Origin of the sequence: Salimicrobium halophilum, assembly GCF_900100295.1 — a bacterium.
In the GTDB taxonomy this organism is placed as follows: Bacteria; Bacillota; Bacilli; order Bacillales; family Halobacillaceae; genus Salimicrobium; species Salimicrobium halophilum.
Map to the genome: position 1 here is coordinate 255,863 of NZ_FNEV01000003.1, position 57,671 is coordinate 313,533.

52 protein-coding genes (2 of these 52 running past the window's edge) are annotated in these 57,671 nt (G+C 46.8%); 18 read left to right on the top strand and 34 right to left on the bottom strand.

The features are described from left to right. The 9 genes from BLQ44_RS06860 to BLQ44_RS06905 all read left to right on the top strand — a co-directional run. On the top strand, positions 1–554 hold the 3' portion of the coding sequence (locus tag BLQ44_RS06860; RefSeq protein ID WP_176757457.1) for a TetR/AcrR family transcriptional regulator. Its footprint begins 31 nt before the window's first position; only the last 554 of its 585 coding nucleotides appear in the window; the start codon falls outside the window, past its left edge; the stop codon is at positions 552–554. 146 nt (positions 555–700) lie between these two features. Then, on the top strand, positions 701–817 hold the full coding sequence (locus BLQ44_RS06865; RefSeq protein ID WP_093193146.1) for an anti-repressor SinI family protein: 117 nt from the start codon (positions 701–703) through the stop codon (positions 815–817). Positions 818–1,283: 466 nt separating this feature from the next. Further along, positions 1,284–2,879, top strand: coding sequence for an ATP-binding protein (locus BLQ44_RS06875; protein ID WP_093193148.1), 1,596 nt, complete (start codon positions 1,284–1,286; stop codon positions 2,877–2,879). A gap of 36 nt (positions 2,880–2,915) precedes the next feature. Next, positions 2,916–3,587 carry a response regulator gene (locus BLQ44_RS06880; protein WP_093193149.1) on the top strand — a complete coding sequence of 224 codons (672 nt, stop codon included), beginning with the start codon at positions 2,916–2,918 and terminating at the stop codon, positions 3,585–3,587. A 214-nt stretch (positions 3,588–3,801) separates the two neighbouring features. After that, positions 3,802–4,779 carry a tripartite tricarboxylate transporter substrate binding protein gene (locus BLQ44_RS06885; RefSeq protein WP_093193150.1) on the top strand — a complete coding sequence of 326 codons (978 nt, stop codon included), beginning with the start codon at positions 3,802–3,804 and terminating at the stop codon, positions 4,777–4,779. 42 nt (positions 4,780–4,821) lie between these two features. Continuing rightward, positions 4,822–5,280 carry a tripartite tricarboxylate transporter TctB family protein gene (locus tag BLQ44_RS06890; RefSeq protein WP_322787520.1) on the top strand — a complete coding sequence of 153 codons (459 nt, stop codon included), beginning with the start codon at positions 4,822–4,824 and terminating at the stop codon, positions 5,278–5,280. Between the two features lie 11 nt (positions 5,281–5,291). Then, a complete protein-coding gene (locus BLQ44_RS06895) occupies positions 5,292–6,812 on the top strand; it encodes a tripartite tricarboxylate transporter permease (protein ID WP_176757458.1) in 1,521 nt (506 codons plus the stop codon). An 18-nt stretch (positions 6,813–6,830) separates the two neighbouring features. Continuing rightward, positions 6,831–8,321 carry an FAD-dependent tricarballylate dehydrogenase TcuA gene (tcuA, locus tag BLQ44_RS06900; RefSeq protein WP_093193152.1) on the top strand — a complete coding sequence of 497 codons (1,491 nt, stop codon included), beginning with the start codon at positions 6,831–6,833 and terminating at the stop codon, positions 8,319–8,321. A 60-nt stretch (positions 8,322–8,381) separates the two neighbouring features. Further along, positions 8,382–9,755 carry an SLC13 family permease gene (locus tag BLQ44_RS06905; protein WP_093193153.1) on the top strand — a complete coding sequence of 458 codons (1,374 nt, stop codon included), beginning with the start codon at positions 8,382–8,384 and terminating at the stop codon, positions 9,753–9,755. A gap of 60 nt (positions 9,756–9,815) precedes the next feature. On the opposite strand, the gene BLQ44_RS06910 is transcribed toward BLQ44_RS06905, so the two are convergent. Beyond that, positions 9,816–10,787: a DUF2927 domain-containing protein gene (locus BLQ44_RS06910; RefSeq protein WP_093193154.1), complete on the bottom strand. Its 972-nt coding sequence runs from the start codon at positions 10,785–10,787 to the stop codon at positions 9,816–9,818. A gap of 186 nt (positions 10,788–10,973) precedes the next feature. Between BLQ44_RS06910 and BLQ44_RS06915 the strand changes: the two genes are divergently transcribed. The 3 genes from BLQ44_RS06915 (at position 10,974) to BLQ44_RS06925 (ending at position 13,440) form a co-directional block, all read left to right on the top strand. Continuing rightward, complete coding sequence (locus BLQ44_RS06915) at positions 10,974–11,192, top strand: helix-turn-helix domain-containing protein (protein ID WP_093193155.1); 219 nt, start codon at positions 10,974–10,976, stop codon at positions 11,190–11,192. 442 nt (positions 11,193–11,634) lie between these two features. Beyond that, positions 11,635–12,447: an Ig-like domain-containing protein gene (locus BLQ44_RS06920; RefSeq protein WP_093193156.1), complete on the top strand. Its 813-nt coding sequence runs from the start codon at positions 11,635–11,637 to the stop codon at positions 12,445–12,447. 195 nt (positions 12,448–12,642) lie between these two features. Then, positions 12,643–13,440 (top strand): Swt1 family HEPN domain-containing protein, encoded by a 798-nt coding sequence (locus tag BLQ44_RS06925; protein WP_245688124.1) that lies wholly within the window; start codon positions 12,643–12,645, stop codon positions 13,438–13,440. 960 nt (positions 13,441–14,400) lie between these two features. On the opposite strand, the gene BLQ44_RS06935 is transcribed toward BLQ44_RS06925, so the two are convergent. From BLQ44_RS06935 to BLQ44_RS06950, 5 genes are all read right to left on the bottom strand, one after another. Then, the gene (locus BLQ44_RS06935) at positions 14,401–15,030 is read right to left on the bottom strand and encodes a hypothetical protein (protein ID WP_093193159.1); all 630 of its coding nucleotides are present in this window, start codon (positions 15,028–15,030) and stop codon (positions 14,401–14,403) included. Between the two features lie 90 nt (positions 15,031–15,120). Beyond that, complete coding sequence (locus tag BLQ44_RS16390) at positions 15,121–15,333, bottom strand: hypothetical protein (protein ID WP_143004708.1); 213 nt, start codon at positions 15,331–15,333, stop codon at positions 15,121–15,123. A 628-nt stretch (positions 15,334–15,961) separates the two neighbouring features. Next, positions 15,962–17,035, bottom strand: a complete 1,074-nt coding sequence (locus BLQ44_RS06940; protein WP_093193160.1) for a hypothetical protein — start codon at positions 17,033–17,035, stop codon at positions 15,962–15,964. 124 nt (positions 17,036–17,159) lie between these two features. Further along, a complete protein-coding gene (locus BLQ44_RS06945) occupies positions 17,160–17,669 on the bottom strand; it encodes a restriction endonuclease (protein ID WP_093193161.1) in 510 nt (169 codons plus the stop codon). 51 nt (positions 17,670–17,720) lie between these two features. Next, complete coding sequence (locus tag BLQ44_RS06950) at positions 17,721–18,587, bottom strand: hypothetical protein (RefSeq protein WP_093193162.1); 867 nt, start codon at positions 18,585–18,587, stop codon at positions 17,721–17,723. A gap of 489 nt (positions 18,588–19,076) precedes the next feature. Here BLQ44_RS06950 and BLQ44_RS06955 point away from each other — a divergent pair, with 489 nt between their 5' ends. Beyond that, complete coding sequence (locus BLQ44_RS06955) at positions 19,077–20,183, top strand: integrase core domain-containing protein (protein ID WP_245688115.1); 1,107 nt, start codon at positions 19,077–19,079, stop codon at positions 20,181–20,183. Positions 20,184–20,377: 194 nt separating this feature from the next. Here the strand turns inward: BLQ44_RS06955 and BLQ44_RS06960 are convergent, their stop codons facing one another. The 9 genes from BLQ44_RS06960 to BLQ44_RS07000 form a co-directional block, all read right to left on the bottom strand. Continuing rightward, positions 20,378–20,869, bottom strand: coding sequence for a JAB domain-containing protein (locus BLQ44_RS06960; RefSeq protein ID WP_093193163.1), 492 nt, complete (start codon positions 20,867–20,869; stop codon positions 20,378–20,380). A 299-nt stretch (positions 20,870–21,168) separates the two neighbouring features. After that, entirely contained in the window at positions 21,169–21,768 is a 600-nt protein-coding gene (locus tag BLQ44_RS06965) for a hypothetical protein (RefSeq protein WP_093193164.1), read from the bottom strand. A gap of 285 nt (positions 21,769–22,053) precedes the next feature. Next, positions 22,054–22,341: a hypothetical protein gene (locus tag BLQ44_RS06970; protein WP_093193165.1), complete on the bottom strand. Its 288-nt coding sequence runs from the start codon at positions 22,339–22,341 to the stop codon at positions 22,054–22,056. A gap of 293 nt (positions 22,342–22,634) precedes the next feature. Further along, the gene (locus tag BLQ44_RS06975; RefSeq protein ID WP_093193166.1) at positions 22,635–25,481 is read right to left on the bottom strand and encodes an autotransporter outer membrane beta-barrel domain-containing protein; all 2,847 of its coding nucleotides are present in this window, start codon (positions 25,479–25,481) and stop codon (positions 22,635–22,637) included. 24 nt (positions 25,482–25,505) lie between these two features. Further along, positions 25,506–25,961 carry a hypothetical protein gene (locus BLQ44_RS06980; RefSeq protein WP_093193167.1) on the bottom strand — a complete coding sequence of 152 codons (456 nt, stop codon included), beginning with the start codon at positions 25,959–25,961 and terminating at the stop codon, positions 25,506–25,508. Between the two features lie 16 nt (positions 25,962–25,977). Then, positions 25,978–27,144, bottom strand: coding sequence for an S-layer homology domain-containing protein (locus BLQ44_RS06985; RefSeq protein WP_176757459.1), 1,167 nt, complete (start codon positions 27,142–27,144; stop codon positions 25,978–25,980). A gap of 360 nt (positions 27,145–27,504) precedes the next feature. Continuing rightward, positions 27,505–28,587 (bottom strand): glycosyltransferase family 4 protein, encoded by a 1,083-nt coding sequence (locus BLQ44_RS06990; protein WP_093193169.1) that lies wholly within the window; start codon positions 28,585–28,587, stop codon positions 27,505–27,507. Further along, positions 28,584–29,309 carry a WecB/TagA/CpsF family glycosyltransferase gene (locus BLQ44_RS06995; RefSeq protein WP_093193170.1) on the bottom strand — a complete coding sequence of 242 codons (726 nt, stop codon included), beginning with the start codon at positions 29,307–29,309 and terminating at the stop codon, positions 28,584–28,586. The genes BLQ44_RS06990 and BLQ44_RS06995 overlap by 4 nt, the downstream gene beginning before the upstream one ends. Then, positions 29,306–30,589, bottom strand: a complete 1,284-nt coding sequence (locus BLQ44_RS07000; protein ID WP_093193171.1) for a nucleotide sugar dehydrogenase — start codon at positions 30,587–30,589, stop codon at positions 29,306–29,308. The genes BLQ44_RS06995 and BLQ44_RS07000 overlap by 4 nt, the downstream gene beginning before the upstream one ends. A 607-nt stretch (positions 30,590–31,196) precedes the next feature. On the opposite strand from BLQ44_RS07000, the gene csaB reads away from it, so the two are divergent. From csaB to murJ, 3 genes are all read left to right on the top strand, one after another. Next, on the top strand, positions 31,197–32,309 hold the full coding sequence (csaB, locus tag BLQ44_RS07005) for a polysaccharide pyruvyl transferase CsaB (RefSeq protein ID WP_093193172.1): 1,113 nt from the start codon (positions 31,197–31,199) through the stop codon (positions 32,307–32,309). Positions 32,310–32,311: 2 nt separating this feature from the next. Beyond that, a complete protein-coding gene (locus tag BLQ44_RS07010) occupies positions 32,312–33,478 on the top strand; it encodes a glycosyltransferase family 4 protein (RefSeq protein WP_093193173.1) in 1,167 nt (388 codons plus the stop codon). A 141-nt stretch (positions 33,479–33,619) separates the two neighbouring features. After that, on the top strand, positions 33,620–35,143 hold the full coding sequence (gene murJ, locus BLQ44_RS07015) for a murein biosynthesis integral membrane protein MurJ (protein ID WP_093193174.1): 1,524 nt from the start codon (positions 33,620–33,622) through the stop codon (positions 35,141–35,143). Positions 35,144–36,040: 897 nt separating this feature from the next. On the opposite strand, the gene BLQ44_RS07020 is transcribed toward murJ, so the two are convergent. The 5 genes from BLQ44_RS07020 to BLQ44_RS07045 all read right to left on the bottom strand — a co-directional run bounded on the left by BLQ44_RS07020 (position 36,041) and on the right by BLQ44_RS07045 (position 43,495). Continuing rightward, positions 36,041–36,376 (bottom strand): helix-turn-helix domain-containing protein, encoded by a 336-nt coding sequence (locus tag BLQ44_RS07020; RefSeq protein WP_093193175.1) that lies wholly within the window; start codon positions 36,374–36,376, stop codon positions 36,041–36,043. A 264-nt stretch (positions 36,377–36,640) separates the two neighbouring features. Then, positions 36,641–37,777 carry an S-layer homology domain-containing protein gene (locus tag BLQ44_RS07025; RefSeq protein ID WP_093193176.1) on the bottom strand — a complete coding sequence of 379 codons (1,137 nt, stop codon included), beginning with the start codon at positions 37,775–37,777 and terminating at the stop codon, positions 36,641–36,643. A gap of 728 nt (positions 37,778–38,505) precedes the next feature. Next, complete coding sequence (locus BLQ44_RS07035) at positions 38,506–41,571, bottom strand: efflux RND transporter permease subunit (protein ID WP_093193178.1); 3,066 nt, start codon at positions 41,569–41,571, stop codon at positions 38,506–38,508. Further along, a complete protein-coding gene (locus BLQ44_RS07040) occupies positions 41,572–42,705 on the bottom strand; it encodes an efflux RND transporter periplasmic adaptor subunit (RefSeq protein ID WP_093193179.1) in 1,134 nt (377 codons plus the stop codon). Between the two features lie 172 nt (positions 42,706–42,877). Further along, positions 42,878–43,495 carry a hypothetical protein gene (locus BLQ44_RS07045; protein WP_093193180.1) on the bottom strand — a complete coding sequence of 206 codons (618 nt, stop codon included), beginning with the start codon at positions 43,493–43,495 and terminating at the stop codon, positions 42,878–42,880. Positions 43,496–43,622: 127 nt separating this feature from the next. Between BLQ44_RS07045 and BLQ44_RS07050 the strand changes: the two genes are divergently transcribed. Next, positions 43,623–43,805, top strand: a complete 183-nt coding sequence (locus BLQ44_RS07050; RefSeq protein ID WP_093193181.1) for a YjfB family protein — start codon at positions 43,623–43,625, stop codon at positions 43,803–43,805. Positions 43,806–43,878: 73 nt separating this feature from the next. On the opposite strand, the gene BLQ44_RS16520 is transcribed toward BLQ44_RS07050, so the two are convergent. Beyond that, positions 43,879–44,040 (bottom strand): hypothetical protein, encoded by a 162-nt coding sequence (locus BLQ44_RS16520; protein ID WP_176757460.1) that lies wholly within the window; start codon positions 44,038–44,040, stop codon positions 43,879–43,881. 772 nt (positions 44,041–44,812) lie between these two features. Between BLQ44_RS16520 and BLQ44_RS07060 the strand changes: the two genes are divergently transcribed. Further along, complete coding sequence (locus BLQ44_RS07060) at positions 44,813–45,709, top strand: nuclease-related domain-containing protein (RefSeq protein ID WP_218119000.1); 897 nt, start codon at positions 44,813–44,815, stop codon at positions 45,707–45,709. Between the two features lie 400 nt (positions 45,710–46,109). Here BLQ44_RS07060 and fabZ read toward each other — a convergent pair whose 3' ends face one another. From fabZ to BLQ44_RS07125, 13 genes are all read right to left on the bottom strand, one after another. Further along, positions 46,110–46,532: a 3-hydroxyacyl-ACP dehydratase FabZ gene (fabZ, locus tag BLQ44_RS07065; protein ID WP_093193184.1), complete on the bottom strand. Its 423-nt coding sequence runs from the start codon at positions 46,530–46,532 to the stop codon at positions 46,110–46,112. A gap of 91 nt (positions 46,533–46,623) precedes the next feature. After that, entirely contained in the window at positions 46,624–46,893 is a 270-nt protein-coding gene (locus BLQ44_RS07070; RefSeq protein WP_093193185.1) for a DNA-directed RNA polymerase subunit beta, read from the bottom strand. An 18-nt stretch (positions 46,894–46,911) separates the two neighbouring features. After that, positions 46,912–47,748, bottom strand: a complete 837-nt coding sequence (locus tag BLQ44_RS07075; RefSeq protein WP_176757462.1) for a flagellar hook-basal body protein — start codon at positions 47,746–47,748, stop codon at positions 46,912–46,914. Between the two features lie 217 nt (positions 47,749–47,965). Next, complete coding sequence (locus BLQ44_RS07080; RefSeq protein WP_093193186.1) at positions 47,966–48,787, bottom strand: flagellar hook-basal body protein; 822 nt, start codon at positions 48,785–48,787, stop codon at positions 47,966–47,968. Between the two features lie 17 nt (positions 48,788–48,804). Then, positions 48,805–49,809, bottom strand: coding sequence for a rod shape-determining protein (gene mreB, locus BLQ44_RS07085; RefSeq protein ID WP_093193187.1), 1,005 nt, complete (start codon positions 49,807–49,809; stop codon positions 48,805–48,807). A 151-nt stretch (positions 49,810–49,960) separates the two neighbouring features. Then, a complete protein-coding gene (spoIIID, locus tag BLQ44_RS07090; RefSeq protein ID WP_093193188.1) occupies positions 49,961–50,224 on the bottom strand; it encodes a sporulation transcriptional regulator SpoIIID in 264 nt (87 codons plus the stop codon). 752 nt (positions 50,225–50,976) lie between these two features. After that, positions 50,977–51,771: a M23 family metallopeptidase gene (locus BLQ44_RS07095; protein ID WP_176757463.1), complete on the bottom strand. Its 795-nt coding sequence runs from the start codon at positions 51,769–51,771 to the stop codon at positions 50,977–50,979. 49 nt (positions 51,772–51,820) lie between these two features. Further along, positions 51,821–52,765 carry a stage II sporulation protein D gene (gene spoIID / locus BLQ44_RS07100; protein WP_093193190.1) on the bottom strand — a complete coding sequence of 315 codons (945 nt, stop codon included), beginning with the start codon at positions 52,763–52,765 and terminating at the stop codon, positions 51,821–51,823. 148 nt (positions 52,766–52,913) lie between these two features. Then, positions 52,914–54,209 (bottom strand): UDP-N-acetylglucosamine 1-carboxyvinyltransferase, encoded by a 1,296-nt coding sequence (gene murA / locus BLQ44_RS07105; RefSeq protein ID WP_093193225.1) that lies wholly within the window; start codon positions 54,207–54,209, stop codon positions 52,914–52,916. Between the two features lie 271 nt (positions 54,210–54,480). Then, positions 54,481–54,714 (bottom strand): DUF1146 family protein, encoded by a 234-nt coding sequence (locus BLQ44_RS07110; RefSeq protein ID WP_093193191.1) that lies wholly within the window; start codon positions 54,712–54,714, stop codon positions 54,481–54,483. Positions 54,715–55,012: 298 nt separating this feature from the next. After that, a complete protein-coding gene (locus tag BLQ44_RS07115) occupies positions 55,013–55,417 on the bottom strand; it encodes a F0F1 ATP synthase subunit epsilon (RefSeq protein ID WP_093193192.1) in 405 nt (134 codons plus the stop codon). A gap of 65 nt (positions 55,418–55,482) precedes the next feature. After that, on the bottom strand, positions 55,483–56,877 hold the full coding sequence (gene atpD / locus BLQ44_RS07120; RefSeq protein WP_093193193.1) for a F0F1 ATP synthase subunit beta: 1,395 nt from the start codon (positions 56,875–56,877) through the stop codon (positions 55,483–55,485). Positions 56,878–56,914: 37 nt separating this feature from the next. Continuing rightward, positions 56,915–57,671: the 3' portion of a F0F1 ATP synthase subunit gamma gene (locus BLQ44_RS07125; protein ID WP_093193194.1), read on the bottom strand. Its footprint extends 113 nt past the window's final position; 757 of the gene's 870 nt are visible here — the last part of the coding sequence; its start codon lies beyond the right edge, outside the window — the gene reads right to left on this strand; the stop codon is at positions 56,915–56,917.

A 57,671-nucleotide genomic window follows, 5' to 3' on the forward strand; every position in this document is an offset into this window, starting at 1 on the left:
CGTTGCTGCTTTACGCTGAAAAAGGCTATGAGGGCATGACGCTGAAAGAGATTGCGAAGCGGGTCGGCGTAACGGCTCCTGCTGTCTATGCCTTCTTCAAAAACAAAGAAGACTTATTCGTACACATGTGCAAAGGGTTCCTTGGAACGCACTTCCAAATTGCGTTCGACCATACCCAACAATTGACTAAGCAGACTGCTGAAGAGAAACTGGAATCGATTGTCCGCGAGATTTTCGTCTTTCAGATTTCCAAACCTATGGAAATCAAAGTATTCCTTCGCCTGGTTCTTTTTCCACCGGATGTCGTAGAGAACGATGTCATGGATGAATTTCATAACCTTGAGAACAAAGAGATGGAAATCTTCGAGCACATTTTCAGGGATGCTATCAGCAACCGGGAGATTCGTAATGGGGATCCCAAGGTCTATGCAGAATCCTTTATTCTATTTATGGACGGGCTGTTCTGGCAGATGCAACGAATGGAAGAGGATGCTTTCTGGGAACGGTTCGACAGGCAGTGGAGGAACTTCTGGCACAATTTGAAAGATCAATAATTAAGCGATCGCACGGATCGCTTTTTTATAGATTACCACTTAATTAACGTTAAGTAACATCATTGAAGGAGGTGTTTTTCTTTCTTAGTTCGTCCGTAACTTAATGACCAATCGCTTACTAGGGAGAGTAAGGAGATGACTCCAACATGGAAACCCTTGACCAGGAGTGGGTAGAATTGTTGCAGGAAGCGAAAGACTTGGGGATGTCGATCGAAGAAGTGAAACAGTTTCTTGAGGGAGATAGAAGTAAATCGAAGAGATAGCATTTCTATCTAATCAAACCATAACTTTAATGTCTAATTAGAGCACCGGATAATTTTCGGTGCTTTATTGTTTTTCTCCCCCTTTCTGATTCAAGAGAAAATCAATGGATCATCCACAGGTATCAAACCCTCCATTCCATCCTTTTGTTTACCCAACCATCTCAGAAGATTCAGGTTTTCCGGCTTTGTTTCGAGCTTTGCTGGACATTCGCACCAGCGTATTTCACGTGAGTGACCCGTTTTTTCCGTACCACGCCGTTCACAAGCCGTCCCAGAATATGAGTGGGTAGCAAACGCATTTGCGGGACACTCCGAACAGGAACACCTTCCACGAACGGCGCCAAAATGTATTCCAAGACCTGCACCTTCCAGGTCAACAAAATTTGACAATTCATACCCCAAAGAACCATTGACCATCACCCATTCAGTGCTAAAATAGCAAATAAAGCGCTAACAAGGAGCAACTATGAAACGACTATTGGACGTCTCATTACAAAAAAAGATACTAGGCCTCGTCACCTTCCTTCTCATCCTTGTCCTCGGCCTCATCACCACCTTGATTACATACATGGACACGAACGAAGAGGTGGAAAACGCAGAGAACCTAGCTCAACAGACGGCGACGACCCTTTCCTATCTGCCGGTGGTCCAGGATAAACTGAGTGGCGCTTCCCCTGAAACGAACCTGAACGTCATCGCTGAAAGGTTCAGGGAAGAAGTTGACGCCAGTGGCATCAAGATCATCAACCGGGATGGAGAGCTTCTGGGATATGCCGGAAACAATGATTCCCTTTCCATCGACACGTCCAACTATTACAAAGCCCTCGTCTTCGGCAGTACCTACCTGACTCATCCTGGTACAGGAGCAGATACGGTTCTTCAAGCCATTACGCCCATCAAGGTCGACTACGAGTCTCATATGAAAATTGAAGGAGCCGTAGCCGTCGAATTCCGGATGCAGACCATTCAGCAGGACATCCGCGCAGACATTCGACGCATTACCTACATAGCTTTATCTGTTCTGGTCATCGGCTTCATCGGCAGTATGCTGCTCTCAAGAAGTATCAGAAAGGATACTCTCGGGCTCGAACCATCAGAAATCGCTGCCTTGTTCCGTGAGAGGAATGCCGTTCTCGATTCCGTCAAAGAAGGCCTCATCGCCTTCGATCAAGGACATAAGGTCACGATGTTGAACGCCAGTGCCAGGGACCTTCTAGATATAAAGGGGGATACAGAAGCAGAAACGCTTGAGGATGTGATCGCTTCACCTAAGATGCGAAAGCTCGTCTACTCGCGGGAAGGAATCAGGAACAGAGAGCTCGAGTACAAAGACAAGACGCTCATCATCAACAGTAGTCCGATTTTCGAGGACACCATCCGAACAGGTACCGTCGTGAGTCTAAGAGATAAGACGGAAATCAAAAAGATGGTCGATGCCTTATCCGAAGTCCAGCAGTATTCCGAAGACTTACGTGCTCAGGCACACGAGTATACGAGTAAATTGTATGTACTGCTCGGGCTCATCCAGCTCGGGAAATATGATGAAGCGGTGGATCTGATTCAGGAAGAAGCAAAAACGCAGCGTCAGGTATCCGATCTCTTCTTCAAAGATATTCTCGATGAAAAAGTGCAGGCCATTCTACTCGGAAAGCTCGCTAAAGCCTCCGAAAAGAAAATCACTTTCACCATCGAAGACGGAAGCTCCCTCCAACAATTACCGGAGCAGATATCCCTTTCTCCCCTGGTCGTCGTCCTCGGTAATGTCATCAATAATGCTTTCGAAGCCGTCACCGATCAGGACGAGAAAGAGGTCACGCTCTCTGTTACGGATTTCGGGAACGATATCATCTTCGAAATCACCGATAATGGTCCGGGAATGGATCAGTCTGAAATCGATAGAATGTTCAATCGTGGCACCTCTTCTAAAGGGAAACACCGTGGTTATGGGCTCGCGAATGCCCAGGAGGAACTCGAAGAAATGAAGGGTTTCATGGAAGTGATGAGCTATCCGGGGGAAGGAACGACTTTCACCATCATCATTCCAAAAAATGAACCGCTCTGAGACGAAGCTTCACGCAATCAACGAAGGAGGAATTCCATGTATCACGTACTTATCGCAGAAGATGATTTCCGCGTGGCGGGCATCCATGAAGAATATCTGAAGCAGATTCCCGAGATGAGTCTTGCCGCCAAAGCTCTGAATGCCAAGGAGGTGATGGAAGCACTCGCCACACACCACATCGATTTATTACTGCTCGACGTCTATATGCCGGATGAGCTCGGAACCGGTCTACTACACCGTATCAGGGAAGAGCATCCGAATGTCGACATCATCATGATCACTGCGGCCACGGACAAGGCCTTCCTCGAGAAAGCGATCCGCTATGGCGTTCAGGACTACCTGATCAAACCGGTCACTTTAGATAACTTCCGAACATCCATGGATAAATACAAGCAGAAAAAAGAAACCCTGCACAGAACCGACGAGGTGAACGAAGAAGTCCTGAAAAAAATGTTCGGCACCTCTCCGCAACCGGAAGAAATACCTGACTTACCCACCGGCATCGATGCCGGTACGCTTAAGAAAGTGCAGCAGACCCTCGCTTCCAAAGAAGAAGGAATCACCGCTGATGAAACCGGAAAAGAATTGGGCGCCTCCCGCACGACAGCACGACGCTACCTGGAATACCTCGTAGGTGAAAACGAAGCCTATTCGGAACAAGTATACGGAATCGTCGGCCGTCCGGAACGCCGGTATTTCCCTTTATGACAACTATCACTGGCAGCGTGACTCTCTTTCGCGCTGCTTCTCCTATGTCCAGAACTCCCGTGAACAAAATGAACAAAATACCCATAATGAACAGTAAACACATTATTTTGAAAACGTTTACATGAATAATCACTCACCTGTATAGTGAACGTAACTTCAAAGCAGAAGTCGACTTTGCTGAAGCGAGAATTCCATCAAACGAAGGAGTGTATGTATGAAGAAATTGGTTAGTGTCGCTTTGATCTCTCTCTTATTCATCATGGCCGGATGTTCCGGCAGTGCTTCCGGAAACGACGAATACCCGAGCGGAAATCTCGAAATCGTAGCCCCTGCCTCCCCTGGTGGCGGTTGGGACCTGACAGCAAGATCCCTTGAAAAAGTACTGACCGACGAAGGCCTCGTCGAACAGAACATTAATGTCGTCAATAAGCCCGGAGGCGGAGGAGAAGTAGGTTGGAAATATCTCAAGCAGAAAGACGCTCACACCCTCTCCGTCAACTCCAGCCTTCTCCTTACGAACAACCTGCTCGGTCAAAGTGAATTGACGTACGAAGACTTTACACCAATCGCTACACTTGCAACGGAATGGCAGGCGCTCGCTGTACCGGCGGATTCCGAGTACGAAACGGCATCTGAATTTATGGAGGCGACGAAAAACAATCCAACTGATATCAAAGTCGGCGTAGGGCCTGGACTCGGGAATGATGACCACCTTTCCCTCGTCCAGGCAGCCAGCGAATACGGCATCAACCCATCCGATTTGAACTTCCTCGTCTATGAAGGCGGTGGCGATGTGGTGACCGCTCTTCTTGGAGGACACGTAGACGCTGTAACGACTTCTCTCTCCGAAGTCAAAGACCAGCACCAGGCAGGCAAATTGAGGATTCTTGCCGTTTCTTCCGATAAGCCGGTCGAAGGCATTGAAGACGTACCTACCTGGAAACAGGAAGGCATCGACATGGTCTTCCCTCACTGGAGAGGAATCATGGGACCTCCTGACATGACGGAAGAACAAATCGCTTACTGGGACGAGAAGCTCGGCAACATGGTCGAAACCGAACAATGGCAGACCGTCCTTGATAACAACGACTGGGAAGGCTTCTACAAGAACAGTGAAGAAACGGAACAGTTCATGAAAGAACAGCACGATCTGTATGAAACGCTCGTGAAAGACTCCGGTCTCGTCGAATAACAACATGCCTGCTGCCTTGTCAGCAGGCTCTTTTTGAAAGAGGTGACATCTTTGAAAGCATTGAAACTGATTGTACCCTTCATCCTTATCATCGCCAGCATCACTTACATGATTGCATCATGGAACCTGCCTGATGCCAATCTGGGTAACGGCAATGGCCCTAAATATTTCCCTCTGGGTCTGAGCATCTTCATGCTTACGTTCAGCATCGTTTACTTCATCCAGGAATTCCGTAAGCGGGACGAAGAGAACGAAGAAATCCGGGAGATCTTAAGCGGTCGTACGCCTAAATTGATCGCTTTCACTGTCGTTGCAGGGTTCATATACTCGCTTCTTTTCGAAAGGATCGGGTTTTTGTTTTCAACCGTTCTGTTTCTCGGGGCCCTCCTCTTTTTCATCAACGGACGGAAAAAGTGGATGACGAACATCATCGTCACGATCTGCTTCTCCACCATCAGCTGGTACGCCTTTAGCGTGCTACTCGGAGTCAGCTTACCTTAGGAGGTGAACACATGGATATATCGAGCTTCATGGCCGGACTGTCGATTGCAGTCCAGCCGATCAACATCATCTGGATCATCCTTGGAGGATTTCTCGGAACCATCGTAGGAATGTTACCCGGACTCGGCCCGGCTACAGCTGTTGCTGTCCTGATTCCGATTACATTCGGTATGGACCCGGTGAGCGCCATCATCCTTATGGCTGCCATCTACTACGGGGCTATGTACGGCGGCTCCAGAAGTTCCATTCTACTTAACACACCGGGGGACGGCTCAGCGATTGCCGCGACATTCGACGGCTATCCCATGGCGAAAAAAGGACAAGCGGGGCAGGCTCTTGCCATTTCTGCCATCGCCAGCTTCATCGGCGGACTGATCGCCGTAATCGGATTCGTCTTTCTCGCAGAACCGTTGGCCGCTTTCGCCCTCGAATTTGGACCGGCGGAATACTTCCTGCTGATGCTTCTGACCCTGTCAGCTATCGTCGCTTTATCTGTAGGCAAGATGGTCAAAGGCTTTCTCGCCATGATGATCGGCCTGGCACTCAGTACCGTGGGCATCGACACCCAGACCGGGGTCTATCGCTTCACGATGGGCATCCCCCAACTCAGTGAAGGTATTGACTTCCTGATTGTCATCATCGGGGTATACGCTATCGGAGAAGTATTGTATAACTTCCTCAATATCGATGATCAGAAGAAAGAAAAGAAGAAAGTCGGCAAAGTCTGGTTCTCGAAGGATCAGTGGAAGCGCTCGAGATGGCCGATTCTCCGTAGCGGACCCATCGGATTTCTCGTAGGTGTCCTTCCAGGTGCCGGCGGCTCGATCGCTTCGATGATCGGTTATACGACGGAAAAACAGATCTCCAAAAAACCGGAAGAATTCGGAGAAGGAGCACCGGAAGGGCTGGCCGCACCGGAATCTGCGAACAACGCAGCATCCGTCGGTGCGATGATCCCGTTACTTACCATGGGGATCCCCGGCTCCGGAACGACCGCCGTCATGCTCGGAGCTCTTATCATGCTCGGTCTGCGTCCCGGTCCCCTGCTCTTCCAACAGCAGCCGGAAACCGCCTGGGCCCTGATCAACAGTATGTTCCTTGGTAATATCGCTCTCGTCATCATCAACATCCTGCTCGTCGGCGTACTTGTAAAAGTACTCGACACACCAGCGAAGATTCTGTATCCGATGATCGTTCTGCTCGCTTTCATCGGAACGTATACACTCAGCTATTCGACCATCGATTTCTTTCTATTACTCATCTTCGGTCTCTTCGGTCTGATGATGAAAGTACTCGATATCCCGATTGCTCCACTCGTTCTGGCCCTGATAGTCGGAGTCGATATGGAACAGAATTTCCGGATGGCCGTCCTGTCCTCCAACGGCAGTCTCGGCGTATTCTTCCAGTCCGGAGTCAGCATTACGCTATTGATTCTGACAATCCTTTCACTCTTCTATCCGCTTATCATAAAGCTCGTGAAGAGGAAAAGCGACAAACTGTCAGATGATGAACAAGTCTATAAATCTTCATAACTACAGGAGGAATGATCGATGAACCATTTTGACGTAACCGTTGTCGGTGCGGGGAACGCCGCCTTGTGTGCAGCTATCGCCGCCCGCGAGAAAGGGGCCACGGTCCTGGTGCTGGAAAAAGCACCGAAGGAGAAGCGCGGAGGGAACTCCTACTTCACCGACGGAGCGATCCGCTTCGCCTACAACGATCTCAAAGATATACGAAAACTCATGCCCGACTTATCGGACGAGGAAGCAGCATCCATCCTCATGCCGGAATACAGCACAGACGATTACTACGAGGATCTGGAGCGGGTGACCGGGTGCAAAACGACCCCGGAGCTCGCCCGTCACCTCGTAAACAACTCCTATGACACCATCGCCTGGATGCGTAACCATGGCGTGGAATTCGAACTGAACTATGCGAACCAGTCTTTCGAAAAAGACGGCAAATATCAGTTCTGGGGCGGCCTGCCGGTGAAGACGAGAAACATTGGAATGGGACTCATGAAGACTCTATTCGACCGGGCACAGGAACTCGGCGTCGAGATCTGGTACGAAGCGGCTGCGACGGATGTAGAGACAAAGAACGACCGTGTTTCTTCCATCCAAGTGGAAAAGCAGGGTGAGACGATCACCATCGCAACTTCTTCGGTCGTCCTTGCCTCCGGCAGCTTCGAAGCGAACAAAGACATGCGGAAACAGTACATCGGAGAAGAATGGGAAGCAGCTATCGTCCGCGGTACGGAATACAATACCGGCGACGGCCTCACTATCGCTCTCAACAAAGGTGCAGTGAAACATGGAGAATGGGACGGCTGCCACGCCATCGGCACGGACGCCCGGGCTCCGGAAGTAGGCAACTTCGAAAAGCCGGGAGATATTTTCAAGAAACACTCCTATCCGCTCAGTATCATGGTCAACAAAAACGGGAAACGCTTCGTCGATGAAGGAGCCGATTTCCGTAACTACACGTACGCCAAATATGGAAAGGAAATTCTGAAACAACCGGGGCATGTCGCCTATCAGATTTATGACAGCCAGGTAAGACCGAAACTGAGGAAGGAATACAACCTCGAAGAAGCGACATATCGTGAAGCCGACACCCTCGATGATCTGGCGAGCGACCTGGACATCGACAAAGACAGCTTCCTCCAAACCATACAGGAATACAACGAAGCGGTACAGGAAGGGAACTACGATCCTACGATCAAAGATGAGAAAGGTACCGACGGCATCACCCCACCGAAATCGAACTGGGCGCTTCGTATCGAAGAGGGACCATTCTATGCCTTCCCGGTCACGTGTGGCATCACCTTTTCCTTCGGCGGAATCCTTGTCAATACGAATGCAGAAGTTGTAAATAGCGCCAATCGCCAGATTGATGGGCTCTATGCGGCCGGAGAGATGGTCGGAGGCATTTTCTACGGTAACTACCCGGGAGGCTCAGGACTGATGTCGGGAGCCGTGTACGGCAAGACCGCGGGTACACAAGCAGCGGAATACGCGAAATCCACCGTATCCTCTTAATTCGAACAAAGCCGCCGACAACCACGGCGGCTTATTTATTTCCACTTGGGAGATGATTCCATGAACAGACGAACAATGCTACTTACCTTGACAGCCTTTCTATACATAACCTTCTTCCACCTGTGGCATTGGGATGTGAAAATTCAGGCGACAGCCGCTCTTTTCATCATCCAGATTCTCTGGCTCGGCCGCGTCTTCACTCTGGCTTTCAGTTCCCTTCTGTTCATGCTGCTGCTATCGTTCCACTTCTTCACGTATGAAGAGACACTCTCCTACGTCGCATCTCAAGTCGTCTGGCTGTTGTTCAGCACGTATATCATCGCCAAAGGTTTCATGAAAACAGGGCTCGCCGGTCGCCTGTCATTGAAACTATTACAACTCTCCAAAGGCTCCGGAAAAGCACTCATCCTCTTATCCTTTTTCTTAATGCTCGTCCTATCGATACTCGTTCCGTCCAATATCGGCAAAGCGAATCTCGTCACTTCTGTGCTGGACCAGCTGTTGAAAAACTTGAAAAAATTCGGGGACATCACGAATCTCGGCAAATCTCTGTTCATAGGTGTCAGCTACATGAGTGCCATCTCCGGGGCTTTCGTCGCTACTGGTGCGAGCTCGACGTTATATGTATTCGGCCTATTCACCGATATCCATCCTGAGCTCAGCTACCTCACGTGGATCCTTTACTTCGCTCCCCCGATTCTTCTATTCGTCTTCGTATTGTGGGGACTGTTCCTCTTCACCTTCCCACCGGAAAGTGTGGAGGAAGAGAAACTTATGTATTTGTTGCACGAGCGTTTGGAAGAAATGGGAGTTATGAATTTCGGAGAGAAGAAGATGATCGCCATCATGGGGATTACGCTCCTATTATGGGCAACGCAGTCTGTTCACGGCTTCTCTATTCCACTCGTCGGCCTTCTTGGAGCTTCACTGACCATGGTTCCCGGAATCGGCATATGGGATTGGAACGAAGCGAAGAAAGCCGTCAATTGGGACATGATGTTGTTCTTCGCCAGCACACTCATGGTATCCGGTATGCTGATTGAGACCGGTACCGTGGACTGGATGACTAGTGTTATTCTCGGCAGCGCAAACGGATATCCTCCTGTGCTGGTTTTGACGATTGGCCTGACAATGACTATGCTGATCCGTCTCGTATTCGTGAACATTCTAGGCTTTCTCACGATTACGATTCCGCTTGCGATCAGCATAGGAGAAAGTTTGGCCGGCTTTTCATCGATAGTTACAGCCATGGCTGTATTTCTCGCAGGAGTTCCCGGTTTCTTTCTTATCACCCAGTCTCCGGTTCATCTTATCAGCTATTCGTTCGGTTATTTTCATGATAAGGACTTGTTTAGGATTGGAATTAGTGCTTCTGCTGTCTGGTTGGTCATTCTATTGTCGTTCATGTTTTTTGTGTGGAGGTGGTCATTGTGAATGTTCATTTTTCGCACACAGGAAAGAAACCGCTCACGTCGGTATCGGATTCTTTCCTGTCTATTCACTTAAAATATCCACCACTTCATCCCTGGTCATCCCGACATGAATACGATCATCATAAAGCATGCGAACCAATGCCTGATCTAAATCGGAGAACTCCTGAGTCGTCGTCCAATCCTGGTAAAACATGCTATCCGCGTACTTCTTCGAATCTCTCGGCAACCCGAGCGTCTGGGTCAACTCTTCCCGGAGTAAATGAGAACGCTCCGCCTGATTCGTCACATCCGTTGCTATCAAAATTTTAGACTTATAAATCGTATAACCGTTCTTCATCCAGTAGTAGAACAGCCCCCAGTTCCCCGGCTTCGGATTCGTCACATACTTATCGAATTCAGATATAGGCGCATAGTATACCTCGATGGATGGGTCCTCTTCCACCAATTGCAGATCGATCTGATCCTGAAGGTTATTCACATCACCAATCACTTCTTCCACCTCTGCCTGATCCTGAGAAGTAGGATTTCCGTACACTTTTATCCGTGGATCATCTTCCCATTTCCGAATAGGGATGTCTCCGTCCTGCCATTCCGATCCGATAGCTATCTCTGTGAAGTAGTCTATCTCCTTCGCGGAATACTCGGGATACTCCGGAGAATCCCCAACGGTGAACACCATCGTCACCGCCTCTTCCATAGGAGTACCTTCAGCGGACTTCACTTCATCCGTTATCACCAATTCATATGTAACCCCGGGCTGATACCCTTCCTGAGGAGCTTTTATCACAACAGATTCCCTGTCGTCCGTAAGTTGAACTTCTAACCTGTACCTGTTTCCCACGCTATCTCTCACATAAATCGACTCATTGCTGGCAGATCCAACTTGTATCTTTGTACTGAAATCAACCGTCCAATCATGATGAGGATCTACATCAGTTTGATCCCAAGGAGAATCCGCAGACACCACACCGTTACCTAAAAGTCCGAGCAACAAAACCAGGAGTCCCGAAGCTATGATTCTCATCTGTTTCATGACATTTCTCCCTTTCTTAGGATAATAGATTCATTATTTTCGATTCCTTTCTCAGTCTAAATTGAAACCAGTAACTATCACTCTTGTTCTGCAAACAGTTATCAAACGATACATTTATGTAAATATTATACAAAATGCTACTGTCAGTGTGTAGAACCCTTCCCCGATCCATAAGAACACAGAAGTATGGAATACCCAGACGCTCTACTTATAATAAGACATAATATTTACATCCTTCGCCTGGAAAAAAGGTGGTCTCAGGAAAAACTGGCATTTGCAGCAGACATTTTCCGTTCTTACACGGGAAGTATTGAACGTGGTGAAACTGGTCCTAATACGTTCGTCTATTTCAAAATCGTCAAAGCGTTGGAAGTCAATCTCGAAACGATTATGAAAGGAACTTGAATTCATCAAGGTCCCCTACAACTTATTACCAAATTCGTGATTACTTCCTTCCCCCTTTTCCTCTCTTCTAGTTTAACATTCCCGAAAATGGATTTTCCTCCTTCTTCCCCTCCACAATTTAATGAAAAAGGTGATTCTCATGCTTACAAAAAGACAATACCTTTTTTTCCCATCGGCGACACATATGTCGTCATTGAAATCCTCGGAGATAACTACTTTTATGCCCGTGCTACCTTCAACTATATGCCTTATGTAGTCGAAGGGACAAACCTCAATCAAATACTAGGCACAATCATTCGCCATATTAAATCGGATAATCGTGATTTTTACACATTCTAAAAAGTTCCCTCCTAATTCTTTATCTTCCCCGTTCTCCTATCTTGTGGAAATTCGCAGGATTTTTTATCTAGGAGGCGAATTGTTAAACAAGGAGGCGAAACCTATGAAACGAAAACTTGCACTATTTCTGTTCACCTTATGTTTATCATTAACGATTCCAATGTATATCCAGGCAGCGGAAACCATCAAATGGCCTGATAAGCAGAACGTAGCAACGGACAAAAAATGGACAATTGAATTCAACACCCCTATCCTGGACACGCCGTCCAACAGTCTTCAGATGTATCTCACTGATGAATATGGAATGAAAATCCCTTCCATTACTACCATAGAAGGAAACCAAACTGTTCTTCATCCTCCAGGCAGATACTTCCAACCATTCTCTACCTATACGTTACATGTTCAGCCTGATCTTCAATCCAGAGAGGAGAAAGCATTCGGTGAGCACCTGTCGATGGACTTTACTACTACAGGCACAGAACAGAATCCGTCCCATCGATTATTCACAGGAGATGCAGGCTCTCTCAGTCATAATGACTATGTTACCCAAGTGAATCAGGCTTCTTTACAAGCGCTAGACTTAGCCATTATGCATCGCCCAATGAGCTTTGAGGAAATAAAAGAAGGCTACGCAATGAAATATGATGCCGTTTCCTCTTCTAGTTTCTATACTTACGGTACGGAAAAAGCAGACCTCATCCAAGTATCTTGGGTTTCTGAAGATCCTATGACAGGTGGCGAATTCCGAAGTATACAAGCTTTGATCCGTGGCTTAAGTGAAGACGACCCTATTGAAGAAGTGAATGATTTCATCTTTTCCGAAGAAAAACAGATACATGAGATCTTCAACGGATACGATGTCTGGTTGTTCCGGGACGACTCCAGTTTTGAACTTCATATCTTCTATGATCAATGATTTTATCTAGGAAAAGCTCTGATTATTCAGAGCTTTTACATATGCAATTGAGAAAGACAATTCAAAAACGTCTTGATTCTCTTGTACAATTGAATAATAAAATTTAGGAATCTCTCAATGAAAAGATGCTTATTAAAGAGATAGATTTTACTAAATAAAGAAACAATACAAATGGGAGATGATTTTTTGTACAGAATGCCGAATTTACAGATTGGCTTTGAAGCCTTGAACCTTACAACTCCTATTCTACATAATTGGCTTCGAGATAACTTATATAAAAAGTATGGTGATAAATGGTTCAAGAATGGTGTTACCTCGTACATAAGAGATAGCTCATCAATAAATAAAATAAAAGATATCAATGATGTAGACATAGCATTAGCAACTTACTTGATTGCCGACATTCATTGGAACAATTTATTTGAGCCTTATTATTCAGGAGAACTACGCACCAGATTCAGAGCACTAAAACACTTTAGAAATAAACATGCTCACAATGGAAGTGTTGATATGGAACGAGATGAGGTCTTTGAAGGATTAGTAAATATTTCTTTTATTCTAGAAGTTATAGCTTCAGATAAAGTACAAGAAATTGAACATCTCAAAAATTCACTAGAAGAAACTATAAACTTTAATGACCCAAAAGATAAATATAATTCCACGTTTGCTAATAAGAAGATAAGAATGGATACAAATCTTGATCGCGAATTTTCTAATTTGCCTGGTTATGAGGAAATTATCTGGCATATAAGAAGTTTCGCATCGTGTTCTAGCAGGAGTATACTGGGGATAAATGGCATTGTAAATGTTAAGGGGAGTAACAAAGCTTGGGATTACCTTAAAAGTCAATTTCCAGACCATGGTGATCAACAACGTGAAAAAATAGCCATATTTATGCGTTCTCATATGGAAATATACCATGATGTCAAATATGAAGGTGAAAACCACATTGAAATTGGTAGCGAATTGTATAAAAGCATCTCCAAAACTTAAGAGCCATAACATATTTGAAGTTGCAATCCGGCCGGCTTTTTTGCGTGTTTCTCCAGTTCCCTGTGTTGCTTGGTTGAACGAAAGACATATAGAACGTAAAATTGACGAATATGTTTCTTATTAAATATCAACCGCACGCATAAAGGTTTTAAATGAACAACGCCTATCCCTTCACCAATTCATCTTCCCGTTACTGTGGAGAAGAGCAAATGGAGAAAGACTCCCGTGTTAGGTAGGTTATATCACACCTATCAGAGATCCTCTTAACATATAACCTCTATGAATCTAACCACCTCTATCCTTTAAAAAAATAACTTTGAAAGGCTTCTTTTGTATGCCTTTATTTCTCCGTTCACCTTGTAAAATGAATTTCTTTCTCCTTGAATGACTCTTATTCATCCTACAATTGTACGCTGAACTCCATATTTCATCAGTTTGCGGAAATAATTACACCAAATTTTTTTGAAGTCGACAGTTGTTGGCATAGTCCATGCCAGACTTTCTGCATTTTCTTAACGACCTGTCTCTTTAGAACTGCTTTTGGAAGCATGGTTATAGAAGGCAGGCGCTCCCCCCCTCTCTATGCCTCCCTGTTCAATTCATCGAAGCCAGGTAGCCCGACGTCCATGAAGAATAACCTCTGTAGAAAAGAGAAGCCCCTTCATCCAGTCGAATGTGTAAGAGTCTTTGACGGATGAAGGGCAAGGAATGAATAAAGGGGGCAAGCGAAGGAAAGCCTCATGCTGCATAAAGCGAAGCGGCTCTGTTTCTAGATTGATATACATTGAAACACTCCTTATAAATATGAAATTTATTCAACTGATATATCAAAAAGATCTTCATACATACTAGTAGCTTTAAGACTTAAATCTTTATATTCTTTAAGAAAATATGAATAGTCAGGATCTATGGAAGTGTCTAGAATCTCCTCGTCCTCGTAATTTAGAATAGGGATAAGATTCAAAGTGGCCAGAGTACAACTACTTCAATTTCTTCGAGTCTTTCGATAGTTTCTTCGGATGAATTTATAGATTGTTGGTGCATAAGAACGAGACTGGAAGCAAAAGATGATGGAAAACTAGAAATTCTATTGATATATTCTAGTCGATTTTTTGTCTCTTCAGGAGTGTAACTATCTTTTTCGGAAACAAAAAGATGTGTTCTTTCGTACAGAGAATCTGACAAAGAAGAATATGATTCTACCGTAGATTCGGATAGTTCTTTTAATATTGACTGAGGAAAAGAAACGTCCATTGAATCTTCCAAAAGGAGTTCCACTGCTAGTTCTCTGGATGATTCAATGATGTGATCTTCATAATACTCGACATTTAAAAGAATCTTAGTTAAATCTCTGGCTTTCTCCTTCTCCGCTTTTTCTTTCTCCGCTTTTTCTTTCTGGGCTTTTTCTTTGCCCACATTCTCTTTCTCAGGCTTTTGTTGCTGGGTGTTGTTTTCTTTTTGGACAGATGCTTCTTGAACGGCAGCTGGTTGGATTTCTGTTGTCTGAGTATCCTGAAAAGAAACAACGATATAATAGAAAGAAAGAGCTACGAAAAATATGGCAATAGAAGCGAACACTTTAGCCCTCAAGTTATTCATCTCCTCTTGTTCTTAAAAAAGAACATTTTTTATTTATAGTATCATGAAAGAGAGGATTTTTCAATAAATTGTAATATCCGGTTATAAAGAGACAGGTGTCGGACGGATGTTCATGGTGCGGGCATTAAAGCTGACCTGATTATTATGAATAAGATGCTCTCCGATGATTATATTTAAAAAGCCCTGCATAATAAGAGCAGCGACTTCTTCCGTCTTAACCAAGGTGTTATCAGTAGTATTGTTAAATGTTTCTGATAATGTTGTTACTGTTGGTGCACTTACATCGCTATTCACGTCTTATACCATTCCAAGATTTATAACGAGCCTTTACCAAACAGGCGGCTTTCATCGCATTCGGTGATCCGTCAAAGAACTCGAAGGAATCTGTAAGAGTTTCTTCTCCAGACTCAACAGTTACATCGTAACTACTTTCATCTGTAACTCATCATAAAGAGTTAGGGTAGCGTACACGATCTCCGTCTTCACCTTCAATATTAACATCGTTTCGATCGAAAGCTTCTACTTCTTGGTTGAATGTTACTTCAACATTTGTAAGAGTAATCGCACGAACAACATGGAGTTTTGTCACGAGTTCAGGTAACGATGACCTCAATGCTCCCAAGGGATTTGGAATTTTGAACCTTTGAAAGATTAGTAAAAACGGAGAGAAAAAATAATAAGTTGAGGAGGAGTCTAGGAAAAGATGAGTAAAAAATGGATGAGTAAAAAAAGAAAAGGCCCGCCAAAACTGTAGGCGGGAAAAAGATTACCCTCGACTACCCACAAATTCAAAACCCCGATATACCCTTAAAACCGAGCATAAAAAGAAGAAAAGGCAAATTAATATGATGTGGTGAGTAAATTATTGCAACATGTTAACTTATTAAATACTTTCCATCTTACTCAACTGTTTGTTAACCTTTTAAAAACCGATCTCTACTTGATTATTATTCACAAATGGTAGGAGAAAGTTAAATAACAAGAACGATAAAATAATGGCAAATAATAATGTAAAGAAAGTTGCTTTTATTACTCCTGTTGGATTATTTTTAAATTCGAGTTTATAAACATTTAAAAATTTATATATTGCATAATAAATATTTCCTGAAAATTCCTTAACAATCCTGTATAGTTCAGGGTAAGTTAACAGTTTACTCTTTAGTTCCTCCAAGTCTTCCCTCCTCTCCTCTAGAGATTCTATGTATGCGTCCCGTCCCTTGTCTAACACTAATGCGAAACTAAAAAACAGGGATAATACTGGGGTGTATAGTTCAGTCCAATCAGTCTCCTCTTTAAAAAGCAAATTAATAATATTCTCTCTTGTAACAAAAAAAACACCTATAAATAGGATTAACCATAACAAAAATTTTCTTTTTGTACTTGATGATTTTTTTGTCGTTGATTCTGAGATAATAGCAACTATAAGCAGTAATAGGACTATAAAAACAAAAGCAGCAACTTTTTCGACATTAGTAACTTGAGGGTTCATGTTATTCAAAAAAGTGATTATTATTTCAAAGAGTTTTATAACCAAGAATGTAAACATCATTATTAACACAATGGAGATTAATAACTTTCGACGTTGGAATCTTACCATCAAAACTACTAACAGAGAGAAAAAATCCATCACAAGATCCGGTAATTCAAAATTCAAATCCTTGAAATTCATAATAAGTATCATACAAAATACGATAAATAGTATTCTAATGATAAAGTGTAAATTCTCACCTAAATTAAAATCCAAATTATATTGGAAACCTATTACATAAAGTATGAAATAAATAATAGCCCCTAATAAGCATGATATAAAAAATATGTATACAAGGTGTAAAAATAAATATAATATAAAGGCAATTAAAAATTTGTTTTTTCTTCTAAAAGAGTTAACAGAAATTCTAATAGCTGAACTAAAAATATTCGAAATGTGAAGAAGAATCATTAATGGTACATAACGTACCTCGAACTCACTGCTCTCTTTCTGTTGATTTAACTGCATATATTTCTCAACCCCGTTTAACATTAATAGTAATTTTATTATCGGGACGTTAAATACTTTAATTAAATCAACACTTTTTTGGAATTAACTAACTTCCTCGGTCTTGAAAAACAAGAAGGTCATTCTATTGAAGAAACACGTTATAACCATATCCACTTTGAAACCGATAACGATAACACCCTAACTCAATACAACTCACCTCATAGAAGTCTGAATTTTTCGTTATTACCCAACACTTATTCATTTTGTAATAGCTTTTGGCTGAAGCAATTTCTTGAACAGCTTTAACGCCGACATTTCTCTTATATCTCTTTGCTTGGACAATTATCCTGTTTCCCTTTGACGATAATATGAGGTCTGCACCAAAATCCCCACTTGCTGGTGTTAATTGTACGTAATACCATCTAGCTTTTAATAATGCTTGGAGATACTCTTCAAACTTCCTGCCTGACATTTTATCAACTTCTAAAATACCCGACTTTCTTAGCTTGTGTTCTCTTAGTACTTTTCCTATCATCGCTACTGATAAGGCACCAATAAAAAACAAGATTAAACCAAGGGTTAATAAGGGGATTGCAGTTAACATAGACCAAAGTAATTCTAAACCCATTTTAAATCCTTCAAAGAAACTCATAACCTGCTCCTATTCCTACTTTGCTAAAGATGTTTTTAATCTTTCACTAGTTCATAAGTCAAAAGACAATTGTATCTCTTGTTTTTTATTTAGTCTCTCTTTATTAAGTAGATCTTCTCCTCTAATACCTCTTTGATATCTTCTTTTAAGAGTAGAAAAACACATTCCTGCCTCTTTAGCCCATTGATTCATAGTTTTCTTTTCTCCATTTATTTCTATAAGGTATTTATGCTTATACAATGATCCAATCGGGGCTAACAATTCTTCTTCACATCCGGTATAAAGTCTTCTTTGTATCGTCTTATATGGCAATCCACTTATTTCAGCCCATTCAGCTAAAGTTTTAGTTTCTTCATTAATTGTTATATATCGACTTGTCCTTTTATTTCTTGCTTGTTCTATATCTGTACTCCATTTACAGTTTCCAGGTTCGTAATTGCCATCAACATTTATGCGGTCAATCGTTAAACCATCATTATAACCATTCTGATTTGCCCATCTTACAAAACACTTAAAGTCTTTCCATTCATCACATACTGTTATCCCTCTCCCACCATATCTAGCATAGTGATCCAGGTTTTGATTCGTACATCTTTGTATCATTTGAGTCCAAATATTATATAATCTTGTCTTTCTCATCCCATGAGTTTTACATGCCTCTTCTATTTTTAAAAAGGCGCAGTTTTCAGGATGGTAACCGTCTTCCTTATCTTTCCTAACTAACTGTAACCCTTCTTCATAACCATTCTCTTTTGCCCAATTCACAAAAGCCACAGGGTCATCTTTCCACTCATCACAAACCCATATGTCGCCCTTTTTATGGTGATTCTCTTTATTACTGCTGTAGCATTTACCCCTCATGGATTTCCAAACCTTATATATTTTCGTTCTGCTTAATCCGTGTTTTTCAACAAACATTATATCCACCGCCTATAACATCTATTAATTTTATACACATTTCCTAGACCCTAGACCTCGATTGATTGTAATTTAAATTTCATCAGTTCGCTATCTTGTCGCTAACTACTAATTTCAACATTACCATAAATCAACATATTTTTCCTTACAACAAGATATTAATCTAAGGATAAACTTTTACATACCACTAGTGCAGATTTTGTGTGAAATTTCGGATTGGCTATTTCTTTATGCGTATATGTGGTTTTTCGAAATGCTAAAATACACAGATTTAGACAAGGAAAGAAAGATAGTGGTGAAGGAATAGGAAGCGGATGTAGCAGCAGCTAAATTAAGTTTTTTTCTCTATTAATGAAAAAACCCTTCAGAAATTTCTGCCCTCCATAGCTTTATCTTTAGCGTTTTATAGCACGGGGATGAGACCCAAACATTAACACTAACTTTCTCTCTGACGATATATGAAATAACATTTTATTTGGAGGGATTAACTTGGAAGTATTAAGGTTACTCTACCATTTTTTGAAGCTATGGTGTATGTTACTAAAGCAATTTTTTTCTAATTTCATGGTGAATCATATTGAAATAAGGTTAGAAAATATAGCACTACGGAGTCAATTGATGAGGGAAATGGAAAAGCAGAAATTATCCCATTCACCGAAAAGAAAGCAGAATATGGTCTTCAAACAATTGTGGGTGATATTATCGAAAGTCTTGCCAAATTGGAAAGATCTTTTATTCAAAGTAAAACCTGAGACGGTTATTGGTTGGCACCGCACTGCATTTAAAATTCATTGGAGAAGAAAGTCTAAGAAAATGGGCAGGCCAAGCATCTCAAATGAAACCATTGAGCTAATTAAAAAACTACATAAGGAGAATCCTTCCCTTTCTCCAGAGAAACTACACGAACAAATAAAGCTTCGAGGCGTGATCCATACTCCAGCCCCTAATACCGTTGCAAAATATATGAAAGCAATGCCTGATAAACCCAAGCCACCTAGTGAAAAGCAAAAGCAATCCTGGAAAACATTTATAAAAAATCATTTATCGGTTACTTGGGCCGTTGATTTCTTCACAATTCCAACATTCAACTTTAACATCTTGCATGTATTAGTGATTGTTCATCACAAAACAAGACGAATTGTTCATTTCAATGTTACAACGAATCCTGATGCAGAATGGGTCGTGCAACAGTTCAGATATGCAACACCTTACGGTGAAGTACCAAAATATTTAATACATGATAACGATCCGTTATTTAGATCAAACAAATTCCAGCGGTTCCTGAAAATTTCAGGTATTCAATCTAAAAGAACAGCTTACAAGTCACCTTGGCAAAATGCGTACACAGAAAGAGCAATTGGTACACTTAAACGAGAATGTACCGATCATATTATCCCTTTTAATGAAAGGCACATTCATGACTTGCTTCATGATTACATTCTTAACTATTACAATTCCAATCGAACACATCAAGGTCTTGATGGTCAAACACCAATTCCTACACCTACACACCTACCTGTGAACGTAGAAGATATAAAATTGAAAGCAACACCTGTAATGAATGGACTCTATCATACGTACAAACGGATTGCTTAATCTCAACCTCATAGAATAAAAGGTAAGCCTTTTTTTAAAATGAAAGAGAAAAGGCTTTTTTGTCATGCTTATTTTTAACCTGACTCTCACTTCTATTGATCCCATTAGATTCAAATCGTTTTTCTTGAGCTATTTTCACGAAAAAATGAACATAAAAAAGAAAGCCACCTGAGAAAATTCCGGATGGAATCTTCTCAGATGGACTTTTTGAAGGCGACAGTGGTTCTTCCGAGAATGACATGATCGAGCAGTTCGATGCCTAAGACCCTTCCGGCTTTGGCTAACCGTTCCGTTACTTTGATGTCTTCCTTGCTTGGATCTGGGTCGCCGCTTGGGTGATTATGAGCGACGACGATAGAAGCGGCATTCGAAAGAATGGCTGGCTTCATGACCTCCCTCGGGTGCACAATGCTGGAATTCAGGCAACCGACGTGAACGGTGTTGATGGAGATGGGTTGGTTCTTAGTGTCTAAGGCTGCCACGACAAAGTGTTCCCGATCGACGTCCTCCAAATGTTCTTTTAACAATTCGTATCCATCTTCCGGAGAGCGAACGTAGCGATTAGCGTAGAGAAAACTCGTTTCCTTTACGATCTTTACGTTCACCACCTGAACTCGTTTGGCTGATTTCTCTTTCTGTTTTACGTTCTGTAACGTAGTTGCTTGTGTTTCATTTATCTCTTCCATGATGATCCCTCCCATTAAAATAAGCCCTGATACCTCGGAAGGCATCAGAGCTTTACATGATTCATCATGAATATAATATATGTTTGAAATGTGAGTTCTTACACTTATTGCAACAAAGAAGAAAATTATTATAAAACTTGGGTATCTGACCAGTTAATTGTAAACGCATCCAACTGTATATGAAGAGTAAGGGTTTCACTCTCCCCACCTATAGTTGTACTTTCTACATATTAAAAAGAAGCTGGAAAATCTAGCTTCTTTCTCATCATAAATTCGCATTGAACTTCAAAGTGACAATTTTACTGGTCGCCACCAAGGTTCGTCCAAGCAGAAACATTACCTACTCTATCTTTGGCACGTACATATACGTTGTTGGTTTGACCAACTTCTATTTCCTCAATTACTACACCATTAGGTGTGGCAGCCGTCCCTACCGTATTACCGGCCAATTCAGGCGTGGAATCATTTGGAGAGGTAGAAGAAACCGCATAATACAATCCAATGTCTTCCGAAAGGCCAGGACTATTGGATCCTACAACTACATCAACCGTATCTGAAGCTCCCCCACTATCAACATCACCTGCTACCAACGTAAAACCATCAGTCGCACTAGCTGTTGGAGCTGCAATTACTTGATCAACAGTCACATTCCCACTAGTCAAATCAGCATCCGTAAACGTTGCAGTATTATTTTGTGAATCCGTGGCATCAAAACTGAATGTCACATCACCATTACCTGCATCAGCAGCGTCTATGGTGTATTCCAGATTCCATGTGGAAGCATCAGCATCCCCATTATCTGTTACATTAAGCGTGCCTTGGCCCGCTACTCCATCTACAAAAACCGACTCATTTGAAATAGTTACAGGTTCATCAGCATCCAGAGCTATTGTAACCACTTCATCCGTCTTAACTAAGGTGTTATCAGTAGTATTGTTAGATGTTTCCGATAATGTAGTTACTGATGGTGCACTTACATCGCTATTCTCGCCTTATACCATTCCAGGATTTATAACGAGCCTTCACCAAGCAGGCGGCTTTTACCGCACTCGGCGATCCGTCAATGATATCTCTTTTTAAAAAAAGCCAGCCAAAAACATGCGACTGGCTTCGAATAGGTATTTCAGGGAAAGAGATAAGAAATCACTGACTGGGTTCCTTCGCTACGACCGGTTTTGTCCTCTTCATTTCTTACGAAACAAAGGCGTATGGCCCGCCCTCGTCACTACTATGAACCCGCTGCCACGTGTCAGGCTTCGATGGTGCTGCGTCACCTCTTCCTGAGACGCTTCAAACGTTCCGTTCTGTCTATCCCTTGTTTTGATGACCGTAGACCTCCACTTTTCCAGGCAAGAGAACGACTCGTGTAACAGCCAATTATACAAATCGCCATATCCGTCTACAAACGAATAGGAAGAATAGCCAACTCCTAGCAATCTCTGACCATCCTCTAGCTCTCCCTGCTTCAACATGGATTCGTCATCCTGATCCTAGTCATCTTTTAAAGAACCCCGCCTCTATGTAAGAGTACGACTTCACCTGACTTCGCCCCTTCCACCTCGCAGGGCTTCTCCGGACGCAGGAGGATTAGGCACACAGCGGTGGGCTGTTTGCTGTGCTTCTGAATTTCACAGAAGATTTTGGACAGAACAGTTAGAAAAAAAACCCTGAAGTACTCGCTAAAAGCTTTCCAACAGGGTCTATTTCCACTTGTTTCTTTCACAGGGTTAGTGTGAATTTATCAAGTAACGTTTCGTTTAATTTATTAAGGAGTGAAAGTAAGGGCACTTGTAGTTGACTCAGTGTCGTTACCTGCAGCATCTTCGTACTCATCAGTTTGAGTAGTGAAGCTGACGTTGATGTCACCTGTAGCACCACTGTAGTCGGCCACAGTCAATTCAATAACACTGTCATCACCAGTTTGCAAGCTAGCTGCAGTTACAGCATAGTCAGTAGAGTCACCATCTGTAACTGTGAAACCAGCTCCACTAGCATTTACATTTGCCAAATCTTCGTTAGAAGAAACTAGAATTGTAGTTGCATCACTACCAGCTGCACTAGTTAGCATAGGAGCACTAGCATCTACCGTGATAGTATTTGAAGCTTGCTCATAGTTGTTAGAATCATCAACAGAGTATACGAAATACTCACCATCTGTTGAACCATCTGTTTGGAATACATCAGAATAATCAAGAGTCGTTGCTGTATTAGCAGCTACGTCATTTTCAACTGTATATGAAGAGTCTAGACCATCGGATGCATCATTGTCAGTAGAAATCACAATATCTAAAGCTTCATCAGCATCAGAGTTAGTAATTTCCAAGGAACCTGTATCAATATCATCACTCGCAACAGTAGTAGAAGCAAGTGTTGGAGCATCTCCAGCAGTTGTGTCAGTTACACTAGCTTCCATTTGGAAGTCTACTGGAACATTTTTACCATCAATCATAATAGAATCGATGAAGAGAGTAGCGTCTCCTGTTTCACCAATCACACTTGTTGTATTAGTAGAATTTAGAGTGAATGTTGCTTCTCCACCTTCGGAGATTACACTTGTATCATCAGATAGGACTTCTACTGAATCAATATTTGAAACATCTACAGTGCTACCATCTTGAGTGATTTCAAGTGCACCTTTAACGGCTGCAAATAGATCTCCACCAGTGCTACCAACTTCCACTGAATTATCAGTTTGAGTTACGTCGTATGGAGCTTCCGTGTCCACCACTTCTACTGTTTCAGTTGCAACTTCTAGAGATCCTACAGTTGCTTCAAAAGTATAAGTTCCTTCAGTATCCAAATCTACTTCGCCACTACCATCAGTAGAAAGGTTAAGTTCACCATCAGTAGTAGTTACTGGAGAAACGGATAGCTCATCGCCATTTTCATCCGTAATAGTCCAAGTAGCATCTACAGCGTCAGACACTTTAACATCATTTTCATCAACTGGGAATACTTTTAGTGCAGTAGTTTCAGCAGTATCAGTGTTAGAAGTGTTTAGATCTAGCTCTTGAGCACCCTCAATGTTGTAATCAGCGATTTCTCCAGCTTCTTCAACATTTACGTCGAAAGAACCTGTAATTGTACCATCTGAATTCATAACTGTTACAGTTGAAGTACCTGATTCACCATCGACTGTTTCTAAATCAAGGTTTACCTCACCGTCAGCGCCTGTATCGATTTGAACTCCGTTTGATGCATCTGAATCGTTATCTAGATTAGTTACATCTACTGAGTCTCCATCTACTTCTACAGTAAGAGTTTCATCAGCTGCAAAATCATCACCATATTGGTCTTGAAGGTTAACAGCTACTGTCTCTTGACCATTTTCAACGTTAGGGTTAAGAGTAATATCTCCACCTAGAAGGTCACCATCTTGGGAGAAAGAAAGGTTAGTGAATTCTGCAGCTTCTACAACTTCAATTGTAACAATTTCAGAAACACTTCCATTAGTTACACGAACATCTGCTGTACCTTCTGTTCTTGGAGTTAGCTCTCCAGTACTTTCGTCTACAATTAGTACGCTAGGAGTAAGTGATTCGAAAGTAACGTCTCCAGCTGCTGCCTCACCATATTGGTCTACGAAGTAAGTTTCCAAAGTAGCGTCTTGGTCTACTGCTACATCGTAATCCGCTTCGAAGTCATCAGCATCCCAGTCAATCATGCTTCCTGTAGTATCTACAGTATATTCACCTAGTTCTACAGCTTCACTAGCATTCGCTGTTACACGGAAACGATCACTTGTCTCGTCACCTGCAGAAATAGTAACAAAAGCTGACTCTCCATCTGCTAGTGTTATTTCATCACCAGTAATACTACCTGGAACTGTTGAATTAAATGTTACGTCAGTAGAATCAGTTACATTCAGACCTGTGTCCGTAAGAACTTCATATTCAATTTCTGTTGCTGTATCAGCTTTGATTGTTTGATTCTGAACCTGAATTTCAGCAATTTCTCCATAAAGGAAGTCGAAGGAATCTGTAAGAGTTTCTTCTCCAGACTCAACAGTTACATCGTAACTACTTTCATCTGTAAGCTCATCGTAAAGAGTTAGGGTAGCGGATTGACCATCCTCTGCAAGCTCTACGTTACTTACAAAAACACGATCTCCGTCTTCACCTTCAATAGTAACATCATTGCGATCGAAAGCTTCTACTTCTTGGTTGAATGTTACTTCAACAGTTGTAGGAGTAATCGCACTTACAGATTCTACAGTTACTTCTTCATCCATACCGTCGTTCCATGCATTTACTGTTTCTTCTGGAACGAATTCAGTGTTCTCGTCTTGTGCAAGATCTTCAAGAACGTCCGCAGATTCTGTGCCTTCTTCAGCGTCAACGATTGCGTCTACAAGGTCGTCCCATTCGATGAACTTGCCTTCTTCAACACTTACTGCATGCGGGGAAGCGTTCATTACGTAGTCGTAAAGTTCGCCTTCGCCGTCTGCAATTGCATCAATATAGTCTTCCCACTGAACGACTGTTACCTCGCCGTCCATTTCGAAAGCGATTGCGTCTGGAGTTGCTGCGGCAGCTGCTGGTGTCGCTGCTGCTGGAACTGCTACTGCACCAGCGATCGCTGCTGCTGTCATTACCTTAAATGGTGTCTTCATGTGTTCATTCCTCCTAAAATATGATTAATATATATCGATTACTTCAGGAACCGGACCTTCATCACCGAAAATCGGCTCTCCGTTTTCATCGAATTCCACGTTCTCCACAATGCTGTCGACTGTGTCCTCTGACATTTGAACGTCAGCATTCGCATGGATATCGTCTAGTACCTCAATGGAACTCATTCCATCTTCAGCGTCGACGATAGCATTGACGAATTCATTATAATCGACAAAGCTTCCGGAGTATTTTACCCCTTTGATGCTCGTCTCAGAGTCTTGGACAAGGTCATACATGTTGCCTTCTCCATTAACGATCAAATTCGCATAATCTCCCCAGCTGACCGAGAAGGTGTTCTCTCCGTGGGAGAAAACGAGACCTTCAGGGCTTTCAGCAGCCATCGCAGGAGCTGCGGCTGCCGCAGGGAGAAGTGCAAAAGCTGCAGTGAAAGCAACAGCTTTCTTATTGACACTTCTCATATGCTACACTCCTTACTTAGTTAGAAACCCAAACAGTTGCAGCTTCAAGAGCTTCTACTGTTACAGAAGACGGAATTTCAGCGTTACGGAAAGAATCGTTTTCTGCGTCAAATTCGATGTCATACGTTGTTCCATCTTCAAGTTCGATGGATACGTCAGACTCAGCTGTAGCTCCATCAAGAGAATCAAGTGGAAGGTCTACAAGTTTGTTGATGCCTAGAAGGTCTGCAGTAGTGGATCCTTCAATGTCGGATACAGCACCAAGGTCCATAGGCTCATCAGAATCATCATCTTCCGTTTCAACCATTACGACTGCGTCAAGTAGGTCTTGTTTATCGAAGGACTTTTCTACTTCACCGTTACGGAAGGAATCTTCTTCAGCATCATACATAAGTTCAATAGTTTCACCGTCTACTTCCAAAGTAACCATAGAGTCTGCTGTCGCTCCGTCTAGGTTAGATAGAGGAATATCTACTACCCAGCTAACGCCAAGTACGTCTTTAACTGTACCTGCATCTGCAACAGTAACTTCAGTGTCCATGTCATAGTTCATTGCAGCATAAAGCATTGCTGCGAAGTCCATACGTTTGATTTCTTCACCCACACCGAAAGACCCGTCAGGGAAACCGCTAGCAACGCCTGCGTTTGCAACAGCGTCGATGTAATCCTGAGTAAGAGCACTTTCTCCACGGTCTGTGAAGTCAGATTCCGGAACGTCTTCCCCTACTGGAAGATCGTACGCTTTTGTAAGAACTACTGCCATTTGCTCACGAGTAAGTTCTTCATAAGGATCGAAATCTCCGTCTACACTACCCTGGAAGTATTCTGCATCGTAGACAGCGTCTACAGTGCTTTCATATCCGCCAGGAACATCTTCGAAGTCGTAGCTGATTTCACCATCAGATTCAAGACCTTTTGCACGCTCAAGCATAAGAGCTGCCTGGATACGAGTAAGGCTCTCGTAAGGGTGGTAAGAACCATCCTCAAAACCCATGATGATTTCATCTTGATATAGTGCATTGATGGCTTCGTAGTGCGTCATGTCCTCTGCTACATCAGGGAACGAATCCGCTGCCGTGTGATCATCTGCTGCTACTGCACCAGGTGCCATGGCACTCGCTACGACTGCAGCACCGGCTGCTGTAGCAAGTACATTACGATAAGACTTACGTTGGTTTGCCATGTAAAATTTCCTCCTTGTTATGTACTTTGGTGAGTACATTTTTTTATATAAAGATCATCCCGAACATATCAGGAGTCTTTTATAATGTACAAAGGTAGCAAAAATTGCTTTGTTAAGCAGTTTTTCCCTACTACCCGGCTCACATTATCATTCTAACAAATGTTACATTTTTTTCAACAAATATTTTCATAGAATGACAATGTGTATCCACTTGATTACAAGTGTAACAAACATAAACTGGGAATAAATGTGTCTTTGTGTTCATTTTAATTAACAAGCAACAACAAATGTACCATGTAGCCTGAAAATTGGCAACTGAAGATGTGCCCATAGTAAAACTATCGACACAGAATGTGTAACCTAAAGTAACCTGCTGTAAACGTTTTTATAAGATTTTGCCATATTCTCTGATGAGAAGTGCTCACTGGCGCGCTTGTAAAGATTGTAACCTTTCTGTCTTAATGCTCCCGTATTTTTACAGGTGACAGCCTCTTGAAGTACCTCTTCCAGAGAATCAGGGTCTTTGATCGGGACGACCCATCCATATTCTTCATTCGGGACGAGTTCTCGTACTCCTCCCACATCTGAAGTGATGACGGGACGTTTCTCTTTGGCCGCTTCTAAGAGTGCCAGTGGGAAACTTTCACTTACAGAGGTCAATAGTCCGACGTCCGAGATCTGATAGATTTCATCGACGTCGGAGCGTCGGCCGAGGAAGTGGACGTTAGGCATACCTTTTGCCTGCTCCCGGATTTCCGATTCATATGGGCCGCTCCCCACTACGAGAAGATGAATGTCAGGATGGTTTTTCAGCGCCTCGAAAGCGTACTGGTGCCCTTTCACCGGGTGAAGGCGAGCGACCATTGCGAGAACGAGATCATGTTCGGTGAGGCCCAGATCGGATCTCGTTAGTGTACGTGTTTTTCCTGTCGGTTCAAAATCGATGCCGTTGTAGATGGTCGTGATGTCGATCGCGTGGATGTTGAGGTCGATGAGCTGCTGTTTGAAGCGCTCGGACACGGCAAAGAAGTGGTCCATCCGTTTATAGGCCCACAAGTTCAGCTTGGTGAATACTTTGCCTTTCACCCCTCCCCCCATGAAGTCGAGCGTCGGGTCGGAGTGCATGGTGGTGACGAGAGGTTTGTTGAATTTCTTCTTGGCGGTGGCCGCGAACAGGTTGGCACGCGGGCCGTGGCTGTGGACGATGTTTACTTCTTCTTCTTTAAGAAGTTCGACGAGCCGCTTCGCCGCCGTCATGTCGTACCTGCTCTTCTGTTCGAGCAGTCGGACATCGATATCACGGCGACTGGCTGCGTAGTAGAGGTCCCCTTTCTGCATACAGATGAGAAGCATTTCTTCCCGCGGGAACTGTTCCAGGAGCGAGAGGACGTGGTTTTTCGACCCGCCGGTCTCGGCTCCGGAGATGACCTGAGCTATTTTCATAGGCGTTTCCTTCCTTTCGTGAGGATTTCCCAGGCGAATTTCGGCAGGGCGGTCTGACGTTTGAAGCGTTTCGGATCAGACAGAAGACGGTACAGCCATTCGAGATTCATGTCGCGCCATACTTTCGGTGCCCATTGAACAGCCCCGGCCCAAACGTCGAGGCTTCCGCCAACGCCCTGATAGACTTTCACAGGCAGTCGCTCTTTGTTGCGGCGGATCCACAGTTCCTGCTTCGGGCTCCCGAGTGCGACGAACAGCATATCCGCTTCCGCTTCCTGGATGTGCTGCACCACTTTCTCCTCGTCGTCTTCATAGCCGTTTTCATAGCCGGCAATCGTGATGTTCGGATGGTTCTTCTTGATATTCGCAATCGCTTCGGTGACGACTTCCTCTTTCGCTCCATAGATGAAAACGCGAAGGCGCCTCTGCTCAGCGAGATGCAGGAGATACCCCATCATTTCGATACCAGTAACGCGTTCCGTTATAGCGCCGCCTGTCCATTTCGATGCAAGGACGACGCCGATGCCGTCCGGGATCTGGAAGGTGGATCCATTGATGAGGTCACGCAACTGTTCGTCTTCGCGGGCTTTCATCACCTTTTCCGGATTGACGGCGATGACCGTCGACGGTTCGCCTGCCTCGATGTTCTTCGTAATCTGCTTGATGATCTCTTTGTATGTAAGAGGCGCCACATCGACGCCTAGGAAATTTTCCTTCATCATGCGTCGATCGGCTCCAATCCGCTCAAGTTTCCGATCGGGTGGATGAGCGTTTTGCCAGTGGAAGCTGGCAGGCAGTTACGAGTGTCGAGAACCACGGGTGTCTTCATGTGATCAGCGAAGACGGACGGATCCATCTCTTTGTACTCGTTATGATCGGCGAGGACGAGAGCGACGTCCGCCTGTTTGAGAGCTTCCTCCATGTCATGCAGACGGAGAGGCACGTGTTGCTGTTTCACATGCGGGTCGTGACAGTATACGTCGTAGTGTTTCTTATTATTCGTCAGTTTGAAGACGATATCGATGGCCGGGCTCTCCCTTACGTCATCGACATTCCCTTTATACGTAAGTCCGAGGACGGCGACTTTCGGGTTGGAGATATTTTTCGTCAGTTTATCGACCTGAGACACGACGAAGTCAGGCATCGAGTTGTTGATCTCGCGGGCCGCCTGCATGAGTGGCGAAATGTCTTTCGCTTTTTCAATGATGAAGTACGGATCGACGGCGATGCAGTGGCCTCCGACGCCCGGCCCCGGCTGGTGAATGTTCACACGCGGGTGCATGTTCGCCAGGTGGATGACGTCGTGTGCGTTGACGTTCAGTTTCTCCGATACTTTGGCCAGTTCATTGGCAAGCGCGATGTTGACGTCGCGGTACGTGTTCTCCATCAATTTGGACATTTCCGCGGTGAGGGCCGTCGTTTCGAAAATGTCACCTTCGACGACGCGGCGATAGACGTTCGCTGCTTTCTCAGCCGCTTCTTCCGTATATCCGCCGACGATGCGGGTGTTTTCTTTCAGTTCCGTCATGATTTTGCCCGGGATGACGCGTTCCGGACAGTGGGATAAGTATAAATCATTGTTGTCGAGGTCCCAGCCCGCTTCTGTCAGGATCGGTGCCACGTTGTCGTAGATGGTGCGCGGCGGGATAGTTGATTCGACGATGATCGTGTCTCCCTTTTTAATGTAAGGAAGGATATTTTTCGTCGCTTTTTCGACATAGGTGACGTTCGCTGTCTGGTCGTCGTAGACAGGGGTCGGCACGGCGATGATGAAGACGTCCGCTTCTTTAGGTGTGGTGCCTGCTGTGAGATGGCCGGATGCGACAGCGTCTTTGATGACGTCGGCGAGGCCCGGTTCTTCGATATGAATGTTTCCTTTATTTAACGTGTCGACTACGTCTTCGTTGATATCGACGCCGTGAACGTTCGCACCGGCTTGTGCGAAGATTCCTGACGTCGGCAGTCCGATGTAGCCGAGTCCGATGACACAAATGTTATCCATAAGTATATTCCTCCGAAATCTTTTTTTCACGCCTATAGTTTATCATAATCGGCGCGGTGAGTGTTATTTTTTGGTGATGAGTCTTTGTAGTTTTCTTATTCCTTCCCCTGGGTTGCGGGGAAGGATAGGTGATTCTTGATGCTTTGGCACCGTTCATGGGGGTGTTGTTGTGCTGAGTGTCCCGCAAATGCTTTTGCCACCCACTCACAATATTGGAGATGAGGTGAACGGTGCGGTAGCTGGTTTGCCGGTCACTCAGATAAGATGCGCTGGCCTGAGTGGGCCGCAACGCTCCAAAGCCAGAAGATCAAGGCTTTAATGACTACCTTCCCCCGCTTTCGGGGAAGGTACATGCATTCTGGATGCTTTTGGGCACCGTTCATGGGTGGTGTGGGTGTTCCGAGTGTCCCGTAAATTCGTTTGCGACCCACTCATTCTTATGATTCGATTACGAACGGTGCAATAGTGGAAGAAACGGTACACTCACGTCAGGAATGCCAACTTGAATGTACCGAAAAACCACCTGGGAACCTGAACCAGGGATTACTTCCCCTTTTCTCCGTGTAATGCTATGATGGAACACAGATCACAGAAAGGACGGATACACATGAAGATCGTTATTTCAGGGTTTTACGGGCTCGGAAATACGGGCGATGAGGCGATTCTCGATTCGATTATCGACAACCTGCGCTCGGAACTCGATGAGCCTGAGATTACCGTTTTCTCCCTTTCCCCGGGAGATACCGGGAAAAAACATAATGTCCACAGTATTTACCGTGGATGGCGGCACCAATTCAAGGATAAGGTCCGCGCGCTGAAGGAAGCCGACCTCGTCGTGAGCGGCGGTGGCGGACTGCTGCAGGATACATACCCGACGCGGATCATTTTCGGGCCGCTTCCTTATTACCTGCTGATCGTTTTCCTGGCGAAGATGGTCCGTACGAAGGTGATGTTCTTTTCTCAAGGGATCGGTCCGGTGACGACGCCTTACGGAAAGGCCCTTATGAAGACGTTCGGAAATCTGGCTGATTACGTGACGGTCCGTGACCAGTATTCGCTCGACTATCTTCGCGACCTCGGCGTGACGCGTCCGGAGGGTGAGGTTACAGCGGACATCGTTTTCGCCTATCAGACGAAAGACGACGATACAGCTTATCAATCACTTTCTGTGACCGGTGAGGAAAAACTTGTCGGAGTAAGCGTGCGTCCATGGTTTCAAGAAGAACAATATAAAAAGGAAATGGCCGAGCTTCTGGATGGTCTGATTGAGGAGCGCGGGGTTACGCCTGTATTCATTCCTATGGAAGGTCATCATGATACGACGACGTCGAAGGAAGTCCAGAGCTATATGAAGAAAGCGGATCAAACGCTACTGTTGGGTGATGATTTCACCCCGAATCAGTACGTGCAGTTTATGAAGCATTGCGAAACGGTGATCGGCATGCGCCTGCATTCGCTTATTTTCGCTTCGATCATGGGCGTGCCTTTCTCAGCGATCAGTTATGACAAAAAGGTAGAAAGCCTGGCGAAGCGTACCGGTTTGTGGGACTATTCCACGACGCTCGAAGACTTCACAGCCGCCACGCTTCTCGGGTCTGTAAAACAGGTGTTTGATGACCGCGAGAAACTGGCTCGTGATTTAGACAAGGCTCAACAGGAACTGAGACAAGAAGCGCTTCACAACGTAGAAATTCTGAAACAGCGATTCGGGAGGGACTAACTATGCGCATTATGATGACGACCGTATTCGACTATCCCCACACAGGAGGACTGTCGACGCACGTTGCGACACTAAAAGCAGGACTCGAAGAACTCGGCCATGAAGTGGACGTCGTATCGTTCACGGACGTGCCGGATGCGAAGAAGCAGGTGGCACGCGGCTCGAGCTTTCTTTTGAATAAAGTTTCCAAAGGAAAAGGCATCATCGCCGGCCACCGCGTCCGTCAGCAGCTGCTCGAGGTTCTGATTAAACGGAAAGCGGAAGATAAAGCGTACGATATCATCAACGCTCAGGACGTATATGCGTCCCTCGCTTCGTTCAAGAGCGGTGTTCCGGTCGTGTCCACGGTACACGGCTATCTCGCTTTTGAAGCGGTGAGCCGCGGTGCGGTTTCTTCTAATTCCAAAGAAGCGAAGCATATGCAGGAGCTCGAGCGTGAAGTGTATCGCCAGACGCGTCGTCCGATTACGGTCGACCAGCGGATCAAGGACTATATCCAGGAGCTTGCCGGAGTCGAAGGAGAACGGATCTACAACTTCATCAACGTCGATCAGTTCCAACCGCAGGTGGAGCGTCGTGAGGAATTGCGTGCTTCCTTCGGATATGATTCGGATGATGTATTGTTGTTCATCCCGCGCCGGATGACGCGTAAGAACGGGGTTATTTTCCCGGCGAAGGCCTTGTCGTTGATTCATGAGAAATATCCGCGCGTGCGTCTGTTGTATGCAGGTTCCGGTGAGGAAGAGCAGAATATCCGTGACATTGCCCGCGAGACTGGCGTCGAGGATCATGTCCATTTTCTTGGAAACATTCCACATGAAACGATGAAAGACTACTATGCGATGAGCAACGCTACGTTGATTCCGTCCATCCACTCGGAAGGGGTCGAAGAAGCGACATCGATCTCCGCACTTGAAGGCATGGGCGCAGGTGTACCTGTCGTCGCTTCAGGCATCGGCGGTCTGAAAGAACTGATTGATGACGGAGAAAACGGTCTGCTCGTCGAGGAACAGTCGCCGGAAGCGATCCGCGATGCCGTCTTCCGTATTATTGAACAACCAGAAGAAGGCGAACAGATGGCCAAGGCGGCACGGGCGCTGATCGAGGAGAATTATTCCCACCACGCAGCCGCTGAGAAATTTGCCAAGATCTACGAAAGTGTACTTTAATAGAAGGGTGCCCGTTTGACGGGACCCTTTTCTTTTTGTTTACTTATAAAACGGACGATTGAATAGTAGATGGTCGCAGCGACATTTCTTGTCAAAAACGCTGCAACTTCATCACATACTTACAATTATGGAGGACATGCTATGGGACGTTTGAAACAGGCAGCCATTTGGATTACCTTGCTGTCTCTGCTTTTGAAAGTGATGGGATTCTTCCGCGAAAGTGCCATCGCCTGGGAATTCGGGGCGAGTGAGCTGACGAACGGATTTTTCCTCGCTTTCGCTTTTGTAACGCTTACCGTTACGATGGTCGCCAACGGATTCAATACAGTATTCCTACCCGAATACTTGCGCCACCGCCGAGAGATGGAAGGCCGGGAAGGCGAAGCCGAACGTGACGCTTCAGGTGTGCTAAGCTACACGGTGCTTCTTTTTCTTCTTATGTCGATTATTCTGTACGTCATTGCGCCGTGGTTCGTGCCGTTCATCTATCCTGGCATGGGGATGCTGGAACGCGAAGTCGCCGTTGAAATTACGCGCGTCTTCTTCCTGTTCATGTCGGTAATTGCGCTCAGCGGGATGCTGGAGTCGTACCTGCAGAGCCTGCGCATCTTCGTACCGACGCAGGTGGCGAAAATCAGCGGTACCCTCTTCTCCGTCGTGTTCATCTTCCTGTTCGGAGATATGTGGGGCATCCACTCCGTCGCGTACGGGTTCGTGTTCGGTACCATGATCGGTGCGGGCGTGCAGTTCTATTATCTGATGAAAGGCGGCTTCCGCTTCCGTCCGACGTTGAAGATGGATTTCGGGTTTTTGAAAGGGTTCCTGCTGATGCTCGCGCCTGCCCTGCTCCACTCGTCAGTCGGGCACGTGAACGTTTTTGTCGATAAAGCATTTGCTGCCGGTATTCCGGGGGCAGCCGTTACGTATCTGAACAACGCATCGCTTTTGATGAGTATTCCGAGTACGATGTTTGCGACGACGTTTGTCGCGATCGTGTTCACGCTGTTGTCGGAACGTGCCGATGATACGAAAGCATTCCAGGATACCCTGTTCACCGGCTATCAGCTCGGTGTCATCGTGCTTCTGCCGATTGCGGTCGGAATTTTCCTCATCGGGGAACAGGCGATTGCGTTCATCTACGAGCGCGGTCAGTTTACGGCCATGGATACAGAAGCCGTGTTTGATGCCTTGAAGTTCTATGTACCGATTATCGTGACACAAGGACTTTTAACCATTTCCGTTAGAGCGATGTACGCGAGTGGTCGTGGTAAGCAGATCCTTATGGTCAGTTCGACGACGATTTTGTTGAATCTACTGTTCAACTATCTGCTCGTCGGGCCGCTCGGATATCCGGGGCTTGCTTTGTCCAGTGCGCTGGTATCGCTCTACTACTTCACGATGATTACGCTTGTGCTGTACCGTGACCACGCCAAGTCTGAATTGGTGCGATTCACCGTGATGCTGTTGCGTGCGATTCCACCGGTTGTGATCATGGGCGTTGTCGTGTGGGCGGTCGAAGTCTATACGCCGGTTACGCAGTTGTATTCTCTCTGGCAGCTGGCGATTCTCGGTAGTATCGGCGCGCTTGTGTATGTAGGTAGTGTGTATGTGCTTTACAGGAGCGGTTTCCAAGCTGTTGTGCGTATGGTCAAGAAGAGAGCTTGATGTTTGTTTGGTTGGGCGCGACGTTCGGGCCGGGGTTTTCCGGTCTTGAGCGTCGCTTTTTTGTTTTGCGGTATGTTCTAGGAGGGGTTTTTTTGCCTGAGTGGTTCGTTTCTTTCGTATTACACCGTTCGTGAGCCTTGATAAGAGCGTGAGTGGTTCGTTTCTGGATTTGCGGTACGCTCAGCACAGGTTCTCCATCTGTGAACGGTGCACAAATGCATTCAGAATGCTTGTCCTTCCCTGCGAGCAGGGAAGGAGTTTATGGAGAGCGCTTGCTGGACACTTAGGTTAGAGTTTCTCTCTTGAGTGGGGCGCTATTTTCATACGGCGCCGTTCAAAAGTTAAACCGACGCGTGAGTGGGGGCAAACAGATTTGCGGGACACTCGGACTCAGCCTTCTCCCCTGAACAGCGCCCAATGCATTCAATCTTTCAAAGACAACAAAAAACGCCTTCCCCTTTGATCAGGAAAAGACGTTATGTATCACTTCTGTAAGAGTTGCATTAACTGTTCAATGACATCCTGAGAACTCGCCAGTTCTGATGTCTCTGCCCGCTCTTTGACGCTTTGGAGGGCTTCTTTCAGTTGATCAGCATGTTTCATGATAACCACCTTTTTCACCGTTTTTACTATATTCGTAAGTTATTAGACTTTTTAGACGCTTTTTTACAACTTTCCACATTGTACCACAAACTAACAGTATTTCCACTGGGATTTCCAATATAATATGCAAAATAACGGAAAACGTGCATACAATCCATATATTCCCGTATCGATTATCATTAAACTATTCTTTATATAGAACATTTTATTCCTTAAATAGGTAAAAGTCAACATCTTTCGTAGAGGATTCTATGTATTTCTACACAAAAGTAAGCGTACCTTCGAGAGGCACGCTTACTGGTTGTCGTTCTTATTCAGTTTCCATCTATTGAATTCCAGATAGTCCCGGAACTGTTCCTTCGAGATACCGGAATTCATGGCGTCTTTCACGAGGTTGATCCATTCATCATCGAGTGGTTCGTTGATGTCCTGTTGTTCCCCATGTAGGAGGTAATTCATCGAGACATCGAGTTCATTAGAGATCTTCTCTAAAAATTGGATAGATGGGTTCTGCTGGATGTTACGTTCAATGGAACTCAAGTACGATTTTGCTACCTTTGCTCTTTCAGCAAGTTCGGATAACGAAAATCCACGATCTTTTCGTATATGCTGTATACGATCCCCTATCATGTCTCTCACCTTCTTTCCAAAACCAGTATAGCACATAGTTGACCCACGTTCTATATAAAGTACCCTGTTTTTTTACCAATAAACGATTTTTTCAAAAAAACATTACTTTTTTCCTAACGTATGTGCGAGTAGTTATACGAGTGTATAGACTCTATATTTTTCAGCCTTTCCCTTTTCATTTAATTGGTAATCATATTAAGTGCCTTATTTTCTAAAACGAACAAAAGCCTTCCAGCAAAATGGAAGGCTTTCTTCTTTAAACTTTTACGGAGTATAACGGATTTGGAAAAGGTTCAGTGTCGCTGATTCGTCAACTTGATCCACTTGTGTCAATCCGTCCTCTCCTTGGGAAAGCTGGTGCTCTCCGTTTGCATTGAAAGAGACGAAATAGTCCCCTGCATTGTAACGGTAAGAGACGCCATCGAACAGTTCATTGTAATAGACTTCATCCGGTTCCCCGAGAGAAGCTTTCACATCTGCCAGTGTCGAATCACCAGTACCTCTGGCATCCGGGAACCAGGCGATGCTGTTCACGAGCTCATCCGCATCATCATCGTTCATGCCACTGATGCCTAAGAAAATATTTCCGTAACGTTCGCGCGGCCCTTCGATATTGACCTGCTCATCCGGGTCGCCGTACTCAAGAGTGACCGTCGGGAAATACTGACCGAGCATTAGACGTGTGTCGAACAACGCGCCTCCTGCTTCCACTTCATCGAGCGCTTCCTGACCACCTGCCAGGAAATCAGAAGGTTCATAATCACGGAGCGCGGTCTGCTCTTCGTAGTCTTTATCCTCGACGTTCATTGCATTGAAAAGCATCGCGGAAAAGTCCTGACGCTTGATCGGGTCGCCGACGCCGAATTCATGATTCGGATACCCGCTGGCTACGCCGAAGTGATAGACAGAGTCGAGATAGTCGCCGAGGGACGTCCAGCCACGATCATCGAAATGTACCGTAGGCACATCCTGGAGCTGAAGATCGAATGCTTCTACTAGTACCTTCGCCATCTGTTCTCTTGTCAGTTCATCATACGTACCGAATTCATCGGAACTTTGCCCCTGGAAAATCCCTTCTTCATAAAGCATGTCGACGACTTCATTATATTTGTCGGGAACGTCCTCAAAACTGTGGCTCACTTCACCGTCGAAATCGAGGTTCAGCGCACTTTCGAGCATAAGCGCCGCTTCAATTCTTGTTAGGGACTCATTCGGACGGAACGTACCGTCGTTGAACCCGCTGACGACTCCCTTCTGGTACAGCTGATTGATCGCTTCGTAGTGTGTCATGTTCTCCGATATGTCCGAAAACGAATCCGCTGCCGTGTGATCATCGGCTTGCACGCTCATCACTGAAGTAGCGGCAAGCGCACCGGTAAGTATAGCAGTTCTTTTTTTCATAAAAAAATTCCCCTCCTTAGTATAGATACATTCCCTAGTGGGAAACTTTTCTAAACGTTTTTGTTCATTATTGAATGCAGTGATATTGTTCTGCTAGGACAATCCTATGCAGACCGTAAGCGGTGTTATGCGGAGAGTTTTTACTGACTACCTTCCCCCGCTCTTGGGGGAGGTACTCTAATACTTGGGCGCCGTTCACGGGTGGTGCGCTGCCCCTGAGTGTCCCGCAAATGCTTTTGCCACTCAGAAAAGGATTCCTAGCTTGAGCGTCCAGCAATAGACTCCTTCCCTGCCAGCAGGGAAGGACAAGCATTCTGAATGCATTTGTGCACCGTTCACGGGTGGTCCACCCGACTCGAGTGTACCGCAAATCCAGAAACGAACCGTTCATGTTCTGATTCGAGTCACGAACGGTGCAGTACGAAAGAAAAGAACCACTCAGCGAAGAATTTCTCGCCTGAACGTCCAGCATCTCGAACATATCCAGTATCTTCCAACCTACCTTCCCCGCCCTTGGGAAGGTATAAGGATTCAAATGCCCTTAGGCACCATTCACGAATAGCGATTTTGCGCTGAGTGTACCGTAAATCCTCGAATGGACCGCTCACGCTCTTTTGAAAGCTGGCGAACGGTGCATTTAGAAAGAAATGAACCGTTCAGCGACATTTTCTTCGCATGAACGGTTCGCAAAAAGAAAACCGCCGGGGCGTAAAACCCCTGGCGGTTGATTATTCCACCCGCTTCCGGAAGAAGCCGGTGATTTTTGCTGACAGATCGTCAAAATACGTGTAGACGACTGGAATCAATACGAGCGTGAAAAAACTCGATACGGTCAGACCGAAGATGATCGTGACTGCGAGCGGCTGCTGGGCCTCCGCTCCCTGGCCGATACCGATGGCAAGTGGCACCATACCGAGAACGGTGGTGATCGTCGTCATCAGAATCGGTCGCAGGCGGTTCGGTCCCGCTTCGAGAATCGCTTCGTACCGGTCGTAGGAACGCCTGCGCAAAATGTTGATATAGTCGACCAGCACGATAGCGTTGTTCACGACGATACCGGCGAGCATGATTACCCCGACGAATGCCGGCATGCTGAGCGGCAATCCGGTGATGAACAACCCTCCGGCGACACCGACGATGGTGGCTGGCAGGCTGAACATGATGATGAACGGGAACAGGAAGTTCTCGAACTGCACAGCCATGACCGCGTAGACGAGGAATAGCGAGAAAAGCAATGCGACGAATAGATCGCCGAACGCTTCTTCCATGTCCTGGGCTTGGCCGCCGACTTCGTACGTGTACCCTTCCGGATAATTGAGCCGGTCGAGCGCCGCTTCCACGTCCGCCGTCACGCTCCCGAGATCACGTTCTCCGATGTCCGCGGTGACGTTCACCTGCGGCTGCTGATTTTCCCGGAGCAGCGTTACCGGTCCTTCGATCTGGCGTACTTCCGCTATGGAAGAAAGCGGGACGAGCGCGCCTGTCGCTGTCGATATCGGCAAATTCTCGAGGTCCGCAATGGTCGAATGTTCATCGACCGGCGTCACGAGGCGAACTTCAATTTCCTCGCCGTTTTCCCGGTATCTCGTCGCTGTCTGTCCCTGGAAGGCGAGCTGCACTTCCGAGATGACCTGCTGTTCAGTGAGCCCGTACTGGCTCGCTTTCTTCCGGTCGACCTGGATGTCGAGCTGCGGTTCGGAGTCTTCCGTGGAGGACGAAGGTGCGACGATGCCGTCGATGTCTTCGATCATGTAGACGACCTGATCGGCGAGTTCGTTGAGCACCTCATATTCCTGACCGTTCAACTGGACCTGGATCGGGGAACCGGTGCCGAGCCCGGCGGACATTTCCGTCACTTCCACCTCAGCCCCGACGACGTCCTGCAATTCTTCATCGAGCTCTTCCATCACCTGCTGGGTGGACCGCTCCCTTTCCCCGGGATCGACGAGCTGGATCGTGTAACTGGCCCGGTCGGCACTTCCCCCGGCAAGCCCCATTTCTCCGCTCCCGATCGACAGGTAATGCACGTCGATCACGTCTCCGAACGCGTTGAGACGTTCGCTGATGTCTTCGGTCACTTTTTCCGTTTCTTCAAGCGCGGTACCACGTTCCAGGGAAACGTCGACTTCAATCTGCCCCTGGTCGGATTCAGGAATGAACGATGTTCCGATCAGCGGAACGAGAGCAATACTTCCTCCTATCGCCAGAAGCGTAAGGAGCACCGTCGTCTTCCGGAATTTCAATACCTTCCGAAGAACGCGCTGATAGCCACGGTTCACCTTTTCAAGAAAACGGTCGAACCAGTAGCGCTTGCCGTTCTCCATCGCTTTGGTCAAAAGTTTCGACGACAGCATCGGAATCAGCGTCACGGAAACGGCGAGCGATGCGATGAGCGCGAAGGAAATCGTGAGAGCGAGCGGCGTGAACAGCTCGGACGCGATGCCTTCCACCAGCATGATCGGCAGGAATACGACAAGGGTCGTCGTAGCCGATGCAATAACGGCCGGCGCGAGTTCGGACGCCCCTTCGCTTGCCGCTTCTTTCATCGAATACCCCAGCTGTCGGTACCGGACGATATTTTCTAAGATAACGATCGAACTGTCGACCATCATCCCGATCCCGAGCGCGAGTCCGCCCATCGTCAGGACGTTCAGCGTCTCGCCGGTGAAGTACATGAGCGTGAACGTCGAGATGATCGCAATCGGAATGGAGATCCCTATGACGAGCGTGGCTCTGACACTTTTCAGGAAAAGTAACAGGACGGCGACCGAGAACAGGCCACCGAGCAGAATGTTGACGATGACGCTGTTGATCGAAATCTTGATGAATTCCGAAGTGTCGAGCACGGTATCCATCGAGACCTGATCGGGCAGGTCGGGCGCGAGTTCATCCATCGCCGCCTGGATATTTTCCGCGGTCTCCACCGTGTTGGCATCCGTTTTCTTCAGAGCGGAAAGAACGACGGCTGTATCGTTGTTCACTTCGGAGACGGTGCCGGTGTCTTCGATTTCTTTTTCCACGGAAGCGAATTGATCCAGCGTCAGCCGGGCTCCCGCTTCCGTTGTGATGATGGTATTCCTTATGTCTTCAATCGACGAAAACTCTCCGTTGACGCGGATACGTATGTCTTTGTCCCCTTTATCGATGGAACCCGCGGAGGCCGCCTGATTCGAAGCGTTCAGCGTCTGGACGATCGTCTGGGTGTCGATGCCGAGCTTATTCAGTTCCGCTCGGTCGATCTCGATCTGGACTTCTTCCGTCCGGCCACCCTCGATGGAAATCGAAGCGACGCCTCCCTGACGCTCAAGGAACGGCACAATCTGATCCTCAGCAATCTGCTGCAGCTCCTGCGGCGTATCTCCGGAAAGGCCGATTGTCATAATCGGCAGCGCCTGTGGATCGAAGCGCAGAACGTTCGGTTCCCCTGCTCCTTCTGGCAAGACACCGGAGACTTGCGAGACCGCTTCCCTAACTTCGAGAAGCGCACTATCGAGATCCACTCCGGTGGAAAACTGCATGAAAATGAGCGAGGCCCCCTGTTGGGACTGCGACTGCAGAACTTCCAGGCCTTCGAGAGAACTGACGGACCCTTCGATCGGACGACTGACGAGCTGTTCCACGTCCTGGGGCGCGGCTTCTTCATAGGTGGTCGAAACGACAGCCACCGGCAAATCGATGTCCGGATAAAGGTCGATGGTCAGGTTGCGCAGCGATACGAACCCGAGAGCGAGAATCGCCGCGACGATCATGATGACGCCAACGGGGCGTTTGATGGATGTCTGGACGAGCTTCATTTATTCGTCCTCCCCGATGACGCGGATGGTCGCTCCATCCGTAAGGGTGATCTGCCCGGAAGTGACGATCCGGTCTCCTTCGTCGAGATCCCCGGTGACCGCTGATTCTTCGGTTTGCGAAGCTTCGACAGATACCGGAACCTGGACGGCTGTATCTTCTTCGATTTTATAAACGTACGCTTCCTCTGATGTCTGCACGAGCGCTTCCGTAGGGATAATTATCGTATTGTCCACGACGGTCTCGGGTAAAAGAAGCGTTGCCATCATCCCAGGCTTGATGACGTTATTCGGGTTCGGGATTTCCGCTTCCACGTCATAGAGCCCCGTGTCTCCCGGTACGGACGACACATAGGTCACGGTCGCTTCGTTCGGGTTGGCGAGGACGTCCATGGCTGTGCGGTAGGATTCGTTTTCCTGAAAAAGGGGAAGCTGACCTGCCGGAATGGAAGCGGTGATGACAGCCGGATCCGTCGCAACGATGGTCATGAACGGCTGCTGGTTCGTTGCAATGTCCCCGACGTTTCCTTCAATAGAAGTAACGATCCCGCTTCGTGGTGCGGTAATCGTCTCCGGAGCGGCCTGGTCTTGTGCCTGTTCGAGCTGGATCTGCGCCTGTTCCACTTGCAGGCGTGCCTGCTCGACACTGGATTCTGCCTGATCGAGCTGCTGCTCGGCCTGGGAAACTTGCGCTTCGAGTTCCTGTTCGGATGGACCCAGGAACCCGTTCCCTGCTGATTCTTTCTGGTCGCGGGCATCATTCACTGCCTCCTGAGCCTCTTCACGGGAAGATTGGGCTTGAGAGAGTTGTTGACGGGCTTGTGCGAGAGCATTTTCCTGCAGTTCAACCTGGGACTCTCCCTGCTGAGGCGTGACTTCTGCCAGTGCGTCTCCCTCTGTGACGCGATCTCCTTTAGCTACGCTGATGAATGTGATTTCTCCCGGTGTTTCCGGTACTACAGCTGATGTGGCGGCAGGTGAGGATTGAGCGATGACTTCCCTATTGACGGTGAAGGTGCCTTCGCGTACGTCGGCTGTTTCGACCGGCGTAACTCGCTCGACTTCTTCTTCGGGCGTATCGTTCGAGCATGCGGCTAGTAGTAGGATAAAAAGGAATGCGAGTAGTGCTTTCTTCATAAGATCTTCCTCTCTTCGATGAATGCGGACCCCTGGTCGGGAATTTGCGGACCTTGGCTTATGTTTTGCGGACCTATTGTCTGTTTATGAATCATTTGAGGACTTTTCCTCAGATTTTGCGGACCATCGGCAGAAAAAAAGCTGCCGTTTCTTAACGACAGCCTTATCCTTATTATAGCGTCGAGCCCAGCTGTGATACAATCAGATCGATTTTCTTTTCCTCAAGGAGCTCATAGTCTCCGAAGCGCTGGTCGAAATGATCGAACACCGGCTTCAGCTCTTCCTTTTCGAGAAGGTTCTGATACGTCTCGTAGATATGACGATATTGATCGATATAGCGTTTCATTTTTTTATAAAAGCCGGACAAATGATACGTCGACGAGAAATCGAATGCTTTGAACACGGACGTCTCATAATGCGGAAACGCCGGATGAATTGCATGCAGCATCGCAGTCGCGACCGGAAACTGCAGCGTATGGTTCCCCTTATGGTTCGGAATCTCGAATAGTTCTTTCGTAATCCGGTAAATATTCGGGCGCTTCTCTTCCCGCGCGTTCTCCATCAGCTGAAAGTACGTCGCTTTGAACTCATCCGTCAGACTCGGATTCTCGAGACGGAAAAAGTTGCGGAATACAAACTGATAAAGCCCGTCCTCCGGCACATATGTAGCGTGGTACATACGATGGGCGTACAGGTAGACCTCGATTTTCTCTTCCGGTATGTGATTGATCAGCTGCTCGTAATCGTCTAATATCCATGATGTCAATTCTTCTGACGTTCTATATTTCATAGTTTCCTCACCCCGTCTTTATTTTCGCACACTGTACTATTCCCCATTTTACAGAAGGATGACGGGTTTTTCCAATCTATTTAGAAAAATAGGGCTTGTCCGATAATAAAAAGGAGGAGGGATGATTATGGATATTGCAGCCCTCGCTACCGTAGCGAGCCAGATGCAAGTCAGACAGGATGCCAGTCTCAAGGTCATGGACAAAGCCATGGGGGACGCTGAACAGCAGGGGAACCAGATGGTAGAGATGCTGGAATCCAGCAAAGTGCAACACCCCGACCTCGGGAATTCCGTTGATGTGAAAGCATAACGGGTCACGGCTCCGCTATTTTGGCGGAGCTTTTTTCATTAGAAAAAGCCGCCTCGAGGGGCGGCTTTCATCCTTATTCGTCCATTTCTGTATCTTGATCTTCGCCATCCATGTTGTCGTCCATCTGGTCCTGTTCTTCCGTGTTCTCGCCATCCTGAGGTTCTTCATCCGTCGCACAGGCTCCGAGAAGCGATAGAGACAGAATGCCGGCAAATAGCCATTTCCATCGTTTCATTTGTTCGACCTCCTTTCTCTCGTCACAGTATGACCAGGTTCGGAGGTTTCTATAACTTTTTTGTTGGTTGTGTTTGTTGGGTTTGCTGGGGTTTCTGGACGTTCGCGCTCGATTTTCTGGCGTGAGTGGGTGGCTATGGCTTTTGCTGGACACTCGCGCTTGAGCTTCTGTCTTGAGTGTCCAGCTTCTTCTGTACCGCGCCGTTCACCTGTAGCCCCAGGGTGTGAGTGGGCGGCAAACGTATTTGCTGGACACTCAAACAGCATTCCACCTCCTGAACGGCGCACGTGTATAGTATGCTCTGGCCTTTGTTCTTTATCATGTTTGCACGACACTCACGCTTGAGCTTGTGATCTGAGCGTCCAGCTACTTCCGTACCGCGCCGTTCACCTGTAGCCCCAGGGTGTGAGTGGGCGGCAAACGTATTTGCTGGACACTCAAACAGCATTCCACCTCCTGAACGGCGCACGTGTATAGTATGCTCTGGCCTTTGTTCTTTACCATGTTTGCACGACACTCACGCTTGAGCTTGTGATCTGAGCGTCCAGCTACTTTCGTACCGCGCCGTTCACCTGTAGCCCCAGGGTGTGAGTGGGTGGCTACAGCATTTGCTGGACACTCAAACAGAATTCCCCCTCCTGAACGGCGCCCATGTACATAAGTTAAGTGGATAGGTAACTTTTTCAGAACAAAATATTCCAATTTCCCTCTTTTTTCTTAGAAGTACGATATAATAACAGATACAGTAAAAGAAAGGATGATGCTTTTGATCATGAAAGAACGCCAACCCCCGTTCCTTATGAAAGTTCTGCAAGCGCTGGAACGACGAAAGATACTAAATGAAAAAGAAGAAACGTTGAAAAGAAGACTTGTCAAAGGATGGCACGGTGAATTGATTTTCGACCAGATGATGAAGGAACTCCCCGATCACATGCTGATCCTCAAAGATTTAAATTTGAAACATAAAGGGTCCAAGTTCCAAATCGATACCGTGGTGATAGAATCCCAATGCGTCCATCTATATGAAGTGAAGTATCATGAAGGAAACTATTTCTATAAGGACAACGAATTTCAATTATCATCGGGGAAAGGAATTTTGAATCCTTTTCATCAATCATCGAGAGCAAGGACACTTCTCACACAATTACTCGAAGATCATGATTTTTTCGTTCCTGTAAAAGCACATGTGATTTTCCCCCACCCCCATTTCTATCTTTATCAAGCCCCCAAGCTTAAAGAATTCATTTTCCTCTCTCAATGGAAAGATCATTTTACTGAGCTGATTCAAAACACTTCTTCTATTCCTAACCGTCTACAACCCATCGCAGATTTATTATGCTCGAAGCACAGAGAGCAGTTCTCGTCTGAAGACTCTCCGGTTTTTCATTATGATCAACTCAAAAAAGATGTATTCTGCCCTCATTGTTCTTCGGTAATCCGTTCAGAAACAAGAACATTCATGTGCGACAACTGCGAGCTCCGTTCCACTACGGAAATGGTTCTGCTTCAGGCTGTCGAAGATCTTCGAGTTCTCTTTCCCAAACGACGCATCACCACACCGTTAATTCATGAATGGTGTAAAGGGAAAATATCCAAAAAACGAATTCAGCGTGTCCTCTCTAAGAACTTTGAAAAAGCAGGAATAGGAAGAGGAATCCATTATTTCTGATTTTGCGCGACGCTTACGCCGGAGTTGCTGGCATGAGTGTCGCTCTTTTTTTAATACCGAGCCGTTCAACCGTTGCTTCAGGGTGTGAGTGGGTGGCAAACGCATATGCTGGACACTCAAAAAGGAGTCCCTCTTCTGAACGGCGTCCAAGTATATCATGCTCTGGTCTTTGATTCTTGCCATGTTTGCGCGACACTCACGCTTGAGCTTCTGACCTGAGTGTCCCACTTCTTTCCTACCGCGCCGTTCACCCGTCGAACCAGGGTGTGAGTGGGTGGCTACGGGATTTGCTGGACACTCAAGCAGCATCCCATACCCTGAACGGCGCCCAAAAGCATCCCACAAAAAAAGCAGCCCCTCCCTGAAGAACTTCATCTCCAGAAAAGAACTGCTTCCTCTTTTATTTCAATGCGAACATAATCTCCGCTTCGCAAGAGACTTCGCCGTCGACGGAGGCGACCGCTTTTCCTTTACCCATCGGCCCTTTGAGACGGACGATTTCCACTTCGAGCTTCATACGATCGCCGGGCTTCACCTGGCGCTTGAAGCGGCACTTGTCGATGCCTGTGAAAAAGGCGAGCTTGCCCTGGTTCTCTTCCTTTTTGAGCATAGCGACCGCTCCGGTTTGTGCCAGAGCTTCTGTGATCAGTACCCCTGGCATTACCGGGTAGTCAGGGAAGTGTCCCTGGAAGAATGGTTCGTTGATGGTTACATTTTTATACGCGACCGCGCGTGTTCCTTCTTCGAGTTCTTCTACTTCATCGATGAGAAGAAACGGGTAGCGGTGCGGAATGATTTCTTTGATCTGATTGATATCTAGCATATGTATGGCCTCCTTTTTCTTCATTATAAGCGGGGTGCGTGTGGAACGCAAAAGTACTTCTGAATGGAAAAAAAGCAGAGCGTCCCGATAGTCAGGATTGCTCTGCCCCTGTCATGATGTCTATGATGTGTTGCCAGATCGACCAGTCGAATACATCGAGCGGATCTCCGCTTCCGAGTACACTGTATCCGATCATCAGACCGATTGCGAGAGCCAGAAGGCTGAAGAACAATACGAGAAGGACACGCAACCAGATAGGCAGCGCTCTCCGTTTATGTTTTTCTTTTCTGGTCGTTGCTTTTTCTTCTTTCGCCTCTGACGGTTTCTTCTTGGTCGTCTTGTTTTTAGAATCTGTTGCCATGCTTAAATCTCCTTATGTTCAGGATCGTAATTGATTGACGAGTCCCATCATTTCGTCCGAAGTCGAAATCGACCTTGCATTGAACTGATACGCACGCTGCATGTTCATCATGTTGACCATCTGCTCTCCGGTATCGACGTTGGAGGCTTCGAGTGTCTGACTTTGCAAGGAGCGATCTTCATCCGCGACAAAAGCGAGAATTTCGTCTTCGTCAAATCCGAGTTCCTCTGTATCCGGAAGGCGGAAACGATTGCCTCCGACCGCTTCAAGCATACGTGGACGAATCGCTTCGATCACGTCGAGCTGCGCTTCCGTTTCCTGTTCTTCCCCGCGTCTCACCAGGAAGGAACCGTCTTCCTGGATCGAAAATTCGTCGAAACCTTCTTCGATCAGAATCTCTTCCCCGTTATCTCCGAGTACCGGGTGTCCTTCACTCGTCGTCAGCAGAAGCTGGTTGTCTTCCACCGGCGAGAAGTAGAAGTTCCCGGCGCGCGTGTACTGGGTCTCAGGACCATCTTCCGTATTCACCTGCATCTGGAACATATGACGGTCTTCGAGCATTGCGACGTCCAACTCACGATCTGTCGTCTGCAGGCTTCCCTGACTGAGGTTCAGGTTCGTATGACCGATACGGGCGCCGGAACCGAGGCGGATGCCATCCGGCGTTTCGCGTCCCACCGCCGCATCTTCATCTTTCAGGTTGTCGATGTTCTGAATGAGCAGCGACGTGAAATCAGCCTGGCGGGCTTTGTATCCCGTCGTATTCGAATTCGAAAGGTTGGTTCCGATGAGGTCGAGTTTCTTCTGGACCTGCCCCATTGTAACAGCCGACTGCATCATTGCGCGATTCACCATGTGCGTTTCCTCCTTCGTTTCCGGCTTTTCTTAACGGTCTACGATCTGGTAAGAAAAGTTTTTTAAAATTATTGGGCGATGCCACTTTCATTCTATCCAGTTCCATCACCCAGAAATCCGAGCCATAAGTAGCCCGGATCAGAGAAAGAAAATAACGTCTTTCATATGACCGGTCTACTTATGACTGAGATTTCTAAACGGGGCGATGCCACTTTCATTACTGAAGTCGACCGATTTCCGAGACAGCGGTCTGCATGTTCTGGTCATACGCACGCATCACACGCTGGTTGAGTTCGAAGGAGCGGTAGTTGCTCATCATCTCGGTCATCGTCTGTTGTGCGTCGACGTTCGACCTTTCAAGCATTCCCTGCTGCACTTCGAAGTTCACCCCGTCCGCCGCACGGGCATCAGCCACGACAGCGTCCTCACCCGCTTCAAACAGATCATCGCCCTGTTTGATGAATTCAGAGGAATTAGACGTGTACGTGACGCCGAGCAATTCTTCGTCATCTCCGATTTGCATCGTACCATCCTGCAGGATATTGAATTCCATGCCTCCGGTCTGAATCGGATCTCCGTCTTCATTCAGAACGTAATAGCCATTGTTCGTCGTAAGGAATCCTTCGCCGTCTACGGTGAAGTTCCCGTTTCTCGTAAAGCGCGCTTCCCCTTCTTCATTTTGCACATTGAAAAAAGTGAAACCTTCTTCATCCGGGACTTCTCCCTGAACGAGTGCCATATCCGTCGTATTGCCGGTTTCTCTAACATCCCCTTGCGTAAAAGAAGGCACGGTTTCCTGAAGGTACATGCCTGTACTCATCGAGCCGATCTGACGGTCGATAGGGATGTTCAACCCACGCTTCGTAGGAATCGATTTGGAGCCCATTTCATGGATGAGCATCTCAGGAAATGCCCGTTTGACGCCCTGGTCCTGTTTGTAACCCGGTGTATTCGCATTGGCGATGTTATTCGAGAGCGTTTCCTGGTTGCGTTGATTGGCGACCATCGCTGATGCGGACGTGTAAAAACCTCGGAACACGAGCTGTACCTCCCTTTTTAGCCGATTTTATTCTTCTTCGTGATTCGATCGATATTCTCAAGCATAATGCCTGTCCCTTTCGCTACGCAGTCCATCGGATCTTCCGCAACGAATACCGGCACTTTCAATTCTTCGGCAAGTAGCTGATCGATGCCGTGAAGCATAGCACCACCGCCGGTCAAAATGACCCCGCGATCGATGATGTCTGCGGAAAGTTCAGGAGGCGTCTGTTCGAGGACCTGCTTCGCTGCCTGGACAATCACCTGTACGGATTCTTTCAAAGCGCCTTCGATTTCCTTCGATGTGACCGTAATCGTTCTCGGTAGTCCGGAAACCATATCGCGTCCACGGATTTCGATTTCTTCATCACGACTTCCCGGGAATACTGTAGCAACGCTCATCTTAATCTGTTCCGCTGTACGTTCCCCGATCAGAAGCTTGTACTCTTTTTTGATATAACTCAAAATGTCGGCATCGAATTTATCCCCGGCCATTTTGATCGACTGGGCCGTAACGATATCTCCCATCGACAGCACAGCGACATCCGTCGTACCGCCACCGATGTCGACGACCATATTCCCGCTCGGCTGGAAAATGTCCATGCCGGCACCGATCGCCGCTACTTTCGGCTCCTCTTCTAAGTATACTTTCTTCCCGCCGGATTTCTCCGCTGCTTCGCGGATCGCTTTCTGCTCGACTTTTGTAATGTTCGTCGGGCAACAGATCAGCATGCGCGGTTTCGACAAGAATCCCTTTACATTAATCTTTTCGATAAAATGCTTCAACATCGCTTCCGTTACGTCAAAATCTGCAATGACGCCATCTTTAAGCGGACGAAGCGCCTCAATGTTCCCAGGCGTACGTCCGACCATGCGGCGAGCTTCCTCACCGACTTCGAGCACTTTGCCGCTATTGCGGTCCATCGCTACGACGGAAGGTTCGTTGAGCACGATCCCTTTTCCTTTTACATGTATCAGTACGTTAGCCGTACCAAGGTCTATTCCAATATCTCTAGCAAACATGATGGTATGATCCTCCCTAATTGAATCACTGGGTACTTTTTCCTGTTATAAAAAAGAACGCATCTAATACATTATTTTATCACAGAATGGAGAAATTCGTCTCATTTTTCAGGAAAAATTCTTTCCAATTCTGTTTAGGGAGGACCTTGGTCTACTTTACAACTTTTTTGTTGTTGCTATATTTTCGCTTGGTCGCTTCACCGCCACGAAGATGACGGATTTCTTTATGATGATCGAGGATTTGTTTCACCTGCTGGTACAACTCTTTATTGATATCAGGAAGTCGTTCGGTCAAGTCTTTATGAACAGTGCTTTTCGATACGCCGAATTCTTTCGCGATGACTCGTACGGTCTTTTTTGTTTCGACAATGTAGCGTCCGATCCGGATCGTTCTCTCTTTGATGTAATCATGCACATCGCTCGCCCCCTGTGATGTCCATCCAAGGAGGGTGGGTAAAGGACAGGGTTCTCATGCGTTTCTCTTTCTGTATGCCCCCGGATGCTTATGTAACATCATTTTATTATCCGGAACGGGAATATATGCTTAGAAAAGCGGAGATGCCCCGTTTAGAAGCTCTAATATAAGCGGACGAGCCTGGCTTCGGATGCCCTTTTCCGAAACAGGGTTGGCCGCTTATATTACGGGCTTCTGGGCATCGCAGCTAGACATTAAAAGCTTCAGTGCCCGTTTATTTGATGCTTTGCGCACCGTTCAGAAAGGCGTTCCCCGTCTGAGTGTCCAACAAATACATTTGCCACCCACTCGCGCGCGGACACCACTCTTGAACGGTGCGCTATACAAATACCGGGACACTCACGAGTGAAACTGAGATCCCAGCGTCCCGCAACACCCCATGCCAGAACCACAAAATCTTTAAAACACTACCTTCCCCCGACTTCGGGGAAGGTACATGCATTCGAATGTCTTTGCGCACCGTTCAGAAAGGCGTTCCCCGTCTGAGCGTCCAGCAAATACACTTGCCACCCACTCGCACCCCAGCTCCACAGTTGAACGGCGCGGTACAGAAAAAGCGGGACACTCAAGACAGAAGCTCAAACGCGAGTGTCCAGTAAAAGCTCTAGCCACCCACTTACACTAGAAAGTCGAGCGCGAACGTCCAGCAACAACCCCAAACGAAAAAAAGCTGCCTGACATCAGTCAGGCAGTTATTCTTCCTCTTTTTCGAGCTCGTCACGCAGCTCTTCTGAATCTTTTTGTTCCTCGTCGTCCCGCTCTTCATCCGATGATTCTTCCTTGTCTTCTTTGTCTTCCATCGGACGGCCGAACCATTTCTCCGGATCGAGAGCCAGTTCCTGATCGCGGATTTCGAAGTGGACGCGTGGTCCTTTTCCTTCGCCCATTTCACTCTCGCCGGCAGTTCCGATCATGTCTCCCTGCTCAACGTCTTCTCCTGGGCGGACACTCACTTCTTCCAGGCTTCCGTAAAGGCTTGAAACATCGCTGCTGTGATTCACCTCTACCACGGTTCCGAGCATCGGGTCTTCGCGGACTTCCGTAACCGTGCCGGACATGGCCGCTGTCACTTCGAAGCTGTTTCCACTCGCAGAAGCAAGCTGGATTCCTTCACTCTGGCGATATTCGTTGCCGTATTTCACCAGACCGAGTTCCTGATCCTCGAGCGACCGGTCGAAATCGAAGAACTTCGTTACGACTTCCGTATCGACACTCGGAGATACCGGCATCCGCCACAGCTCCTGTTCTGTCATGACCGGAACCGCATCATCCTTCTCTTCATCCGGAGATGTAGTCGTCACACTTTCCTCTTCCTGCTGAACCTCCGGCTTCGGCGGTTCTGCCAGATCCCCGCCCTGCTGGTACCACCAGACACCGAGGAGCGCAATTGCCGCAACCGTCAAGTAAATAGCAGGATAAAGCCACTTCTTCCCTAGTAGGCGTTTGATTTTGAATTTCCAAACGCTTCTTTTGTCTTCCTCTCTCATGTGCATCACCTCAGAAACCATTGTTGCCGGGTCCCTGATAATTTATACCTTAGGAGGAAGAAATTTCTTCGATCTTCGTTTCCGAATAGTAATGAGCGATAATATCTTTATAGGACTTACCTTCTGAAGCCAGACCATTCGCTCCGTATTGACTCATGCCGACCCCGTGACCGAAGCCTCTCGTTGTGAAAATGAAGTGATCCCCTTTTTGTTCAATGGAAAAATCACTGGATTTCAGTCCGAGCTTCTCACGTATGTCGCGACCTGTGAATGTTTTCTCTCCGATCGTCATCGTCTCGACGCGCTCGCCTTCCGTGCGGGATAGTTCTATATCCGAAGCAGAAAACGTCGGCAGTGTAAGTTTCTCCATGAGTTCCGACTGCGTGAGCGTCACCTGATCCAGATATGTCGGTGCGTCTTTATCCCAGGGGCTTATAACGCTCTTCAGATAAGGGATATCGTGCTCCCAGTAATCTCCGGAATTCTCGGTGTACCCGTTGCTCGTAGAGAAGAAAGCAGCCGTAATCGGTTCCTCTTTATAGGTGATGATTTCACCTTTCGTCGCCTGAACGGCTTCCTCTACCTTGGCACGGTTCTCCTCATAGTCGTCTTTCCATATCTCCCGCAGCTGCTGCTCGTCCTTGTACACCTGGTGCTGGACGGTGTCCGTCACATCTGCCCCCTCGAACGTAGATCCGGAAGCTTTATGCTTCATAATGTACGTTCGTGCCGCGAGCGCCTGAGCTTTCAGTGCTTCCATCTCGAACGTGACTGGCATTTCGGAAGCGACGACGCCCGTGACATACTCTTCAAGAGGAATCTCTTCCACCTTATCTGTGTCACTGCGGAGAACGCGTACGGTTTCTTCTCCTTCTTCAGCTTCTGAAGAAACAGGTTGTGCTTCCTTTTGATCAGCCGCAGGCAGCACGACCAGCGTCGGAATGAGAAGCAGAACTACATACAACCCGAAAACGGACAAAATGACTCTCTTCACGCACCACCCTCCTTTCCTTCTAGTACAAATATATCCATCTCCGTACGTTAATAGAACCTTACTAGAAAGGAAAAGTAGCAGAAACAATTCTTCCAACCAAAAAGAAGCACCGCTCTTTAGAGCGATGCTTCTCTCGTATAATAATGGGTTATGATGTCGATAATGATTCCTGAGGCAGTTCCTGCTCTTCTTTGACACGTTCGATGTTTGCGCCAAGCTTTGCAAGTTTCTCTGTGAAATTGACGTACCCACGATCGATGTGACGAAGTTCTGTCACCCTTGTATAACCGTCTGCAACGAGACCGGCCAATACGAGTGAAGCTCCGGCACGGAGATCTGTAGCCGCGACTTCCGCTCCCTGAAGATCGGATGGACCATCTACGATGACGCTGCGTCCTTCGATACGGAGATTCGCGTTCATGCGGCGGAATTCTTCGACGTGCATGAAACGATTCTCAAAGACCGTTTCTGTAATGACGCTCGAACCTTTAGCACGAAGCATCAAGGCCATCATCTGTGACTGCATATCCGTCGGGAATCCTGGATGCGGCATCGTCTTGATATCGGTCGATTTCAAATACTTCGGACCGATGACGCGTAGACCTTCTCCTTCTTCCTGGATGGTTACTCCCATCTCTTCAAGTTTCGAGATGACAGCGCGGAGATGTTCCGCTTCTGCGCGTTCAAGCAGGATGTTTCCTCCCGTGATCGCAGCGGCTACCATAAAGGTACCTGCTTCCACACGGTCTGGAATGATCGTATGCTCGGTTCCGCGCAATTTCTCGACACCGTCGATTTTTATCGTTTCTGTACCGGCGCCGACGATTCTTGCCCCCATTTTGTTCAAATAATTCGCAAGATCGATGATTTCCGGTTCTTTTGCTGCATTTTCAAGAACCGTTCTTCCCTCTGCGAGCGCTGCTGCCATAATCAGATTCTCGGTAGCACCGACACTCGGGAAGTCCAAATAGATCTTGGCACCTTTCAGACGACCGTCTGTGTTCGCTTCCACGTAACCGTCTCCCACTGTAACTTGGGCACCCATCGCTTCAAACCCTTTCAGATGCTGATCGATCGGACGGGATCCAATCGCACATCCTCCCGGTAAAGCGACTTTAGCGTGTCCATAGCGGGCCAAAAGCGGTCCCAGTACGAGCACGGATGCACGCATCTTACGTACATACTCGAAAGGAGCTTCCGTTTTCAGCGGTTGTGTCGCATCGACAGTCACTGTATTTCCGTTTGTTGTGACTTCCGCATTCATATGGGAAATCACCTGGTTGATCGTCGTTACATCAGCCAGTTCCGGGACTTCATGTAGCACACTTTTACCTTCACTTGCAATAATACTTGCTGCGATGACAGGCAGTACGGCATTCTTTGCACCTTCGACTTTGACGGTACCATTCAGCTGCCCCCCACCACGGACAATGATTTTTTCCACCATTCATTCTCCTCTGCGTCCAGATTCGTTAATATCATATTCATTCGTCATTGATTGCGTTCCACTTGATGATCCATACACTGGTTGATTGATTGCTTCGTTAGTTTTTTCACACACTAAAACAACATTCATCATACCACCATTCCTCACTAATCGACAAGGGGTAAATGGGGGATTTTTCAAACTAATCGACGAATCTTCATTATTTCTTCCAATTCTTGCTTCGTGTTCCACTTTCCCGACAATTATCCAGTATAAACACTTTTATCCGCTAAAATAGATAGATGAGACTATTGGACCACGACAGGAAATCCAGGAAAAATCTGCTTACCGTCGCTCCGAGGGCGATAGTAAGGAAGATCATAAGGATCCGTGCTTCGAACACTTTCCCTTTCCGGAACAAGCCGTCCAGGTTGAGCGCCTGGAGAGCATACCAGGTGATGACGATGAAAATGAGGTGTGAAGTCATACTCGTCAGGGCATCCTGAACAAAAAATTCTTCCATACAACTGTTCCTCCTTCGACATTTCCCGGGAAATATCCCTCTATAGAGTTCGGGAAATTGTTTCTTTTATAGGGGGTGATGTGAATCTGTCAGAGAATAAATGGAACGCTCCTCATCTTGGAGAGGATGGTCCGAAAATATCAGCTCATTGTCCGCAAATGAAGCTGCAACATGGCTTCAGGTCCGCAAATTTGAGCGTAACGTCCGTAAACTAGCAGCAAAGGTCCGCACTTAGATTCCAACTTTTCTATTATATCATCCCACAAAAAAACTGCTCTCCGAAGAGAAAGCAGTTTTTTTAGAAATTGTTGTTATATACATCGAGACGGTTGATTGCACGTTTGAGTGCCATTTCTGCCCGTTGAAAATCAATATCGGCCTGCTTATCTTTCAGGCGGCGTTCGGCACGTTCTTTCGCTTTGCGGGCGCGCTCTACATCAATGTCTGATGGTCGCTCCGCCGACTGCGCTAAGATTGTCACTTTGTCCGGACGCACTTCCAAAAATCCACCGCTTACGGCTACCCTTTGGGAATCCCCGTCCCCTTTCAGGCGGACCGCACTGATCGTGAGGGGGGCTACCATCGGAATGTGGCCGGGCAAAATACCGAGTTCCCCGCTCTCCGCCTTGGCGCTGACCATATTGAAATCTTCTTCTAGTACCGGGCCGTCAGGAGTGACAACACTCACCTTTAGTGTGCTCATGGATCTACCTCCTTAGGCAATAGAATAACAAGTGCCTGAGGCGGCACCTGTTATCCGTCATGTTCTTACTCCATGTCTTTCGCTTTTTCGACAACCTCTTCAATACGGCCGACAAGACGGAACGCGTCTTCCGGAATATCGTCGTGCTTGCCGGAAAGAATCTCTTTGAATCCTTTCACTGCTTCAGAAACAGGAACGTAGGAACCTTTCTGACCAGTGAACTGCTCGGCGACGTGGAAGTTCTGGGACAGGAAGAACTGGATGCGGCGCGCACGGGCAACCGTCAGTTTATCCTCATCCGAAAGCTCATCCATACCGAGGATGGCGATGATATCCTGAAGTTCGTTGTAACGCTGAAGTGTCTGCTGCACTTCACGCGCCACTTCGTAGTGTTCTTCTCCTACGATTTCAGGGTCAAGCGCACGGGATGTGGACGCAAGTGGGTCCACGGCAGGATAGATCCCCTGCTCGGACAATTTACGCTCAAGGTTCGTCGTCGCATCAAGGTGTGCGAACGTCGTCGCCGGAGCCGGGTCCGTGTAGTCATCGGCAGGGACGTAGATCGCCTGGATCGATGTTACAGAACCTTTGTCCGTGGAGGTGATACGCTCCTGGAGTTGTCCCATTTCTGTCGCAAGTGTCGGCTGGTAACCAACGGCGGATGGCATACGTCCAAGAAGGGCGGATACCTCGAGACCACCTTGCGTGAAACGGAAAATGTTATCGATGAACAGAAGTACGTCCTGTCCCTGTTCATCACGGAAATATTCAGCCATCGTAAGACCGGTAAGCGCTACGCGCATACGTGCTCCCGGCGGCTCGTTCATCTGACCGAACACCATCGCTGTTTTGGAGATAACGCCGGAATCCTTCATCTCGAAGTAAAGGTCGTTCCCTTCACGGGTACGCTCCCCTACCCCTGCGAATACGGAGATACCACCGTGCTCCTGGGCGATGTTGTTGATCAATTCCTGGATCAATACGGTTTTCCCTACACCGGCACCACCGAAGAGACCGATTTTACCACCTTTTACATAAGGGGCAAGCAGGTCTACAACTTTGATACCTGTCTCGAGAATTTCTGTTTCAGTCGCCAAATGTTCGAACGTAGGCGCCTGTCTATGGATCGGGTCCCGGCGGACGTCCGCAGCAAGCGGCTCATCCAGGTCGATGTTATTTCCAAGTACGTTGAAAACACGACCAAGAGTCACGTCCCCTACAGGTACGGCGATCGCGCCGCCTGTATCTTTCACTTCAAGTCCTCGCTGTACTCCTTCTGTGGAGCCCATGGAAACGGTACGAACAGCGTTGTCCCCGAGGTGAAGCGCTACTTCAAATGTCAAATCTTCGCTGCCATCCCGTTCTACAACGAGAGCGTTGTTGATGTCAGGGAGGTGGCCATCGTCAAAGGTGACGTCTACAACCGGTCCCATAACCTGTGTTATGCGTCCAACACTCATCTGCTATTCCCTCCTAACTTAACTTCTCCCTCTTCTACTATTCGAGGGCGGATGCACCACCGACGATTTCGGTGATTTCCTGGGTGATCGCTGCCTGACGGGCGCGGTTGTACGTAAGCGACAAGTCGTCGATAAGGTCGTCGGCATTGTCGGTCGCACTCTTCATCGCTGTCATACGTGCAGCGTGTTCGCTTGCTTTACTATCTATCAATGCTCCGTAGATAAGGCTTTCTGCATACTGTGGCAGAAGCACTTCCAAAATCTCTTCCTGGTTCGGCTCGTACTCATAGGAAGCGGAAGAGGATTTCGTCGCCTGTTCTGCTGAAATATCATTCAGCGGAAGAGCTTTCGTTCTCTGGACTTCCTGAGTGATGGCACTGACGTAATGGCTGTAATAGATATGAAGCTCATCGATTTCTTCATCGGTATAAAGCTGTACCGTTTCAGAAGCGAGTTCTTTGATATCTTCGAAGTCCGGCTGGTCCGAGACCCCGGTGATTTCTTTATCCACGGCCATATTCCGTTTCCGGAAAAAGTCACGCCCGATCCGTCCGATCGCAATGATTTTGTACTCATCGGCGGAGGTATGGTTGTTCCTGATGTCCTGATAGGCTTTTCTCAGGATGCTGGAGTTGTACGCCCCTGCGAGTCCGCGGTCTGATGTGATGACGACGTATCCTTTACGTTTCACTTCCCGCTCCTCAAGCATCGGGTGGGACGCATCTCCTCCCCCTTGCGCGATACTGGCGACGACTTCCTGGATCTTCTCGCTGTACGGGACGAATGATTTCGCA

Bases quoted from the DNA above. Each gene is read 5' to 3' on its own strand.
- BLQ44_RS07035 (WP_093193178.1), bottom strand. From the start codon at position 41,571: ATGAAGCTCGTCCAGACATCCATCAAACGCCCCGTTGGCGTCATCATG.
- BLQ44_RS06985 (WP_176757459.1), bottom strand. From the start codon at position 27,144: ATGGCAAACCAACGTAAGTCTTATCGTAATGTACTTGCTACAGCAGCC.
- BLQ44_RS07020 (WP_093193175.1), bottom strand. From the start codon at position 36,376: ATGATAGGGGATCGTATACAGCATATACGAAAAGATCGTGGATTTTCG.
- BLQ44_RS07060 (WP_218119000.1), top strand. From the start codon at position 44,813: ATGAAAGAACGCCAACCCCCGTTCCTTATGAAAGTTCTGCAAGCGCTG.
- BLQ44_RS06940 (WP_093193160.1), bottom strand. From the start codon at position 17,035: ATGCAGTTAAATCAACAGAAAGAGAGCAGTGAGTTCGAGGTACGTTAT.
- BLQ44_RS06920 (WP_093193156.1), top strand. From the start codon at position 11,635: ATGAAACGAAAACTTGCACTATTTCTGTTCACCTTATGTTTATCATTA.
- BLQ44_RS06995 (WP_093193170.1), bottom strand. From the start codon at position 29,309: ATGATGAAGGAAAATTTCCTAGGCGTCGATGTGGCGCCTCTTACATAC.
- BLQ44_RS06910 (WP_093193154.1), bottom strand. From the start codon at position 10,787: ATGAAACAGATGAGAATCATAGCTTCGGGACTCCTGGTTTTGTTGCTC.
- BLQ44_RS06990 (WP_093193169.1), bottom strand. From the start codon at position 28,587: ATGAAAATAGCTCAGGTCATCTCCGGAGCCGAGACCGGCGGGTCGAAA.
- BLQ44_RS07000 (WP_093193171.1), bottom strand. From the start codon at position 30,589: ATGGATAACATTTGTGTCATCGGACTCGGCTACATCGGACTGCCGACG.
- BLQ44_RS06945 (WP_093193161.1), bottom strand. From the start codon at position 17,669: ATGAGTTTCTTTGAAGGATTTAAAATGGGTTTAGAATTACTTTGGTCT.
- BLQ44_RS07075 (WP_176757462.1), bottom strand. From the start codon at position 47,748: ATGGTGAATCGCGCAATGATGCAGTCGGCTGTTACAATGGGGCAGGTC.
- BLQ44_RS06925 (WP_245688124.1), top strand. From the start codon at position 12,643: ATGCCGAATTTACAGATTGGCTTTGAAGCCTTGAACCTTACAACTCCT.
- tcuA (WP_093193152.1), top strand. From the start codon at position 6,831: ATGAACCATTTTGACGTAACCGTTGTCGGTGCGGGGAACGCCGCCTTG.
- BLQ44_RS06915 (WP_093193155.1), top strand. From the start codon at position 10,974: ATGGAATACCCAGACGCTCTACTTATAATAAGACATAATATTTACATC.
- csaB (WP_093193172.1), top strand. From the start codon at position 31,197: ATGAAGATCGTTATTTCAGGGTTTTACGGGCTCGGAAATACGGGCGAT.
- BLQ44_RS07040 (WP_093193179.1), bottom strand. From the start codon at position 42,705: ATGAAGAAAGCACTACTCGCATTCCTTTTTATCCTACTACTAGCCGCA.
- atpD (WP_093193193.1), bottom strand. From the start codon at position 56,877: ATGAGTGTTGGACGCATAACACAGGTTATGGGACCGGTTGTAGACGTC.
- BLQ44_RS07010 (WP_093193173.1), top strand. From the start codon at position 32,312: ATGCGCATTATGATGACGACCGTATTCGACTATCCCCACACAGGAGGA.
- BLQ44_RS06970 (WP_093193165.1), bottom strand. From the start codon at position 22,341: ATGTTGAAGCAGGGAGAGCTAGAGGATGGTCAGAGATTGCTAGGAGTT.
- BLQ44_RS06895 (WP_176757458.1), top strand. From the start codon at position 5,292: ATGGATATATCGAGCTTCATGGCCGGACTGTCGATTGCAGTCCAGCCG.
- mreB (WP_093193187.1), bottom strand. From the start codon at position 49,809: ATGTTTGCTAGAGATATTGGAATAGACCTTGGTACGGCTAACGTACTG.
- BLQ44_RS06865 (WP_093193146.1), top strand. From the start codon at position 701: ATGGAAACCCTTGACCAGGAGTGGGTAGAATTGTTGCAGGAAGCGAAA.
- BLQ44_RS06980 (WP_093193167.1), bottom strand. From the start codon at position 25,961: ATGAGAAGTGTCAATAAGAAAGCTGTTGCTTTCACTGCAGCTTTTGCA.
- BLQ44_RS07025 (WP_093193176.1), bottom strand. From the start codon at position 37,777: ATGAAAAAAAGAACTGCTATACTTACCGGTGCGCTTGCCGCTACTTCA.
- fabZ (WP_093193184.1), bottom strand. From the start codon at position 46,532: ATGCTAGATATCAATCAGATCAAAGAAATCATTCCGCACCGCTACCCG.
- BLQ44_RS07045 (WP_093193180.1), bottom strand. From the start codon at position 43,495: ATGAAATATAGAACGTCAGAAGAATTGACATCATGGATATTAGACGAT.
- BLQ44_RS06885 (WP_093193150.1), top strand. From the start codon at position 3,802: ATGAAGAAATTGGTTAGTGTCGCTTTGATCTCTCTCTTATTCATCATG.
- BLQ44_RS06905 (WP_093193153.1), top strand. From the start codon at position 8,382: ATGAACAGACGAACAATGCTACTTACCTTGACAGCCTTTCTATACATA.
- BLQ44_RS06880 (WP_093193149.1), top strand. From the start codon at position 2,916: ATGTATCACGTACTTATCGCAGAAGATGATTTCCGCGTGGCGGGCATC.
- BLQ44_RS16520 (WP_176757460.1), bottom strand. From the start codon at position 44,040: ATGAAACGATGGAAATGGCTATTTGCCGGCATTCTGTCTCTATCGCTT.
- BLQ44_RS06975 (WP_093193166.1), bottom strand. From the start codon at position 25,481: ATGAAGACACCATTTAAGGTAATGACAGCAGCAGCGATCGCTGGTGCA.
- BLQ44_RS06960 (WP_093193163.1), bottom strand. From the start codon at position 20,869: ATGGAAGAGATAAATGAAACACAAGCAACTACGTTACAGAACGTAAAA.
- BLQ44_RS06950 (WP_093193162.1), bottom strand. From the start codon at position 18,587: ATGTTTGTTGAAAAACACGGATTAAGCAGAACGAAAATATATAAGGTT.
- BLQ44_RS07095 (WP_176757463.1), bottom strand. From the start codon at position 51,771: ATGAGAGAGGAAGACAAAAGAAGCGTTTGGAAATTCAAAATCAAACGC.
- BLQ44_RS07070 (WP_093193185.1), bottom strand. From the start codon at position 46,893: ATGGCAACAGATTCTAAAAACAAGACGACCAAGAAGAAACCGTCAGAG.
- BLQ44_RS07110 (WP_093193191.1), bottom strand. From the start codon at position 54,714: ATGGAAGAATTTTTTGTTCAGGATGCCCTGACGAGTATGACTTCACAC.
- murJ (WP_093193174.1), top strand. From the start codon at position 33,620: ATGGGACGTTTGAAACAGGCAGCCATTTGGATTACCTTGCTGTCTCTG.
- BLQ44_RS06875 (WP_093193148.1), top strand. From the start codon at position 1,284: ATGAAACGACTATTGGACGTCTCATTACAAAAAAAGATACTAGGCCTC.
- BLQ44_RS07115 (WP_093193192.1), bottom strand. From the start codon at position 55,417: ATGAGCACACTAAAGGTGAGTGTTGTCACTCCTGACGGCCCGGTACTA.
- BLQ44_RS07050 (WP_093193181.1), top strand. From the start codon at position 43,623: ATGGATATTGCAGCCCTCGCTACCGTAGCGAGCCAGATGCAAGTCAGA.